This is a genomic window from Hungatella hathewayi WAL-18680, assembly GCF_000235505.1.
Classification (GTDB): Bacteria; Bacillota; Clostridia; order Lachnospirales; family Lachnospiraceae; genus Hungatella_A; species Hungatella_A hathewayi_A.
The window spans coordinates 2,934,855-2,982,013 of record NZ_JH379027.1; the positions used below are offsets into that span (position 1 = coordinate 2,934,855).

Annotated in this window: 51 protein-coding genes; 1 reads left to right on the forward strand and 50 read right to left on the reverse strand. The window is 52.1% G+C overall.

Annotated elements, in window-relative coordinates:
• Positions 1-7: 7 nt before the first annotated feature.
• The 17 genes from HMPREF9473_RS13145 to HMPREF9473_RS13230 form a co-directional block, all read right to left on the reverse strand.
• The gene (locus HMPREF9473_RS13145; RefSeq protein ID WP_006780615.1) at positions 8-1,048 is read right to left on the reverse strand and encodes a MalY/PatB family protein; all 1,041 of its coding nucleotides are present in this window, start codon (positions 1,046-1,048) and stop codon (positions 8-10) included.
• Between the two features lie 68 nt (positions 1,049-1,116).
• Positions 1,117-2,307 carry a hypothetical protein gene (locus HMPREF9473_RS13150; protein WP_006780616.1) on the reverse strand — a complete coding sequence of 397 codons (1,191 nt, stop codon included), beginning with the start codon at positions 2,305-2,307 and terminating at the stop codon, positions 1,117-1,119.
• Positions 2,308-2,320: 13 nt separating this feature from the next.
• On the reverse strand, positions 2,321-3,517 hold the full coding sequence (locus tag HMPREF9473_RS13155; protein ID WP_006780617.1) for a M20 metallopeptidase family protein: 1,197 nt from the start codon (positions 3,515-3,517) through the stop codon (positions 2,321-2,323).
• A 230-nt stretch (positions 3,518-3,747) separates the two neighbouring features.
• A complete protein-coding gene (locus tag HMPREF9473_RS26235; protein ID WP_006780618.1) occupies positions 3,748-4,221 on the reverse strand; it encodes a MarR family winged helix-turn-helix transcriptional regulator in 474 nt (157 codons plus the stop codon).
• Between the two features lie 17 nt (positions 4,222-4,238).
• Positions 4,239-5,051 (reverse strand): lysozyme inhibitor LprI family protein, encoded by an 813-nt coding sequence (locus HMPREF9473_RS26240; protein WP_006780619.1) that lies wholly within the window; start codon positions 5,049-5,051, stop codon positions 4,239-4,241.
• A 119-nt stretch (positions 5,052-5,170) separates the two neighbouring features.
• Positions 5,171-5,656 carry a ribonuclease HI gene (gene rnhA, locus HMPREF9473_RS13175; RefSeq protein ID WP_006780620.1) on the reverse strand — a complete coding sequence of 162 codons (486 nt, stop codon included), beginning with the start codon at positions 5,654-5,656 and terminating at the stop codon, positions 5,171-5,173.
• A 13-nt stretch (positions 5,657-5,669) separates the two neighbouring features.
• Positions 5,670-7,271: an MBL fold metallo-hydrolase RNA specificity domain-containing protein gene (locus HMPREF9473_RS13180; protein ID WP_006780621.1), complete on the reverse strand. Its 1,602-nt coding sequence runs from the start codon at positions 7,269-7,271 to the stop codon at positions 5,670-5,672.
• Between the two features lie 77 nt (positions 7,272-7,348).
• Positions 7,349-8,824, reverse strand: coding sequence for a stage IV sporulation protein A (gene spoIVA, locus HMPREF9473_RS13185; RefSeq protein ID WP_006780622.1), 1,476 nt, complete (start codon positions 8,822-8,824; stop codon positions 7,349-7,351).
• A gap of 68 nt (positions 8,825-8,892) precedes the next feature.
• Positions 8,893-9,603 (reverse strand): ABC transporter ATP-binding protein, encoded by a 711-nt coding sequence (locus HMPREF9473_RS13190; protein WP_006780623.1) that lies wholly within the window; start codon positions 9,601-9,603, stop codon positions 8,893-8,895.
• 19 nt (positions 9,604-9,622) lie between these two features.
• Positions 9,623-10,381 carry an ABC transporter ATP-binding protein gene (locus tag HMPREF9473_RS13195; protein WP_006780624.1) on the reverse strand — a complete coding sequence of 253 codons (759 nt, stop codon included), beginning with the start codon at positions 10,379-10,381 and terminating at the stop codon, positions 9,623-9,625.
• 2 nt (positions 10,382-10,383) lie between these two features.
• Positions 10,384-11,460, reverse strand: coding sequence for a branched-chain amino acid ABC transporter permease (locus tag HMPREF9473_RS13200; RefSeq protein ID WP_006780625.1), 1,077 nt, complete (start codon positions 11,458-11,460; stop codon positions 10,384-10,386).
• A gap of 9 nt (positions 11,461-11,469) precedes the next feature.
• Positions 11,470-12,351 (reverse strand): branched-chain amino acid ABC transporter permease, encoded by an 882-nt coding sequence (locus tag HMPREF9473_RS13205; RefSeq protein ID WP_006780626.1) that lies wholly within the window; start codon positions 12,349-12,351, stop codon positions 11,470-11,472.
• 161 nt (positions 12,352-12,512) lie between these two features.
• The gene (locus tag HMPREF9473_RS13210) at positions 12,513-13,742 is read right to left on the reverse strand and encodes an ABC transporter substrate-binding protein (protein ID WP_034859294.1); all 1,230 of its coding nucleotides are present in this window, start codon (positions 13,740-13,742) and stop codon (positions 12,513-12,515) included.
• 224 nt (positions 13,743-13,966) lie between these two features.
• Positions 13,967-14,974 carry an NAD(P)H-dependent glycerol-3-phosphate dehydrogenase gene (locus HMPREF9473_RS13215; RefSeq protein ID WP_006780628.1) on the reverse strand — a complete coding sequence of 336 codons (1,008 nt, stop codon included), beginning with the start codon at positions 14,972-14,974 and terminating at the stop codon, positions 13,967-13,969.
• Positions 14,975-15,034: 60 nt separating this feature from the next.
• A complete protein-coding gene (gene plsY / locus HMPREF9473_RS13220; RefSeq protein ID WP_006780629.1) occupies positions 15,035-15,667 on the reverse strand; it encodes a glycerol-3-phosphate 1-O-acyltransferase PlsY in 633 nt (210 codons plus the stop codon).
• A gap of 3 nt (positions 15,668-15,670) precedes the next feature.
• Positions 15,671-16,999 carry a ribosome biogenesis GTPase Der gene (gene der, locus HMPREF9473_RS13225; protein WP_006780630.1) on the reverse strand — a complete coding sequence of 443 codons (1,329 nt, stop codon included), beginning with the start codon at positions 16,997-16,999 and terminating at the stop codon, positions 15,671-15,673.
• Positions 17,000-17,061: 62 nt separating this feature from the next.
• Positions 17,062-18,426: a DUF512 domain-containing protein gene (locus HMPREF9473_RS13230; RefSeq protein WP_006780631.1), complete on the reverse strand. Its 1,365-nt coding sequence runs from the start codon at positions 18,424-18,426 to the stop codon at positions 17,062-17,064.
• A gap of 240 nt (positions 18,427-18,666) precedes the next feature.
• Between HMPREF9473_RS13230 and HMPREF9473_RS13235 the strand changes: the two genes are divergently transcribed.
• On the forward strand, positions 18,667-19,875 hold the full coding sequence (locus HMPREF9473_RS13235) for a ribose-phosphate pyrophosphokinase (protein ID WP_006780632.1): 1,209 nt from the start codon (positions 18,667-18,669) through the stop codon (positions 19,873-19,875).
• Between the two features lie 82 nt (positions 19,876-19,957).
• On the opposite strand, the gene HMPREF9473_RS13240 is transcribed toward HMPREF9473_RS13235, so the two are convergent.
• The 33 genes from HMPREF9473_RS13240 to lepB form a co-directional block, all read right to left on the reverse strand.
• A complete protein-coding gene (locus HMPREF9473_RS13240) occupies positions 19,958-20,815 on the reverse strand; it encodes a hypothetical protein (protein WP_006780633.1) in 858 nt (285 codons plus the stop codon).
• Between the two features lie 21 nt (positions 20,816-20,836).
• Positions 20,837-21,595 (reverse strand): hypothetical protein, encoded by a 759-nt coding sequence (locus HMPREF9473_RS13245; protein WP_006780634.1) that lies wholly within the window; start codon positions 21,593-21,595, stop codon positions 20,837-20,839.
• Positions 21,592-21,828 carry a hypothetical protein gene (locus HMPREF9473_RS13250; protein ID WP_006780635.1) on the reverse strand — a complete coding sequence of 79 codons (237 nt, stop codon included), beginning with the start codon at positions 21,826-21,828 and terminating at the stop codon, positions 21,592-21,594. Before HMPREF9473_RS13250 ends, HMPREF9473_RS13245 begins: the two co-directional genes overlap by 4 nt.
• Positions 21,829-21,846: 18 nt before the next feature.
• Positions 21,847-22,545: a hypothetical protein gene (locus tag HMPREF9473_RS26245; RefSeq protein ID WP_006780636.1), complete on the reverse strand. Its 699-nt coding sequence runs from the start codon at positions 22,543-22,545 to the stop codon at positions 21,847-21,849.
• A gap of 30 nt (positions 22,546-22,575) precedes the next feature.
• Positions 22,576-23,349, reverse strand: coding sequence for an SIMPL domain-containing protein (locus tag HMPREF9473_RS13260; RefSeq protein ID WP_006780637.1), 774 nt, complete (start codon positions 23,347-23,349; stop codon positions 22,576-22,578).
• A 142-nt stretch (positions 23,350-23,491) separates the two neighbouring features.
• Positions 23,492-24,007, reverse strand: a complete 516-nt coding sequence (locus HMPREF9473_RS13265; protein ID WP_006780638.1) for a hypothetical protein — start codon at positions 24,005-24,007, stop codon at positions 23,492-23,494.
• On the reverse strand, positions 24,001-24,573 hold the full coding sequence (locus tag HMPREF9473_RS13270; RefSeq protein WP_006780639.1) for a GNAT family N-acetyltransferase: 573 nt from the start codon (positions 24,571-24,573) through the stop codon (positions 24,001-24,003). The genes HMPREF9473_RS13265 and HMPREF9473_RS13270 overlap by 7 nt, the downstream gene beginning before the upstream one ends.
• Before the next feature lie 35 nt (positions 24,574-24,608).
• Complete coding sequence (locus tag HMPREF9473_RS13275; protein WP_006780640.1) at positions 24,609-24,857, reverse strand: hypothetical protein; 249 nt, start codon at positions 24,855-24,857, stop codon at positions 24,609-24,611.
• Positions 24,858-24,864: 7 nt separating this feature from the next.
• Positions 24,865-25,596, reverse strand: a complete 732-nt coding sequence (locus tag HMPREF9473_RS13280) for an XAC2610-related protein (RefSeq protein WP_148552377.1) — start codon at positions 25,594-25,596, stop codon at positions 24,865-24,867.
• A 31-nt stretch (positions 25,597-25,627) separates the two neighbouring features.
• On the reverse strand, positions 25,628-26,290 hold the full coding sequence (locus HMPREF9473_RS13285) for a GNAT family N-acetyltransferase (protein WP_006780642.1): 663 nt from the start codon (positions 26,288-26,290) through the stop codon (positions 25,628-25,630).
• Positions 26,291-26,330: 40 nt separating this feature from the next.
• The gene (locus tag HMPREF9473_RS26250) at positions 26,331-27,164 is read right to left on the reverse strand and encodes a MerR family transcriptional regulator (protein ID WP_006780643.1); all 834 of its coding nucleotides are present in this window, start codon (positions 27,162-27,164) and stop codon (positions 26,331-26,333) included.
• 148 nt (positions 27,165-27,312) lie between these two features.
• The gene (locus HMPREF9473_RS13295; protein WP_157140218.1) at positions 27,313-28,065 is read right to left on the reverse strand and encodes an alpha/beta hydrolase family protein; all 753 of its coding nucleotides are present in this window, start codon (positions 28,063-28,065) and stop codon (positions 27,313-27,315) included.
• A 94-nt stretch (positions 28,066-28,159) separates the two neighbouring features.
• The gene (locus HMPREF9473_RS13300; protein WP_006780645.1) at positions 28,160-29,137 is read right to left on the reverse strand and encodes a sugar-binding transcriptional regulator; all 978 of its coding nucleotides are present in this window, start codon (positions 29,135-29,137) and stop codon (positions 28,160-28,162) included.
• Positions 29,138-29,265: 128 nt separating this feature from the next.
• A complete protein-coding gene (locus HMPREF9473_RS13305; protein ID WP_006780646.1) occupies positions 29,266-30,729 on the reverse strand; it encodes a glycerate kinase type-2 family protein in 1,464 nt (487 codons plus the stop codon).
• On the reverse strand, positions 30,710-32,017 hold the full coding sequence (locus tag HMPREF9473_RS13310; RefSeq protein WP_006780647.1) for a lactate racemase domain-containing protein: 1,308 nt from the start codon (positions 32,015-32,017) through the stop codon (positions 30,710-30,712). Before HMPREF9473_RS13310 ends, HMPREF9473_RS13305 begins: the two co-directional genes overlap by 20 nt.
• 4 nt (positions 32,018-32,021) lie before the next feature.
• Positions 32,022-32,732 (reverse strand): ABC transporter ATP-binding protein, encoded by a 711-nt coding sequence (locus tag HMPREF9473_RS13315; RefSeq protein ID WP_006780648.1) that lies wholly within the window; start codon positions 32,730-32,732, stop codon positions 32,022-32,024.
• Positions 32,733-32,746: 14 nt separating this feature from the next.
• Complete coding sequence (locus tag HMPREF9473_RS13320; protein ID WP_006780649.1) at positions 32,747-33,523, reverse strand: ABC transporter ATP-binding protein; 777 nt, start codon at positions 33,521-33,523, stop codon at positions 32,747-32,749.
• A 19-nt stretch (positions 33,524-33,542) separates the two neighbouring features.
• The gene (locus HMPREF9473_RS13325; RefSeq protein WP_006780650.1) at positions 33,543-34,490 is read right to left on the reverse strand and encodes a branched-chain amino acid ABC transporter permease; all 948 of its coding nucleotides are present in this window, start codon (positions 34,488-34,490) and stop codon (positions 33,543-33,545) included.
• Positions 34,491-34,505: 15 nt separating this feature from the next.
• On the reverse strand, positions 34,506-35,363 hold the full coding sequence (locus HMPREF9473_RS13330) for a branched-chain amino acid ABC transporter permease (RefSeq protein WP_347508942.1): 858 nt from the start codon (positions 35,361-35,363) through the stop codon (positions 34,506-34,508).
• A 109-nt stretch (positions 35,364-35,472) separates the two neighbouring features.
• A complete protein-coding gene (locus HMPREF9473_RS13335; protein WP_006780652.1) occupies positions 35,473-36,708 on the reverse strand; it encodes an ABC transporter substrate-binding protein in 1,236 nt (411 codons plus the stop codon).
• A 128-nt stretch (positions 36,709-36,836) separates the two neighbouring features.
• Positions 36,837-38,132, reverse strand: a complete 1,296-nt coding sequence (locus HMPREF9473_RS13340; protein WP_006780653.1) for an enolase C-terminal domain-like protein — start codon at positions 38,130-38,132, stop codon at positions 36,837-36,839.
• Positions 38,133-38,426: 294 nt separating this feature from the next.
• Entirely contained in the window at positions 38,427-38,753 is a 327-nt protein-coding gene (locus HMPREF9473_RS13345; RefSeq protein ID WP_006780654.1) for a hypothetical protein, read from the reverse strand.
• Between the two features lie 30 nt (positions 38,754-38,783).
• Positions 38,784-39,848 carry a Fic family protein gene (locus HMPREF9473_RS13350; RefSeq protein WP_006780655.1) on the reverse strand — a complete coding sequence of 355 codons (1,065 nt, stop codon included), beginning with the start codon at positions 39,846-39,848 and terminating at the stop codon, positions 38,784-38,786.
• 16 nt (positions 39,849-39,864) lie between these two features.
• Positions 39,865-40,554, reverse strand: a complete 690-nt coding sequence (locus tag HMPREF9473_RS13355) for an aspartate/glutamate racemase family protein (protein WP_006780656.1) — start codon at positions 40,552-40,554, stop codon at positions 39,865-39,867.
• A 25-nt stretch (positions 40,555-40,579) separates the two neighbouring features.
• Positions 40,580-40,765, reverse strand: a complete 186-nt coding sequence (locus HMPREF9473_RS13360) for a DUF6440 family protein (protein ID WP_006780657.1) — start codon at positions 40,763-40,765, stop codon at positions 40,580-40,582.
• 42 nt (positions 40,766-40,807) lie between these two features.
• On the reverse strand, positions 40,808-41,074 hold the full coding sequence (locus HMPREF9473_RS13365; RefSeq protein ID WP_006780658.1) for a DUF3781 domain-containing protein: 267 nt from the start codon (positions 41,072-41,074) through the stop codon (positions 40,808-40,810).
• A 44-nt stretch (positions 41,075-41,118) separates the two neighbouring features.
• Entirely contained in the window at positions 41,119-42,519 is a 1,401-nt protein-coding gene (locus HMPREF9473_RS13370; RefSeq protein ID WP_006780659.1) for a glycosyltransferase, read from the reverse strand.
• 69 nt (positions 42,520-42,588) lie between these two features.
• Positions 42,589-42,912 carry a PH domain-containing protein gene (locus HMPREF9473_RS13375; RefSeq protein ID WP_006780660.1) on the reverse strand — a complete coding sequence of 108 codons (324 nt, stop codon included), beginning with the start codon at positions 42,910-42,912 and terminating at the stop codon, positions 42,589-42,591.
• A 78-nt stretch (positions 42,913-42,990) separates the two neighbouring features.
• Positions 42,991-43,977, reverse strand: a complete 987-nt coding sequence (locus tag HMPREF9473_RS13380) for a diaminopimelate dehydrogenase (protein ID WP_006780661.1) — start codon at positions 43,975-43,977, stop codon at positions 42,991-42,993.
• Between the two features lie 103 nt (positions 43,978-44,080).
• Positions 44,081-44,962, reverse strand: a complete 882-nt coding sequence (locus HMPREF9473_RS13385; RefSeq protein ID WP_034859303.1) for an MBL fold metallo-hydrolase — start codon at positions 44,960-44,962, stop codon at positions 44,081-44,083.
• Positions 44,963-44,994: 32 nt separating this feature from the next.
• Entirely contained in the window at positions 44,995-45,879 is an 885-nt protein-coding gene (locus tag HMPREF9473_RS13390; RefSeq protein ID WP_006780663.1) for a PHP domain-containing protein, read from the reverse strand.
• Positions 45,880-45,911: 32 nt separating this feature from the next.
• The gene (locus tag HMPREF9473_RS13395; RefSeq protein WP_006780664.1) at positions 45,912-46,649 is read right to left on the reverse strand and encodes a GNAT family N-acetyltransferase; all 738 of its coding nucleotides are present in this window, start codon (positions 46,647-46,649) and stop codon (positions 45,912-45,914) included.
• Between the two features lie 38 nt (positions 46,650-46,687).
• A partial coding sequence (gene lepB, locus HMPREF9473_RS13400) for a signal peptidase I (RefSeq protein ID WP_006780665.1) occupies positions 46,688-47,159 on the reverse strand: 472 nt, incomplete at its 5' end.

A 47,159-nucleotide genomic window follows, 5' to 3' on the forward strand; every position in this document is an offset into this window, starting at 1 on the left:
ATGCGCCTTAAAAGCTCCTCCTCCGGCAATCCAAGCCCTTACAATCCAGCCAGCACAGGAAGGTTCCCTCCGGTTCTTCCATCTCAATCTCCGGCAGATGCTCCTTTACAAAAGAAGAGACAAAGGCGATGTTTCCTTTCAGATAGGCCAGTTCTTCCCTAAGCCACGGCTCACTGGCCGGGGAGTAGGCCGCCATAACGCCCTCCAGGCCGAAGGTATTACGAATATCCAGGGACATAGCCAGCTGCATCTCGTCAAACCGGTGTTTCAGCCCCTCATCCGCAATCACCGCGATGCTGCACTTCAGGCCGGGGATGTTGAAGGTCTTGCTGGGCGCCGTCAGGTGAATCACGTGAGCCCCATAGTCTCCGCTTAAGGACAGCAGCGGATAATGGGTGTGTCCCTCGTAAACGATGTCGGAATGTATCTCATCGGATATGAGAAGCACCTCATTTCGAATGCAGATATCCGCCAGACGCGTAAGTTCCTCACGGCTCCAGACGCGTCCCACCGGATTGTGGGGACTGCACAGAATCATCATCCGGGTGGATGGCTCCGCCGCCTGCCGCTCCAGCAGTTCAAAATCCATCTCATAGCGTCCATTCACCTTCTTTAACGGATTGTTCACCACATTTCTGCCGGTCCGTCTCACAATATCGGAGAAGGGGTCATACACCGGCGGCTGGATGATCACGCCGTCACCCTCCTTCGAAAAGGCCCGGATAGCGATGTTGATGCCCGCCACCACACTGGGCAGGGCCGTAATCTGCTTTGGTTGAACATCCCACGAGAAACGCTGTTTTTCCCACCAGCACACCGCCTCATAAAATTGTTCCGTCGGTCCACAGTAACCGAAGATCTCCTGCTCCGTTCTCGCTCTCACCGCCTCCAGAATATGGGGGGCGCAGGCGAAATCCGTGTCCGCTATCCACATGGGAATAAAATCCTCCGCCACGGTGGCCGAAAGTCTGGCCTCCAGCAGCGCTTTGTTCCATTTTAAATCGCAGTTATGTTTCCTGTCTATCTCCCTGTCAAACTCATACTGCATGTTACATCATCTCCTTATTTCCTATTTTCTGCCACATATTTCTCCGTCACCTATCTGCCACAGCATATCTACGCCGCCAAAAACGGCACCAGCACGGAGGCAATCACGGCCGATACCATGGACACCGCCACGATACTGCCGATAATCATCTTGGGCATCAGAATGCCATCCAGATAATCACTCTCCCCCTGGTTCTCCGCCAGAGAGGCAATCACCTCGTTGGTGATAACAAAGTTATACGGGAATCCCAGGAAGCAGTTCAGACCGATTGCCACGGAAAGTTCTATCGGATACCCAAATTTTTTCCCAAGCGGAATGGAAAACAGTGCAATTCCAGCCGTGGCAAACAACAGGAATGCCGCCACCGGGAGAATCAGGGAAAACACCTGCTGTGGGGAGGCATCCGCAAAGTATCTCATAAAGGACGCCGTCAGACAGAGCATCAGAATGCCGAAGGAATTGGCCTTCTTAAGCGGGTCCTTCTCCAAAATGCCGAAATGAGCGGCCAGCACACCTACCACAATCATGGTCAGCGACACATTCAGTCCGGTAATAGACTCCAAAAGCACCGCTACAATCGCCAGAATAGCAAGCTTGGCCAGGTAGTAGGACGGAACCTTATATTTCTCCGGAACCATATCATTGAGGGTTCTTCTGCTCTTCTTCGCCTTCTCCGGCTTCTGCTCCTCCTTTGTCTCCTGAAGCAGCGCCGCCCCGCTCCGGTAGCCGGTTAACAGCTTCCTGCCCGCCCGGCGCAGCATATAACTGGTCAGCGGAAAGCCTACAAATCCCTGCATGATGTAAATGATGGAGGACAGCATCGCCAGCTCCGTCAGTCCCTGGGCCGCCGCCGCGTCCGACATGATGATCGTGGCAATCCCTCCGCCGGTCAGCGGTGGAATGGCAACCAGAGCCGTGTTGACATCAAAGAACAGTGCCCCAGCAATCCCCGCAAATACAATCACGCCCGCTACGGAAAGCAGCGTGATAATCACGGCCCGCCATTCCTTTTTCAGTTCATGTAAGCTGAACATGGCTCCTACCTGCAGCAGAATCACCGACATGGTAATGGTTCTGACCGACATTACCATGGAGATATTCAGAATATCCTTCGGAAATATGGTCCAGTAACCGGTCAGGAAACAGATTGCGACAATCAACAGTGATGGAATCCTGCCTTTTGATTTCTTCGAGACCGCTTCCCCAAGCGCCATAACTACCATAACAACTGCAAATGCAGTATAAAAATTCCAAGTCATATGTACTTCCCCCTTATCGTTCTTCCAATGTATCAACCGCGTACTTGACAGCCGCCCCACAGCCGCGTATCAGCACTCCTTCATCCAAATCAAACTCCTTCGTGTGATGTCCGGCCCCGTATCCATGCTCCTCGTCCCGAATACCCAGAAATGCCAGCACTCCCGGATATTTCGCCAGATAGACCCCCATGGATTCCGTGGCAAACCACGGCTCGCAGTCCGCCAGGACTTCTTCCCCAAACAGCTCCCGGATGCCGGACGCTGCCCGCTCACTGCACGATACATCGTTTATCACGGAGCAGTCCGCCTGGAGAATCCGCTCAAACTCCACGGTACACCTGTGGGCTTCCGCCACCAGCATGCAGACGCGTTTGACCGATTCAAATGCCTTCTTTCCCTCCTCCACATCAAAGTAGCGCATGGTGCCGGAAAAGGTTCCCTCGTCCGCAATCACATTTCCCTTCTCCCCGCATTTCATGGCCCCAATTCCGAGAGTAACCGTCTTGGCAGGATTGATTTCCCCGGTCCAGATACTGTTTAAATTCACCAGAATCTGGGCCATGCACATCAGCGGATTCACCGTCAAATCCGGTCTGGAGGCGTGGCCGCCCTTTCCCTTCACCCGGATTGTGAAGGATGTCAGCGCCGCCATCCGCTCCCCGGGCTGTACACACAGCCGCCCGTTTTCCAGCCCGGCATACACATGGGTGGCATAGCAGGTGTCCACCGGATACCGTTTTAACGCCTCCATCATCTGGTCCACGCCCCGGCCGGTCTCCTCCGCCTGTTCAAACACCACAAGAACCGTTCCGTGAAGCTGGCTCTTTAACCGGTTCAGCACCAGCATCGCCCCCAGCATCATCGCCATATGGGCATCGTGGCCGCAGGCATGGGACACCCCGTCATTCCCGGATACCGAAACTTTCTCACCCGACAGATTCTCCCGGCTCTCCTTCACCGGCAGCGCATCCATATCCGCCCGCAGGACCACGGTTTTCCCCTCAAAACCGCCCTCAATCCTGGCGATGATGCCATAATCCCCCACCATCTCCCAGGAAAGTCCCTGGGCTTTGACAACCTCCAGGATTTTTGCGCTGGTCTCCTTCTCAATCCCGCTGAGCTCCGGATGTTCATGAAACCACCGCCGGTATGCCCGCATCTGGGGTTCCACCTCATGAAGCAGAGCTGTCAGCTGTTCCCGTTCCATCATCGTTCTCCCTCTCCTTCCCTTTCCGATTTTACTTTAGATACTAAAATATATAACAAATAATTTAGCATCTAAAGTATTGGATATTCAAAAAGCCCATTGTGGGCGCTCTGAACATCAAATTTATTTTAGTTGCTAAAGTAATTATAGAACGATAAAGTCAAGCCGTCAATGCTTCTGTTTATTTTCCCTGATATGCCTAAATTCCCAACCTTTATTTTGTGCATATTGCACTATTCCTTTTCATCGGCAGCCATTTGATAAAACCGGTTAATATTGTCCAGGAACCTGTCACAGACTTTCAGTTCCTCCTCCGTAAACTCCGCCATGAACTCCTCAAACCGCTCATAGGCATCCCTGTCCTTTTCCCGGTGAAACGCCAGCGCTTTTTGGGCCTTCTCCGTCATCACACAGGTGATATGCCTGGAATCGGAGGCATCCTTCTTCCGGATGATATACCCCTTCTTCTCCAGTCTTGAAGCTATCTGGGATGCGGCCCCGCCTGTCACTTCCAGCTTCTCCGCAATCTGTCCCATGTCCAGTTCTCCGCCTCCCAGCACATCGATGAAATGGGCTTCTCTCATATAGAGAAGTTCCTCCGTGCCGTAAGTCCGGGGCGTGCTCTGATATTTATAAACCGTACCTGATATCCTGGTCACCTTTCTGATTAATTTTACCAGATACTGATAACGCTCGTTTTTCCGCATCACTCTTATTTCTTCCTCTACTCCGCCACCTGCTCATACATGTCGGCCAGCGCATAGGCCCGCTGTCTTGTGGACTCTGCCAGGGAGGCTGTGTACTCCAATCCCTCCAGGGTTCCGCCAGCCGAGTTCTTGGCGGCTTCCACCGCTTTGGCGTCTCTCTCCTTCATCCACTCCCGCTCCGCGCTCACCAGTTCCTTGGTCTGCTCCTCGTCGAGGTAATTCAGAAGGTCATTGTAAATGTTGTTCAGTTCACTGTCCCACAGCTTTAACTCGTTCTCCGCCGCCGTCTTCATGGAATAAGTGGTGGCCTCCGTCTCGGAGCTTCTGATCTTCTGGATCTGAAGGTCCAGCTCATCCAGTCTGGCCCGGTAGCTGGCTTTGCCGTTGTCTCCTTCCATCAGGGTGGCAGATTTTCTCGTGGGCGGCGCACCGGGTCCCGTCTGCTCCGACTCGATGAACGTGACGGCCGCGGTTGTCTCAAGAGGCGATAACACCTCCGACATCGTCTCCTCCACCTGGCTGTTCGTCGTCTCAGCTGCAGCTATTTCCGCCATTGGCACTCCATCGGAAGCGCGGGCTTCGGACGTCCCGCTTCCGGAAGTCTGGGCCTGTACGGCATTGGCGCTGTCCGCCTTCGTCTCCGCTTCCCCGGTATCCCCGCCTCCCGCCGCCTCAAACTGCGCTCCGGCGGTCGTCTCTGCCATGGCCATCTCCCGTGGGGCCCTGGCAGTGGCAGACTTTTTATTCAATATGAAACTGTTACATGTGGTGACCAATACCCCGACGGCTATGATTCCCAGCATGACAAACCAGATTCTTCTATGCTTCATACGGCTGTTCCTCTCCAAAATCAACAGATATGTTTTGCTGAATTCAGCGTATCACAAACCGGAGGGAAATGGAATAGTCATCCTGAATTAGTAATATATTGTAAGATTTAATTAAAAATTTATAACCCCTCTGTCACACCCTCATCCACCAGCAGGTTGTCCCCGTCGGCGGCGCTGGTGGCCAGCTTGTCGCAGCGCTCGTTTAGCGGATGGCCGGCATGTCCCTTCACCCAGCAGAATTTCACCCGGTGGGGATTCTTGGCCCTCAAAAGCCGCTCCCACAAATCGATATTCTTCACCGGACCGGTCTTTCTCTTCCAGTTGTTCTCCACCCACTTGTCAATCCAGCCCTGGTTGAAGGCGTCGGTGAGATACTTGGAATCCGAGTACAGTTCCACCTCGCAGGGGCGATTTAACGCCTCAAGTCCTGCAATGGCCGCCATCAGCTCCATCCGGTTGTTGGTGGTCCGCACATATCCCGCCGACAGTTCCTTCTCGTGCAGCGTTCCGGTGCTGTCCGTAAACTGGAGCACAGCTCCATATCCTCCGGGGCCGTCCGGATTTCCCCTGGCCGCCCCGTCTGTAAATAACATCACTTTTCCCATAGTTCGTGACTCCTTATCTGTCCCATTTATCGCATAGTGCATGAATCTGGTCCGCGAATTTGGCCAAATCCTTGTTGGCTCCGCCTTCGTTCCGGAGAATCACCTGGCGCAGGCGCTCACCGGCCGCCACCAGACGTGCAAAGACGCCGCTGGCCTTCCTGGTGCTCTCCGTCTCCTTCACAATCGGCACGCCCTCGGTTCTGGTTACCCAGGCACCGGCCGCCAAATCATAGACCGAGCCGGAAAATGGCGCCGCCGCGTTAAGCCCCAGCTCTCTTTGCAGCTGCTCCACAAAGATATCGCAGACCGCATCGTCGCCGTGTACCGCAAACACCATCTGCGGCTTCTCCTCGTAGGCCCGGATCCACTCCAAAAGCCCCGTCCGGTCCGCATGGCCGCTGAGTCCCTCAATAGTCTCAATATGCGCCTCCACGTCGATGGACTCGCCAAAGAGGTTCACCGCCCTGGCCCCCTCCTGGAGGGTTCTTCCCAGCGTCCCCACCGCCTGATAGCCGGCAAAGACCACCGAGCACTCCGGCCGCCACAGATTGTGTTTCAGATGATGGCGGATACGCCCCGCATCACACATTCCCGCCGCGGAAATGATGACCTTGGCCCCGGAATCAAAGTTGATAGCCTTGGACTCCTCGCTGCTCACCGACAGCTTCAGCCCTGGGAAGGAAATGGGGTTAATCCCCTGCTCCACCAGTGCCCTGGTCTCGTCGTCATAGCAGCGCAGCAGATTCTCCGTAAACACATGGGTGGCCTCCACCGCCAGCGGACTGTCCACGTAGACCTCAAAATTATCGCGGCCCTTCACCATACCGTCGTGCTTGATTTTCCGGATAAAATATAACAGCTCCTGGGTTCTGCCCACCGCAAAGGCGGGAATCACCACATTGCCGCCCCGGTCCAGGGTCTCCTGGATAATGCGGGCCAAATCCGCCACATGATTCTTGGATTTAGCGTGTTCCCTGTCGCCGTAGGTACACTCCATTACCACATAATCTGCTTTTTTAATATAGTGCGGGTCCCGGATTAAGGGCTTGTTCTTGTTGCCGATATCGCCGGAGAAGACGATTTTCTTCTCCACGCCCTCCTCCCGGCACCAGACCTCGATGGAGGCGGAGCCGAGAAGATGGCCGGCGTCTACAAAACAGATGGTCACGGAATCGCTCAGCTTCACCGTCTCATTGTACTCATGAACCTCGATGTGCTCCAGCAGTCCCGCCGCGTCATTCAGCGTATATAACGGCGGCTCCTCCGGCCGCCCGGCTCTTCTGGCCTTCCGGTTCTTCCACTCCGCCTCCATCTCCTGGATGTGGGCGCTGTCCTTCAGCATAATGTTGCAAAGTCCTCCGGTAGCCACGGTGGTAATCACCTTTCCCCGAAACCCTCTGGCGTAGATAAAAGGCAGATACCCCGCATGGTCAATGTGGGCATGAGTCAGCAGAACGTACTCTATCTCGGCGTAGCTGACGGGAAGGTCCGCATTTTCATAGGTGTTGCCGCCCTGCTCCATCCCGCAGTCCACCAGAAGTTTCGTCTCCCCCACTTCCAGATAATGGCAGCTTCCCGTCACCTCATGGTCCGCCCCGATAAATGTCAATCTCATTTATACATTACCTCCTGTATCTTTCTCTCCAGTACAAGCAGCAACTGGTGTCATAATATGTACAGTATAACATTGAACTATATAATAATGCAAATCATACCACCGTTACTGTCGTTAATAATTTTCTGTAACGTATCCTGGAGCTTCATCTGACAGTCCTCCGTCATCTGGGAAACCTTAGCCTGGATGCCGTCCTCCACAATCTGTTCGATGGACTTGCCGAAAATGTTGGTGTTCCAGATGCCGTCCTCGCTCTCCCTGGCATTCTGCTTGATGTAGGCAATCAAATCCTCCGCCTGCTGTTCGCTGCCCACAATCGGCGCAATCTCCGTCTCGATATGGGCCTTAATCATGTTGATGGACGGCGCCTCCGCCTTCATTTTCACCCCATATTTGTTGCCGTGCTTAATCACCTGCGGCTCATCCAGCATAATCTCCGAGCGCTCCGGCGTCACCACCCCGTAGCCCCGCAGCCGCACCTGGCTCATGGCATTCTGAACCTTCTCGTACTCCTTCTGCATCTGGGCCAGACTGCTGAGCGTCTGCATCAGCTGGTACTCGCCCTCAATGGGAATTCCCACATAGTCGCTCAAGATCTGGTAGTAATAGCTGTCATCCACATTCACATCCACGGACACGCTGCCGTCCGCCATCTCCATCCGGGCCACCTTCATGCCTTTGATGTAGTCGGCCGCCACGTCAAGAAGCTGCCCCGTGATGTCCTTCATGTGGGACACCTGGCCCATCACATCCTTCACCGCCTGAATCACCGAAGCCTTCAGCCAGTGGGTGGACGGCAGGATTTCCAGCCATTTCGGGATATAGAAGTCCATCTGGGTCACCGGAAACTCCTTCAGAACCCGCTCCAGAATATGGAAAATGTCTTCTTTTTTCAATTGCTCGCAGTTCACCGGCATGACGGTCACGCCGTACTTCCCGCTCATCTCCTCCGCCAGGGCCACCGTCTCATCGGAGTAGGGCTTCGCCGAGTTTAACAGGACGATAAACGGTTTTCCCAGGTTTTTCAGTTCCTGGACCGTCCGCTCCTCCGCCGGCAGATAGTTTGGCCGCTTCAACTCCCCGATGGAGCCGTCCGTGGTCACCACGATACCGATGGTGGAGTGGTCGTTAATCACCTTCCTGGTACCAATCTCCGCCGCCTTGGTAAAGGGAATCTCATAGTCATACCAGGGTGTCTTCACCAGACGCTCGCTCTCGTTTTCAATGTGTCCGGACGCTCCGTCCACCATGAATCCCACGCAGTCAATCAGCCGGACCTTGGCGGAAATGCCGTCGTCCAAATCAATCTGGGCCGCCTCCTTCGGGATAAACTTGGGCTCCGTCGTCATAATCATCTTGCCCGCCGCGCTCTGCGGCAGTTCATCTCTCGTCTGGTTCCTGCCATGCTCGTCTTCCATCTTCGGAAGCACCATCAGCTCCATAAACCGTTTGATAAATGTGGACTTGCCCGTTCTCACCGGCCCTACCACGCCTATATAGATTTCACCACCGGTTCTGGCTTTAATATCTTTGTATACAGAATATTGTTCCATAAAGATACCCCCTTGCTATGCTGATACAATATATGCAGGGGGGTGTCTAAATTATTCAATCTATTTGATTACTCGCTCAAATAAGCCTTCTTTACGGAATCATTGTTCATCAAATCTTTAGCGTCACCGCTAAGGGCAATCTGGCCGGTCTCCAGCACATAGGCCTTGTCGGCGATGGACAGCGCCTTCTTTGCGTTCTGCTCCACTAAAAGAACCGTGGTTCCTGTCTTATTGATCTCCTGGACGATGTCGAAGATTTCATTCACATAGATCGGAGAAAGTCCCATGGACGGCTCATCCATCACGATAAGCTTCGGGTGGGACATCAGGGCCCGGCCCATGGCAAGCATCTGCTGCTCGCCGCCGCTGAGCGTGCCGGCCAGCTGGTTTCTTCGCTCCTCCAGCCTCGGGAACCGCCCGTATATCATCTTCAGGGTCTCCTCAAACTCATTCTTGTCTTTTCTCGTGTAGGCACCCAGTTTCAGGTTCTCATACACGGACAGCTGGGAAAATACCCGCCGTCCCTCCGGTACATGGGCCATCCCCATGGACACAATCTTGTATCCCGGTGTCCTGGTAATGTCCTTCCCCTCAAAGTGGATTTTACCCGCGCTGGAGGGAATCAGTCCCGTAATCGTGTGAAGAATCGTGGTTTTCCCGGCGCCGTTGGCTCCGATTAAGGCCACAATCTCTCCCTCATTTACCTCAAAGGAAATACCCTTGATGGCCTGAATCACGCCATAGTATACTTCCAGATTGCTGATTTCAAGCATTGCCATGTCTGTCTACCTCCCCTTCCTATTCGCCCAGATATGCCTTGATCACTTCCGGGTTGTTCAGCACGTCACTGGTGGCTCCCTGAGCCAGCACCTGGCCGAAGTTCAGCACCGTCAGCTTCTCACAGATACCGGATACCAGCTTCATATCGTGCTCAATCAGAAGGATAGTCATCTTGAACTCGTCCCTCACAAAACGGATGGTGTCCATCAGCTCTTTGGTCTCGTTGGGGTTCATGCCCGCCGCCGGCTCATCCAATAACAGCAGCTTGGGTCCGGTGGCCAAAGCTCTGGCTATCTCCAGCTTTCTCTGCTTGCCGTAGGGCAGATTGGAGGCCAGATACTGGCTTTCCTTATCCAAATCAAACACCTTTAACAGCTCCATGGCCTTTTCATCCATCTCTTTTTCCACCTTGAAATACCGGGGCAGTCTCAAGATGCCCTCCACCGTGGAATAGGTATGGCTGTTGTGCAGTCCCGCCTTGACATTGTCAAGCACGGTCAAATCTTTAAACAGGCGGATATTCTGGAAGGTTCTCGCAATTCCCGCCTTGTTGATGTCAATGGTCTTGTGCCCGGTAATCACATCCCCGTCCAGAACAATACTGCCCAGATTCGGTTTGTATACACCGGTCAGCAGGTTGAAAATCGTGGTTTTGCCGGCGCCGTTGGGGCCGATTAAACCGTATAATTCTCCCTGTTCGATGGAAATATTAAAACCATCCACCGCCTTTAATCCACCGAATGAGATACCCAGGTTCGTCACTTCCAATAATGCCATGATTACTGTACCTCCTTCGCCGTTTTCTTTTTGCCGAACATCTGTCTGAAGGAATGACGTTTCCGGAAGTCAATAATTGCCGGACTCCAGTTGAAAATCATCATTGCAATCAGCACGATAGCATAAATCAGCATACGGTAATTGTTCAGTCCGCGCAGCAGCTCCGGAAGCAGGGTCAGAATCACCGCCGCAATCACGGAACCACGGATATTGCCGATACCGCCCAGCACCACGAACACCAGAATCATGATGGACTGGTTATACCCAAAATTCTTCTGGGTCGCCGTCAAGGTCGACAGGTTGTGGGAATACAACACACCCGCTACGCCGGCCAGGGACGCGGAGATGGTAAATGCCATCAATTTATATTTGGTAATGTTGATACCGATGGATTCCGCCGCAATCCGGTTGTCACGGATGGCCATAATTGCCCGGCCGCTTCTGGAATGAATCAGGTTCAGCACAATAAACAGGGTAATCAATATTAACACAAAGCCGATGACAAAGGTGGAGTTGTTGGGGGTGCCCGTGATACCCTGGGCGCCGTTGATAATCACCTTGCCATCCTCCAGCATATTTAATTCCATGGAATTCTTCATGGACACATGGAATCCTGCGGAGTCTCTGCCAAGATAAATCACATTGACCACGTTCTTGATAATCTCGCCGAAGGCCAGCGTCACAATCGCCAGATAGTCGCCCCGAAGCCGGAGCACCGGGATACCGACGATGATGCCCGCCACTGCCGCCGCTGCCGCGCCGATTAACAGGGCCAGGAAAAACCGAAGCCCCGCATTTGTCATGGTGTCCTTCATACACACGGAAAAGAAGGAGCTGGCAAAGGCGCCAACACACATAAATCCGGCGTGGCCAAGACTCAGTTCTCCAAGAATACCAACCGTCAGGTTCAAGGATACCGCCATGATGATATAGATGCAAAGCGGCACTAAAAGCCCCTTCATCAGGCTGGACACGTGGCCGGTCGCCAGGAGAATCTGTACGATGATAAATGCCACAATCACCATTCCATATGTAATTGCATTATTTTTAGCCGTCTTACTAATCGTCATTTTCTTCATATCGTCCACCTAAACTTTCTCATTCATCTTCTTGCCCAGAATGCCGGTCGGTTTCACCAGCAGCACGAGAATCAGCACGCCGAACACGATGGCGTCCGACAGCTGGGAAGAGATATAGGCTTTACTCAGGTTCTCGATAACTCCCAGTAACAGTCCGCCGATAAATGCCCCCGGAATGGAGCCGATACCGCCAAACACGGCCGCCACAAATGCCTTGATACCGGGCATGGCGCCGGTGTACGGGGAAAGAGTCGGGTAGGCGGAACAAAGCAGCACTCCTGCAATGGCCGCCAGGGCGGAACCGATGGCAAAGGTGAGCGCAATGGTTCCATTGACGTTGATGCCCATCAGCTGGGCAGCGCCTTTATCTTCAGAGACAGCCAGCATGGCCTGCCCCGCTTTCGTCTTTTTAATAAACAGTGACAATCCAATCATAATCACCACACAGGTGATAACCGTCACAATCGTCTCCCCGGAGATAGTCAGCTGGCCGTCCGCCAGCTTGATAGCCGGAACGGTGACAACGGATGGGAAAGATTTTGGGTTGGCTCCAAATATCAAAAGAGCCAGGTTCTGAAGCAGATAGCTGACACCGATTGCGGTAATCAGAACGGCCAGAGGCGACGCCATACGAAGCGGCTTGTATGCCACCCGCTCAATGGTCACGCCCAGCACGGTACAGATCACCACAGCCAGAAGGATGCCGACGACAGGAGGCAGTCCCATGCCGTTCACCGCCGTGAACACCACGAATCCCCCAATCATGATAACGTCTCCATGAGCAAAATTCAGCATCTTGGCAATGCCGTATACCATGGTATACCCAAGAGCAATCAACGCATACACGCTGCCCAGGCTGATACCATTTATAAAATACGATACAAAACTCATATAAGCACCCCTTTTGTCGTTTTTTGACTAAAAATAGTCATATGTCAAAAATTATATCATAGGAAAGCAGTCAATACAATCATTTTTATTCTTGCGTAAGTCATATGCGAAAGGAGGACTGTCCTTGGGACAGCCCTCCTTTTGGGCATATAGGAAACTCATTACATAGCTGTGTAAGTACCGTCTACAATCTTAACTGCCTTAGGAGCTTTGGAAGGCTCGCCATCAGCGGTCCAGGTCATTCCCTCGCCGGTAAGACCATCCAGAGTAATCTGTGTCATACCGGTCTTCATGGCCTCACACTTGTCAGATACACTCATATCTGCTGTCACGCCAGATTTCTCAGCTGCTGCCTTGATGGCATAGATAGCATCATAAGCATCTGCCGCGAACTGGATTGGTGTGTCGGTGTAAGCAGCCTTAAAGGAAGTTACAAAGTTCTTAGTCAAATCATCCTGAGCGTCAGCTGCGAATGGTGTCAACAGCATTACGTTCTCAGCAAGTGAAGTGTCAAAGCCTTCCACTGTGAGGATACCATCCAGACCATCACATCCAAAGAACATTGGTGCGTAACCCATGGTGTTGGCCTGGGTCAGAATCTGGGAAGCCTGTGTATAGTAGATTGGAAGGAATACCAGCTCTGCGCCGGCCTCTTTCGCTTTCTGTAACTGCACGGTAAAGTCCGTGTTGTTGTCAGCGGTAAATGCCTCTGCGGAGACAACTTCGATCCCCTGGTTCTTTGCCTCAGCAGCAAATTTCTCATAGATACCGGAAGAATATACATCGGAGCTGTCGTAGATAACGGCAACCTTGGATGCCAGCTTGTTCTCGCCTATGTACTGTGCGGAAGCCGCGCCCTGGTTCGGGTCAGAGAAACATACACGGAATGCATTGTCATACTGTACACACTCAACTGCAGAACCTGATGGTGTCAGCATGAACATATTGTCTTCTTTTGCCTTCTCGGCAACTGCGATACATGGGTTGGAAGTAACGGTACCCATTAACATCTCCATGCCCCAGTCTTTTAATGTATTGTAGGCATTGACAGATTTCTCAGCGTCATGCTCATCGTCCTCAAATTTGAATTCTACCTGCATCCCGTTGATGCCGCCTGCCGCGTTAATCTCATCCACTGCCAGCTGTGCACCGTTCTGAACCGCGATGCCGTATACTGCCGCGCCACCGGTTACAGGGCCGATACCGCCGATTTTTAATACTCCGCCGGTTGATGCCGCCGGTGTCTCTCCTGCTGCTGTCGTTGTGTCACCAGCCGCCGCTGCTGCTGTGGTCTCTGCTGCCGCTGTGGTCTCTTTCGCTCCATCGCCGCATGCGGTTAAGGATGCTGCCATACAGGCTGCCATGGCGATTGCCAATACTCTCTTTTTCATAATAATCTCCTCCTTCATGATAATATCACTCTGCATTTCTCCCTCTATCGATTTCCTCCCTCAGGGAAATGCATATGATAAGTGGCCTCTAGTTTCACGTAGAAGCCACTGCTTGTTAAGCTTTTTTCATTATATATTCAATAAAAACGATTGTCAACCAATTTTCTCAGATATCTGTTTATTTCTTTAAAACTTTACCATTAAGAAGTGATGCAGTGGCTTTTTCACTCCCACATCATGGTGGAAGCCTCAATCGTCTTGTCCCGCATCATCAAATCCTTCACCGCATCCGCCGCCGGTTTCCCGTCGAAGAGGACCTGGTTGACCTGCTCGATAATCGGCATGGATATCTCATACTTTCTGGAAAGGGCCAGCGCCGCTTTGGCGGAATAGACGCCCTCCACCACCATTTTTACCTCCGCCATGGCTTCCTCCATGGTTCTGCCCTGGCCAATCAGGATACCGGCACGGCGGTTGCGGCTGTGCATACTGGCACAGGTGACAATCAAATCGCCGATTCCGGACAGACCGCAGAAGGTCTCAAACTTTCCGCCCATGGCGGTGCCTAACTTGGCTATCTCCGTGATGCCTCTGGTGATTAAAGCCGCCTTGGTGTTGTCCCCATAGCCCAGACCGTCGGCAATACCGGCCGCCAGGGCAATGACGTTCTTTAAGGAGCCGCCCAGCTCAATTCCCAGGATATCCGGGCTGGTATAGACACGGAAAACCGGGCTCATGAAGAGATTCTGGATAAACTCCGCCGTCTCCCTGTCCCTTGCCCCGGTGACACAGGTAGTAGGCAGACCACGGCTCACCTCCTCCGCATGGCTTGGTCCTGATAGAACCGCCACGTTGGCCATGGGAAGTTCCTCCTCAATCTGCTCTGACAGCGTCATCAGAGTGGACTCCTCGATGCCTTTGGCTACATTGACCAGAATCTGCCCATCCCGGCAGAACGGCTTCATGGATGCGGCCGTTGTCCTGGTGTAGATGGACGGGACCGCCAGCACCAGCAGGTCCTTGTCCGCCATGGCCTCCTCCAGGTTGTCCGTAAATATCATGGTCTCCGGCAGATGGACCCCTGGCAGTGTTCTGTGCTCATGGGTCTCTTTTAATTCTACAATCTCGTCCTTCAGTGCGGACCAAACCGTCACCTCATGACCATTGTTGTGAAGCAGAAGGGACAATGCGATTCCCCAGCTTCCTGCGCCAATCACTCCTGTTTTTGCCATACCTGCACCTCACATATTCTCAATCTTCCCGCACGGCGTCTCTTCCTACATAACCTGCGGTCACTTCTTACTTCCAATCTTATTCTCATTTCCATGGACCAGTCTGACGATATTGGCCCGGTGTCTCCAGTACGCGAGTCCCGTGACACAGGCCGACACTATGTAGAACTCGGTCAGATACTGGCTGGCGATACCGTAATCCCCTCTCCCGCCAAAGAATATCATCCCGGCCAGGAAGACGGTCACCACCACCAGAGAGCCCAGGGACACATAGCGGGTCACCGCCACAATGAGGATAAACAGAATCAGGCACACCGCCGTCACCCGCAAATCCATCGCCACCAGAAGCCCGGCGGTGGCTGCAATCCCCTTGCCGCCCTTAAATCCCATATAGAAGGGGTAATTATGCCCCAGAATTACTCCCAGCGCCGTGTAAAGCACCAGCAGGTTTCTCACATCCGGCTGTCCGCGGAACAGATAGCGGACAACCAGACATGGAATCAGCGTTTTCAAAAAGTCTCCAAAGAATACGGTGGCGCCGGCCTTCACTCCCATGACACGCAGCACGTTGGTACTGCCGGAGTTGCCGCTCCCCTCTTTCCGGATGTCCACATGGTGCATCCGGCTGTAAATATATCCGGTCTGTAACAGCCCGCAGGCGTACCCGGCTATCAGACAGATTATCCTCTCCATAAACTATGATTCCTTTCCGGAGCGCTCCCGGATGATAAACTTCAGGGAGGTTCCCCTGAACCCGAACGCTTCTCTGATTCTGTTTTCCAGATATCTGGTGTAGGAAAAATGCATCAGTTCTTTGTCGTTGACAAAAATCACAAAGGTAGGCGGCTTCACCGCTACCTGGGTAATATAGTAGAGACGGAGGCGTTTTCCCTTGTCAGACGGCGGCTGCTGAAGGGCAACGGCCTCTGTCATAATCTCATTGAGCACGCCGGTCTGAACACGGAGCGTCTGATTCTCACGCACCATGTCGATAGTCTCAAACAGCTTGTTTAATCTCTGTCCCGTCAGAGCGGAGATGAAAATGATTTCCGCATACTGCATAAATGACAGGGTATCACGCACTTTTCTGGTAAACTCATAGATGGTCTTGTCGTTCTTCTCGATGGCGTCCCATTTGTTCACGGCTATGATAACGCCCTTGCCGCGCTCGTGGGCAATCCCGGCGATTTTGGCATCCTGCTCGGTGACACCCTCGGAGGCGTCAATGACCACAACCACCACGTCGGCCCGCTCCACCGCCGTCACGGTGCGGATGATACTGTACCGCTCCAGCTCCTCTTTGATCTTATTCTTCCGGCGAAGACCGGCCGTGTCGATGAAGACATACTCGGTTCCGTTGTGCACCACCTCCGTGTCCACCGCGTCCCTGGTAGTGCCTGCGATGTTGGAGACAATCACCCGGTTCTCCCCGATAAGCTTATTGATAATGGAAGACTTGCCTACATTTGGCTTGCCCACCACGGCGATTCTCGGACGCTCGTCCTCCTCGTCCTCCACCTGCTCCATATCAAAATGTTTGGCCACCTCATCCAGCAAATCGCCGATGCCAAGTCTGGACGCCGCCGACACCGCGATGGGGTCGCCCAGTCCCAGATTGTAGAATTCATAGATGTCATTGCCAAACTTCTGGAAGCTGTCCACTTTGTTGACCGCCAGAACCATCGGCTTCTTGGACTTTCTCAGCATGTCCGCCACACGGAAATCCGCATCCACCAGCCCCTGTCTCACGTCCACAATGAAGATAATGACGTCGGCCGTGGCGATGGCGATCTCCGCCTGCTCCCGCATTTGGGACAGGATGATATCGTTGGTGTCCGGCTCGATACCGCCGGTGTCAATCAGTGTAAAATTCATATCCAGCCAGGTACAGTCGGCATAGATACGGTCCCTGGTCACACCTGGGGTGTCCTTGACGATGGAGATCGTGTCTCCTGCTATTACATTAAACAATGTGGACTTTCCCACATTGGGACGTCCGACAATTGCTACGATTGGTTTGCTCATGTTTGTTCTCCTTTATCTTCCCCTTACCGTTTCCGCCTCCGGGGATGTGGATTGCCCTGGGCTTACGCCTTGGGAATCTGTTTTGGCTCATATCCTTCGTAAATAAGACTGGTGTCTTCTTCCGGACTCAGCACAGCAGTCACGAAATCCTGACCGCTTGATTTTACAATATTCACCGGTACTTGTAAAGCTGTTTTTACCTCGTCCAATGTCACATCGTCCAGAAATACTTCCTCCCCGCTGCGGAACATGCAGATAGGCAGTAACAGCCGGCTTCCCAGGTTTTTCCCCTTCAACTGGCTGATTAAATCCTGTCCCGTGATCAGCCCGGCCACGGTGATGTTGGTTCCGAAAAACTCGTTGATGATTTTGTAGAGATGGATGGTCCTGTTGGGAAATTTCTCCCGGATGGACGATAAATGCTGCTCGATAAATGCATAGGCCAGGGCTCCGGTGGCCATGGAGATTTCCTCCTCGGAGTCATCGCCCTCCAGCTGCGCAAGCGCCTCCGTCACCTCCGTCTCCAAAAGACGCAGCATCCCGACGCCATTTTCCAGCTGGATGTAACCGTCATACCGCTCTTCCTCCGGAAGGGGGCGGCCGGCCAAAATATAGAACTCATCGCTGGCATGGATGAAATGGATGCCATGCTCCTCATAAATCTTCTTCTGCCACTTCTCTATGATATCGATGGTCCGCCCGGCGTCCTCCGCCGTGATGGGCTCCAGGGGATATAAGCCGTCCCGGAATTTGGACAGTCCCACCGGCACCACCGACACACTCTCCATACAGGGAATATAGTTGGACAAATCCCGGATACTGCGCTCCAGCTCGTCCCCGTCATTTACCCCTTTGCACAGCACAATCTGGCCATTCATCGGTGTTCCCGCTTCATATAGGGTGTCAATCTTTTTCAGCGCTTCCCCGGCAAACCGGTTATGAAGCATCTCGCACCGGAGCTTAGGATTGGTGGTCTGGACGGAAATGTTGATGGGCGCCAGCTTGAACCGGATAATCCGCTCGATATCCTTGTCGCTCATGTTGGTCAGTGTCACATAATTTCCCTGGAGGAATGACAGTCTGGAATCGTCATCCTTGAAATACAGGGTCTCCCGCATGCCCTCTGGCATCTGGTCGATAAAGCAGAAAATACATTTGTTGCGGCAGGAGCGGTACTCGCTCATCAAGCCATTTTCAAAGGTGATGCCCAAATCCTCGTAGTCATTTTCTATCTCCAGCTCCCACTCTTCGCCGTTGGCCTTCATGACCACCATCAGAATGGCCTCGCTGTTGATATAATATTGATAGTCGAAAATGTCTTCCAGTTCCTGGCCGTCGATGGTCATCACCCGGTCGCCCGGCTCCAGGCCCAGTTCTTCGGCGATGGAACCGGCATCTATGGACTTTATCAAATGTCCTTTTTTCATATCCGTATACCTTTCTATTTTTGTCTCCGGCGTGTGTCCGGAGGTTTATTTCGCATAATTCTACTGTTCTATGATAACAATATTACTAAATTTTGTAAAGGAATCCCGTCTTTTGTTTTTTTTCCCGAAATTGAGTAATGGGTATTGACGCTATTTGTCGAAGAATGGTATATATAGTATGGATAGATTTGGTTCGGTGCCTGGAAGCCCGGGCTCTTTGAATATGGAGGATTTTTCATCATGGCTAACAATTATGTTTTTAATGACTCTCTTCCGGTGGCTCCGTTAAAACTGGCTGCTCTGGAAAGCTGCAGGGAACTGGCAACACAGGTCAACGACTACATTGTGGAATTCCGCAGAAACGACATCGAGGAGCTGCTTCGCCGCAAAGCGGATTTGAACTACCGCGGCTACGATGTGGATTCCTACCTGTTAAAACTGGCCTGCCCCCGTTTTGGTACCGGCGAAGCCAAGGGACACATCATGGAATCAGTCCGCGGCGCGGATGTATTTGCCATGGTGGATGTGACTAATTACAGTATTCCTTATACGGTCAGCGGATATACCAACCACATGTCTCCTGACGATCATTTTCAGGATTTAAAGAGAATCATCGGGGCCAGCGTGGCAACGGCCCATCGGGTGAACGTGATTATGCCATTCTTATATGAAGGAAGACAGCATAAGAGAAGCAAGCGGGAATCTCTGGACTGCGCGATGGCGTTGGAGGAACTGACGAGGATGGGTGTCAGCAACATTATCACCTTTGATGCCCATGACCCGCGGGTGCAGAATGCGATTCCGCTGAACGGATTTGACAACTTTATGCCTACCTATCAGTTTGTGAAGACCCTGTTTCGGCATGACACGACGCTTCAGATTGACAAGGACCATCTGATGGTCATCAGTCCGGATGAGGGGGCCATGGACCGGGCGGTTTATCTGGCCAACAACCTGAGTGTGGATATGGGCATGTTCTACAAGCGCAGGGATTACTCACGGGTGATTGATGGGCGCAACCCCATTGTGGCTCATGAGTTCCTGGGGTCTTCGGTGGAAGGAAAGACGGTACTGATTATTGACGATATGATTTCTTCCGGGGAGAGTATGCTGGATACGGCCAAGGAGTTGAAGGAGCGCAAGGCCAGCAAGGTGATTATCTGCTGTACCTTTGGACTGTTTACCAACGGGCTGGCGAAGTTTGATGAGTTTTATGAGAAGGGGTATATTGACTATGTCATTACTACCAACTTGAATTACCGGCCGAAGGAGCTGCTGACCAGGGAATGGTATCTGGAGGCTGATATGAGTAAGTATCTGGCGGCGATTATCAATTCCTTTAACCATGATACCTCTATTGGGGCGGCGTTGTCTCCGACGATTAAGATTCAGAAACTGGTTCAGAAGTATCATGCGGATGGGTATGAGTATTTTGATATGATTCACTAGATTTGAATGATTTATAAAATCCCTTATGGCGCTGTGGTCATAAGGGATTTTTTTCTTTGTCTGTGTTTGTCTGTGTTACTCTTTATTCTGTGAGAATGGTGTAGGACGCGGTTCCGGAAAAGCTCCGGGTTTCCAGCTGGTCTCTGCTCCATTCGGCTGTCAGTTCGTAGACTTTTCCCGGCTGTAACTCTATGAGGGTTTTGTTTTCATAAACGGTTACGGACTCCTCTTTGCTCTCCGTGTCTCCAAGGTTGGAGATATCCCAGGCTGTCACGGTGATTTTGTCCGGCGGGATGATGCAGGAAACGCTGAATGGGATGGCATCCAGTCTGTTGTAGCTGGGGACTTTCAGGCGCTTCGTTTTTTCCATCGCCTGGTCCAGAGGATGGGCGCCGCAGGCAACTACCTCCTGGACTTCTTTGTTCTCCATGACGCTCCAGCTATAATTGCCGGACTGCAGGCGGAATTCGTTGAGGGCGGAGGACAACGGGTCTGTCAGGACGATTTCCGGCGCTGAGGTCAGAAGAATGTCCGGGACTGCCAGGGGCTCGCCGGTTCCTTGAGATTCGGCTGTTTTCGTTTCGCCTGCTTTGGTATCATTGATATCCCTGGTTTCATTGGTTTCCATGGCAGCGATATCCGTTCCTTTAGGGACAAATTCCGGCGGGACCATGTTTATCTTTAAGCGCTCCTCCTCCGGCATCTGGTGATACCGCTCCAGCCATTTTAAAGTGTCCTCGGAAAGTTCCGATATCGGATAGTATTCTCCCTCGTATTCTACGGCCTCCTCTTCCTGGGAGGATGACTCCGTGGAGTCGATAGAGGTGGAAGCTGTGGGCTGTGATGGGGGCTGGGTTTGAGTCTGGGTTTTCCCACAGGCCGTTATCAACAGACTGAGACCGGCCATCAGGACAAGGGCTGTTCTATCTTGTTTTCGCATAGGCGATTCTCCTTCCTTTTCTTATCCGGCTGTTGGGTTACAGAATGCGATGGCTCGGATGATACCGGTCTCATCTGCCATCAGGCCGGCGTAGAGGGGCATTTCCTCCCCGTTGTCAACCTGGGCTATCAGAATGGTCGGAAACTGCTCGCTCCACCCTTCCGGATAGGTTATGTTGTTCCATCGGTACAATGTGTTCTCCTCCTCCGGCCACTGAAAGTGATAGAGGCCAGGGAGGATGGTTTCCGCTTCCTCGATGCTCATTCCGGTGTGAATGCCACAGGACAACTCAATCTCCTGGCCGACTATCACGTAGTCGGAAAGCTCCTGAACGTCGCTCTCCGCTTCTCCAGTGAATCGATAGAAGAAATAGACGAACTTTTCATCACTGATGGTACTCCAGATGACCGGGCTGGCCGCGAAGGAGCCTTCCTCCTCCGTCACTTTTCCGACCGCTCTGGAGATGACGTCCTCGTAGCTTCTCTTCTCCGGAGGGGCTTCGTAAGCGAATTCATCCGCCTTGATAAGGGGCGGCTTTGCGACAGCCGCGCGGGGTTCCTCCAGATTCAGCGGCTGGATGGTGGTCTCCGGCTCCGCTGTTGTTTCTGTCTGTTCTGATGTGTGGTTCTCCGACACGTTTTCCACCGCCATGGTCTCTGTCTCCCCGGCAGTTTGTTTCCTGCCCCCACAGCCGTACAGTAGAATGGTCATGCATGCCAGCAAAAAGAGCACAGCCACCTGCCGGAGAATTTCTTCCAGTTTGCGTTTTCTTTGTCTCATGAATTCTCCTTTTCTGTTAAGACCTGACTGTCTGCACTTTCTTTCATTTCCAAGGAATGAATCCTTTTTTCCAACTCTTCTATTTTTTCTCCCTGACGGATATAAGAACTGATAATGCCGGACAGTATGAGTGCGATAATCACCAGTGCCAGATAAGGAAATATGGCAAAACTGAAGATACACAGATAACATCCAATCAGGCAGATGACAAATATTCCCAGATAGTTTTTCATATCATTTTACCCCCAGTTCTATTCCGCTGTTTTCCTGCCCCAGTACAGTTTCTCGCCGCTGAAATCCATCACAAGGTACTGCTTCTCTTCCACTGTCTCTAAGTGGAAGGTGCGGATTTCTTCTTCGTCGCTGTGGGGCTCGTATGGGGTGATGAGGACGCTGATTTCGTCACCTAAGATCTCCCCCTGGCCGGTTCCGCCGTTGCCGATACCGATATAGTAGGTGATGGCTCCGTCCGGCTGGATGGTCACCTCACCGCCATAGCCTGAACCGGTTCCGAACATTTCCTGAAGGGAGTGGTATTCCTTACCGGATTCCTCCAGATGGGCGTTTGTCACCTGCCCGTCTAACGTCCAGGTTCCGGCCGCCTGGGCAAAGAGTCCGTCTGTGGCCGTAGTGACGGCTGCGGGGATACTTTCATTGGACAACTGGGTTGTGTCCAACGCCTCCTGAGTGTCTGTCCCCACTGACTCAGACTGGGTATTATTTGATGAAGGCTGACTGTTTTCTGTGGATTCCGAACTGCTGTCATCCATGGGCTGGGACAACTCTGTCCCTGCTATGGAAGCCGGATTATCGTTCCGGCCGGAACCGGTCATCCAGCGCAATCCCACAACTACCACTGCCAGGATTGCAAACACAATGAATATCAGCAGCATCGTATGAAATATCCTGGAGTCTCTTTTCCGTTTCTGTCTCTCTCTGTTTGTCGTCATGTTAGAATCTCCTTACTGATAGGCATCCGTTTACTGAATCTGATAATCCACGGTGACTCTCGCCTCTATGGTGACCTCGCCCGGCATCACTGCCATATCTACGGCGGCTGCCTCTGTCTTGGCGGCGCCCGGTGCGCTGTATGTGGAATTCCGCACGGATGGATTGTATCCGCTCTCTTCCACGTTAAGAACCCCAATCAGGCTCTGTCCACTGGCCTCCGCCAGCGCTTCTGCCTTGGCCTTGGCGACCTCCATGGCTCCTTTTAATGCTTCCTGATACTTCTCATCATAACTGCTGGAGAAGTAATCCACCGAATCAATCCCGTTGACACCGGCGGCTACCGACTCGGAGATGATTCTACCGGCGTCGTCTAGCGGAATGTCCGATACGGTCAGTCTGGTGGTCATCTCGTAACCGGTGATCTCCTGTTGGGAGGAATTCCAGTTATAGATGGGATTCATTCCGTAGGAGGAGGTCTGAATAGATTTTTCCTCCACGCCGAGAGATTTCAGTTTCTCGATGGTATTAGATAAATCGGTGGAATTCTGTGTCTGGCACCCCTCCGCCGTATCTTTTCGTGTGGTGATGGCATAAGTAATCTTAGCCATATCCGGCACCACCTTCACTTCCTCCTGCCCGGTAACCGTCACTTTATTGACAGCGCTCTCCACATTCTGCACCGTCATCATGTTTGGAAATACCACGTTCGCCTCCCTGCCAGCACACCCGGTCAGACTGACGGCGACAGCCATCACAGTTATGACTCCCGCCGTATAAAAACTCTGTTTTGTTCCTTTTTTCATAATGATTCTCCTCTCCCTGATGCAATAAAAATATTCTTTGGTATCCTTATCTTACCAGAAAGAGCTTTATTTGGTATTTCTTTTTTCTTAAGTATCGATGCAATTTTTTTAATAATTTACTACAATTTTTGTTCGTATTATTTTATCGCAATTCTATGTTTACCTGATATTCCTCATCGATCAGCAGATACTCGTAGCCATACTGTCTGCACATGGCCAGATTTTTTGTATTATCTAAAATCAAGTTCTCACGAGTCAGCCAGGTATCATCTAATCGTTTTTCAACCGTATTGGCGTACTTTTGAATATCGGTGAAATGTCTGTTGATATAGTGCTCCGTCATGATCAGGCAGTAGTATCGGATATGCTCCAGGTAATTTTTGTCGAAATCCTGTTTCCAGTCAAAGGGGATATAGCAGCCTTCTATCACCAGGTTTTGTTGATTCTCAATCGCTGTCTTGGCCATCTCGCGAATGATTGGCCAGAGATAGGCGGTCAGCATATCGTCATCTTCCGGGGTCAGGTTTGTATGGCCGCTGCGAATCAAGCCCATCTTCAGATGGTCGATGGAGAGATAGGGATAATGGTATGTCTCCAGCAGTCTTTGCGCCAGCGCTGTCTTTCCTGTGTGGGAACTTCCCGCGATGAAGATTACCATACTGTCTCCTTCTTTTGGGGGAGGTAATATACCATCTGGATTTCATCCCGGTAGGTGCCATCCTTTAGTTTATAGGCTCTGGGGCGGATTCCTGTTTCCTGGAAACCCATTTTTTCATACAGATGTCTGGCTCTGGGATTGTCGGAGAAGACTTCCAGTTCCAACTGCTCGAAACCGGTATTCTGGGCCTGGGCTATGGTTTCCTGTAATATGATAGTGCCAAGACCCAGGCTGCAGACTTCCTCTCGGATGGAAATGCCGAAACCGGCGCGATGGCGGAATTTTATCAGATTCTGAATTTTCTGAACGCCGGCATTGGCTACCAGTCTGTTGTCGATGAAGGCGGAAATCATGAAGTCATCTTTGTCCTCAGCCAGCTTCTTTAAAAATGCCTGCTCCTCCTCCACTGTCATGGTAAACTCTTCCGGGTAGCGGGCCATGAAGTGGGTCTCCCCGGATGTTATCTGGATATGGCGGATGACAGCTTCCGCGTCTTCGGCGCCGGGACTTCTGAGAATTACGTTCTGGCCGTTTTTCAGGGTGATTTCTTTCTCTTGGATAATCATTTCAGGGGTCCTCCTTTTGATTACGTTTTGTATGTTTAATCAGCATAAATGCTGTAATCTGACATTTTACCGCCATTAAACAGGGTATTCCATTTATCCTGGTCAAGGCCCCAGTAGGAGTCGGGGCCATAGTGTTTTTGATAGAGGGTCTCAGAATCGTAGTCATGCTCCGTGTACTCTTCCCGAACCTGCCATCTGCCGTCCTTCCATATCTCATCCCGCCAGGTCCAGACTTCGTCGTCATTTTCATCCTGCTCCAGGGACTCGGTCAGAAATTCTGCCATGGTAAATTCATTGTCCTGGAAAGTAAAAATCCCCCCAGCTGTGGGACGCCGCCCAGTTTCTCCACTGGCTCCGCACAACCTTGGCCTCGTTGTCGATGGCTGGATTGGCAATGCCTGCAAAACTTGGGCAGTGGGTGAAGGTGGTGCCATCGCCAGCCGCAAGGAAGCATTTATAGGAAATAAATCCCTGATTGCCGAAATGCCCCAGGCACAGCAATATGTCATTAATACCATCAAAATTCACATCGTGCTCTAGGACTATCTCTGATGGGGGTGGGAAGGCACTCCCATACTCCTCATTTTCAATCTGCAGCACGGTAAGGACGTCCTCTCCATCCATTACAAGAATTTCCCAGTACATTTCCATGTCGTAATCCGATTTGCCTTCCTGGCATAGACGGAATACGGCATAGGAGTAATCGGTTCCCACTGACTCTCCGTAGTCAGCGATGGTGAAACCGTCTTTTATGGTAATGTAGGGGAGTAAGTCCTGACGGTAATGAGTGTCTTTTGCAGCATTCGTCTCCGTACCGTCATCTTCTTTGGCGTCTGTGGTGGAATATGGAGCAGATTCTACTCCCGGCTCTGCAGTCGAATCTGTGGTTGATTCTATGGTTGTTTCCGCAGTAGTTTCTATGTATGCAGGTACCTGGTCCGCCACTCCGTTTTTCTTCCCGCAGCCGGCAAGCAGAATGCAAAAACCAAGTACCGCTATTATCTCTCGTTTTCTATTGTTCACGTTATTTCCTCTAATTCCTGGTCTGCCAGGGTCATTGTGTTTTGAAATCATCTGCGCTTCTCTGCATTTCGATGACTTCCAGAAAACGTTTCTGTCCTGGGGTTCCAGTAAGGGTTTCTTTCTTTGGGAACTGGCGGTCGAATTCCATGGCGGCGGCTTCGTCAATAGCATAGACATCCGCCTCATAATAGCGGCCTTTGGCCTCTGCCAGTGCATGTTCGGACAGCTCACAGACCTGGAGGAATGCGGCGTACATGTTCTCGGCAGTTCGGATACCGAAGGTTTCTGCGGGCACAAAACCCTTTCCGGAGTAATAGTCAGGGTCGCCGCAGAGAACGATGGCCCGAAAGCCCATATCGCGGGCCAGATTCCGGGTGTATTCCATCAACTGGCTTCCAATCCCCATCTGCTGGTATTCCGGCAGGACCGCCAGCGGGCCCAGGGTCAGCACTTCGTATTCTGTTCCGTTATCCCCTTTGATAACGCCCCTTGCATAAGCCACGTTTCCGACAATCCTGCCGCCACACTCCGCAACCACGTCCAACTCCGGCACAAACGCCGGATTCTCCCTCATGACATGAAGCAGATAATGCTCACAGCACCCAGGTGCAAACTGATTCCAAAATGCCTCCCGGGTGACGAATTCCGTTTCCTGATAATCGGTGGGTTTCTCCTGCCTAAGTTTCAATTCCATATTATACACTCCTTTTCCACGATATAGAAATATCCGTGGTTCAACTATTACGATTTCGTTTGATTAATAACAATAGGGTTGAGATGGCAATCGTCAGGATCCATATCACGGTAAGCCAGTCCGGCCATTGGATATGGAAGATACGATTCAGTGGGATGACGGCCAGGGAAACGATGCATAACTGATGGAAACTCTCCAGCTTATCCCAGGATTTTGGGTCCGGCATTGATGTCAGAATACTCTTCTTTTTGGGGAGATAGAGGTCGGAATCATCCCCAATATTTTTCTTTGCCATCATACTGATAAGATAGTATGGCAGTGGCGACAGCATAACCACCAGTATATAGGTATTCTGCACAGTGGCCGGCACCTCTATCCTGAAAATAGCATGAATCGGTATCACCACCATGGAGACAATGCAGAGCATACACCATGTCATGGCCGCCCGCCGCAGTGTTCCCCAATTGTCTTTTTTATCCTGATTTGTCATTTGTCGTTCCCGCACTTTCAGAAGTTCCATTTTCACATCCAACGTGGATGGTTCCAGATTCTCGTATGCCGTATGCTGTTCCTTCAGTTCCCGGCAGACGGTCTGCACCGTCAAAAGTTCTTCTTTCTCTGTCTCAATTTCCTGTATTCTCTTATCCAGCAGCATTTCCATGGAGACCTCTCCATGAATCACCATGCGGATATCGGAGACAGAGATTCCGAGGGTTCTCAAACATTTAATTTTCTTCAATAATTCTATATCGTCCGCCGTATATTCCCGGTAATTGTTCGCCTTTCTGCCGGGTGTCAAAAGCCCTTCCGATTCGTAAAAGCGAATATTCGCCCTGGGGATTCCTACCTGCTGTTCTATCTCTTTAATCGTCATGGTTACCCCTCCTTTCTGCCCTGATTATAAAGGTTCAAGAAAGTTGAATGTCAAGCGGTATTTCAATATTTCTGAATACAAAAGCCAGGCCGCAGGGAAATGCTCCCGTTTCAGCCTGGTTGTCTGTTCAAATGGAATGTTGCCTTTCTCATCCAGCCCCAGTGATAAAATCCACATAGGCCCGATATACCCCATAATCGGTAATCTGCCAGTGGGCCATGTCGGGGAGTTCGTGGTAGGTGACCTGGCGGTTTAGGCGGCGCAGGCGGTCTGCCAGTTTGTCGCTGTGGAGGTGTTTGTGGACCTCGGTGTCCTTGGCGCCGGCGATGATCAGGTAGGGGATGTCGGGGAGATTGGCGGCGGTTTGGAGGGGGGAATGGGCGCGGATTTCCTCTTCGATGCCCAGAGGAGTGTCGATGAAGGCGCTTACGAGAGTCCTTGGGACATCCATCCGCTCCTGCCAGTGGGCGGCCAAATCGCAGACCGGGCTGTTGGCGTAACAGGCGGTGATTTTGCGGGTGCTAAACTGAGTGTACATGAGGGCGGCCTGTCCGCCCATGCTGTAACCGGTGGAGATGACCGGGGTATCTTCCGGCAGCTGGAAGCGCTGGAAAATGCTGTCCAGCAGCAGATTCGTGTAGGCAGCCGCCGCATGGTTCATCCAGGACCAGGGCGCTGTGTAGGGGATCACATACAGGATGTGTTTGTCTGTCAGTTCCAGCTCCAGTGGAGTTGGCTGGTCCAGCATCTGATACCGGTTTAAGCCCTGAAATTCCAGGACGATTCGCCGGATGTCTCCCTGAATCCGGCTGGCATTGTTGTGGCAGTAGCAGTCCAGATGCTCCTCAAAACGATACCTTTGCTCCATTCCATGTTCCAACATAGCACTATGTTCTGACACTCTCCCCACTCCTTTCTCCATCCTGTTCTCCGGTACACTTCCTCACTCTATGTTCCGTCACGTTCCCTATTCCATCTCAAATGTACTCTTTTTCTTACTCTTTCCACCTCATGGTGCTGTCCTCTTTATATATCTTCTCCTGGGTGGCCTTGGCGATGTCCTCGTCAATGACCAGAACATTGACCACGCCCCCTTTCAGCGCGGAGTACACCGCGTCAATCTTCTCTCTTCCCGCCGCGATTCCAATGCGGTACTCCTTTTGTTTCAGCGTCTTAAACGGCATGGCTATGGTTTCCTCGTCCAGCGCCTCATCGCAAATCTCGCCCTCGGTATTCAAAATATGCAAAAATGCATCCCCAGTAGCTCCCTTCTCGAACAGCTCCTGCATCCGTTCCTCCGACATGACGCCGCGGCTGGTCCAGAAGGAGGAGCGGCTCATATCGCCCAGGGTAAACACGGCGATGTTGGCCTCGGCGGCGTAATCCATCACCTCTTCAATGCATTTTTCCTTCAAAAACTGGGTTCTCAGCGTTTTTTCCTGTATCATAATCGGCGCCGGCAGAAAATAGGGGATACCCCCCAGCTTCTCCGCCATGTCCACGGCGCTGACGATACAGTAGGTGTTCTGATTGAAATTGGTGGGCATACCGGCGGCGGCAATCACCCGCATTCCCTCCAAATCCGTCCGGGGCAGAATCCTCTGTGACAGCACATACATGGTTCTGCCCCATCCGGTCACGATGGAATCTCCGCTCTTCAAAATGCTGTCCAGATATTTTGCCGCCGCGTCGCAGAGGGAGTTCAACGAGTTCTCCCCCACCTTGCTGGGGGTGACAATCACCCGGCGAAGCTGAAAATAGCTGCGGATAGTCTGTTCCAGACGGCTCTCCACCTGCAATGGGTCCTTGATTTTGACAGTCACGATATTCTCCTCTTTTGCCATCGTGAGCAGTTTTGAGACATAGGACCTGGACACATGTAACTGCTCCGCAATCTCCACCTGGCTGAACCCATTTTCATAATACAAGCGTGCCGCATTGACCACCAGTTGCACTTTGTTATAAGGAATCAAATTGTTACCTCCCGGTTTCCATATCTGTTTTTAATCATTTATCTATGGTCTTCCATAATTTTTCCATTCATTTTATTGTAATATAGAACGTGTTGCAAATCAACTCCAATCAACGGAAATACCCGCTATTATCCAGTTATCAACAGGACTGTGAGGTCATTTAGGCTGATATTCTGCCCCATATGGATACCAGAATTTAGTCTCCACAGAGGCTCGGATGTCCCGTGGTCCGCCAGCGCCTGATAGATATCGATTCCCATCTCCTTCGCCTGTCCCGCCGTAAATCCGTCCACCAGACCTCCGCCAAGACAGTCCGGAGCCGACGGAATATCCAGCCCTCCAGGGCCGTCCGTCCCGTCAGAATCCACGGAACCGATGACAATTCTTTCATTTCCTGCTATCTGCAGTGCGCAGGCCAGCGCAAACTCCTGGTTGCGGCCCCCGACTCCGTCCGCCTTGTCCACGGTCACCAGCATTTCCCCGGAGGAAAACAGCGCCAGGGGCGGCGCAAATGGCTCCCCGAACTCCGCCGCGTTGATGGCGATGGCAGACAACACTTTGGCGCACTGGCTGGCTTCCGCCTGCAAAAGCTGGGTCAGGACGGCTGTCCGGTATCCCAGTTTCTCCGCCTCCCTCCTGGCCGCCGGCAGGAAATGTTCCCCGTCCGGCATGATTCCAAACACCCGGAATCTGGTGTTTTGGAACTGCTCATATTTGATGGTCTCTTTCTCCGGGTCCGCCCGTCTGATAAACGCCCCGATGCTGGCCGGGCAGTCCTCCCACCCGTTGTATTTATCCATAATCCGGGCCGCGTCGGCAAAGGTGGAGCCCTCCGGCAGATTGTGCAGCCACACATTTCCCTTCAGCAGTCCCTCGTAATCATGGCGGGGTTCCTGGATGACATGGTGGTTGGCGTCCGTCATCACCAGATGAATCTGCCGGGCTTTCTGAAAGAGCATGGAAATCTTGCCGCCCTTCAGCTTGTCGATGTGGTTGCGGATGGCGTTCAACTCGATGGTGGTGACGCCTTTTTCTATCTGCATGATCCTGGTCAGCTGTTTGACGTCCTCCAGGGTTATCCCGTCCTCCGGAAGGGTCAGAAGGGAGCTGCCGCCGTTTCCAATGACGGTGAATACCACGTCCTTTTCCGTGACTTTGCCTGCCAGCTCCACTATCCGCTCACAGCCTCTGACGCAGCCCTCATCCGGCACCGGATGGGCGCCGTAGGTGACGTGGACCCGGTTCAGTATCAGCTCGTCACCGTGCTTTGCGATGACCTCGCCGCCGCTCAATCGGTCGCCGATGATTTCTTCCAGGGCTTTGACCACCCGCTGGACGCCTTTGCCGGCTCCCACCACATAGATGTGCTCCACCTGGTTTAAGTCAAAAATCTCCTCCCCGGCATCCGGGTCATGCTCCGCCTCAAACAGAGGATTCCCCACGTGGAGAAACTGCCCCTCCCGGCGAAGGAGGCGGCAGGTGTTCTGATAGGGGTCCGCCGCCTGTAAACCAGCTTCCATGATGGCCAGGACATCCCGGCGTCCCTTCTGATTGCCGGTGGACACCAGCTGGTCAGCATTTACGATTCTCATCTTTGACCTCCCTCCAAATCAGGTTCCCGTCCTCCTCCGTCAGCGGTCTGGCATCCCCCAGAATACGCAGCTGCCCGTTTTGCTCCGCTTCTTCCTTCAGCGCCTCCGAGACATACATGGTATGTAAATCCGCCGTGTTCTTGATCCACACAATCCTGGCATCAGGAAGCGCGTCCCGGCGGATGCAGGTGTACATGCAGAACTTCAGCGCCAGCATATCCGTCTCCATCACGGCCGGAAGCCGGATGCCCTCCGTGTCACGGCAGGTCACGCCGTTGATATAGATGGGGGTGAAATCAATTTTTTCGTACATCCGTCTGGTGATGGCGTCCGCATTGCCCATGCCGGCGGCATTTCCATCGGATTTATCGGTCAAGTCCAGGACGGCGATCTTCTCGGCGTTTGGCCAGAAACGTCCCAGAACGCAGGAGCGCCCCGTGATGTTGGGGTCCATGCCCGCCCCGCTGATCTCCTTTCCCATCTGGCTGATGAGCAGCACATCCAGGTTGTCAAAGGGAATCCTTGGCATCAGAGATTTGGACAGTTCCAAAAGCTCCGGCTCTCTTTTTAGAATCTGGCCGGCCGGTACCGCTTCCACATGGGCCAGTCTGTGTTCCGCATTTTCAATGACTCCGATTCCCAGGAGGATGGGGGCTTTGTCCAGTATCACAGCGCCAAATTCCAGAAGGTTCTTCCCCATATTGGGAAATCCCAGCTTGTGGCAGATGGATGCGCCGTGCTGTTTTCCCAGGCCGATGACAATCATTTTCATGATACCGCTCTCCACCGGGCCTCTGAAATCGGTGTGGGCCTTGATGCGTCCGATGGGGATAATGTGGTCGGCCTCGAAGGCCAGTTTGTCAATGCACACGTCAAAGCCATTCTCCGTCTCGCCTATCTTCACCGTATCCATGCAGGAGCGGATGGGGGCGCCTGTGCTCTCTTCGGTCACGCCAAAATGGCGCAGCACCTCCTCCTGCCCCTCCGCCGTCGCGCCTCCGTGGCTGCCCATGGCCGGAATGATGAACGGCAGGCCGCCCCGCTCCTTCACCATCGCTGCCACCGTCCGGAGTATCGTCACCATGTCGGTGATCTCCCGGCTTCCGGCGGTAATCGCCACCGTGTCGCCCGGATGTATCTCCTCCATGGAGCCACAGCCGGCCAGCTGTTCTCTCACCGCCTGTTCCGTGTCCGCTATCCGCGGCTGTTCCAGCCGGTACTCCACCGGGATAAAACGCGGCGGCTCCACCTCCCGGAGCAGTTCCTCAAATCGTTCTCTTACCTCCATCGTATCACCCTCCCAAATATGCCTTCTTCACCTCCGGGCTGGCCATCAGTTCCTCGCTCCGCCCTGACGTCTTGATCACACCGTTTTCCATCACGTAACAGCGGTGGGAAATGCTCAAGGCCGCAAACGCGTTCTGCTCCACCAGAATCACCGGCAGTTTCTTCTCCTTGTTGATTCGCACGATGACGTCAAACATTTCCTCCACAATCACCGGCGCCAGTCCCAGGGACGGCTCGTCAAACATAATCAGCTTCGGCTCGCTCATCAGTCCTCTGGCGATGGCCAGCATCTGCTGCTCGCCGCCGCTTAGGGAGCCGGCCAGCTGTTTTCTCCGGTCCTTCAGCCTGGGATAAATGTCATACATTTCCTCCAGAAGAGACTGGTATTTGGCCTGGCTGTACCGCTTGGAGAACGCCCCCATTTCCAGATTGTCCTCCACGGAAAGCTCTGGGAAGACTTCCCGTCCCTCCGGCACATAGACAATGCCCTTTTTTACCACCTGGTCCGTCTTTAGGTGGTTGAGGGACTCTCCATTAAACAGGATGTCCCCTGATTTGGGGTGGATGATTCCCATGACACTCCGCATCAGTGTCGATTTTCCCGCTCCGTTGGCACCGATAATCGAAACAATCTCCTGCTCTCCCACCTCGATGCTGACCTGGTGCAGGACATGTACCTTCCCATAGTGGGAATTTATCTCTTTGATCTGTAACATACGCGCCTCCATTCTCAAGCCTTCTGCTGATATCTGTCTCCCAGATACGCCCGGATTACTTCCGGATTGTTCTGGATATCCACCGGTTTCCCCTCGGCAATCTTGGAGCCAAAATTGATGACCGTAATTTTGTGGCTGATATTCATGACCACGTCCATGTTGTGCTCAATCAAAAATAAATCAATGCCGTTGTCAAATATGTGCATCAGAATCTCGATCAAATCGCGGCGCTCCGACGGGTTCAAGCCGGCCGCCGGTTCATCTAACAGAATCAGTTTCGGCCTGGTCATCATGGTGCGGGCCAGCTCCACCATCTTCAACATGCCGTAGGGAAGTCCCCCTACCTGTCGTTTGGCGATGTCCTTAAGTTTCATGGATTCCAGTATCTCCTCCGCCGCCTCCTTGAGCGCCTTCTCCTCCCGGTTGGCCCTTCCGATATCGAAGAAGAAGCTGGCGATGCCCGCTTTGGCGTAGGCCATGTGGCCTCCCACCATAAGGTTTTCCTCCACCGTCAGGGCGTTGAACAGCTTGATATTCTGGAAGGTGCGCCCCAGCCCTAATCTTGAGATTTCGTGGGTTGATTTGCCGGTTATCTCCGTTCCCTGAAAGAGAATCTGCCCCTCCGTGGGTGGAAATACTCCGTCAATCATGTTGATGGTTGTGGTTTTTCCGGAGCCGTTAGGCCCGATGAGGGCGTGGATGGAGCGTTCCGGCATCTCGAAACTCAAATCATTGACCGCAACCAGACCTGCGAACCGTTTCGTCAGGTTTTTTATCTCTAATATATTCATATTGTCACCCCGCCTGCATTTATTTTCGCTTCTTGTTGATGGTGTTGATGATTCCGCCGGGCATGAAGATGGCGCACAGCAGAATAATCGTGGAATAGGTTATCTGGTAATACTCTCCGAAGAAACGCAGGAATTCCGGCAGCATGGATACGATGACCGCTCCCAGGATGCATCCCCACATGTTTCCCATGCCTCCCACCATGATCATGACCACGAAGGATACCGACAGATTCAGGGTGAAGGTGGAGGCATTGATGTAGGTGGAGTAATGGGCGTACAATCCGCCCGCCACACAGCCAAACACCGACGCCAGGGTAAATGCCACGATTTTAATCTTGGCGGTGTTGATGCCGCAGGTTTCCACCGCGTCGATATTGTCCTTGATGGCGATAAACGCCCTCCCCCATTTGGAATGCATAATCCGGTAGGTAATGATGGCGAACAGTATCACAAATGCCAGGATAAAGTAGTAGTTCTGCACCTTGCTGGTGATGGCGTAGCCGAAAATGGTGTAGGGCGGAATATTTCTGACGCCCTGGGCGCCGCCGGTAAAATTGGTCATATTGTTGGCCAGCTGCCGCACCACCTCACCGAAGGCGATGGTCGTCAGGGACAGGTAAACGCCCTCCAGACGGAAACTGGGGTAACCCAGGCCGATGCCGATTAAAAATCCCATGGCGATGACCGCTATCATGGCGAGCCACGGAGAGATGCCCGTCTTGGTAGTCAAAAGGGCCGAGGTGTAAGCTCCCAGGCAGTAGATGCCGGCCGTCCCCAGGTTCATCTGGCCGGTCATGCCGGTGATGAAGTTTAACCCAAAGGCGATGATGATATAGATAAGCGCCAGGCAGAACATGGTCACATAGTAGGTGTTGGTGACAATCTGCGGAAGCAGCAGCGCCCCTATGACAGCCAGGACAAACCTGTATTTCTTTATTTTGTTTAATGTAATCTTGACTTGATTCACTCCATGTCCTCCTTCCTACCGTTTCTTTCCCAGAAGCCCGGACGGCTTGACCAGAAGAACGATAATCAGCACCACAAATGCCACCACGTCCTTAAAGGTGGACGGGAATACCATGCCGGCGATATTTTCCGCGATCCCAAGGGCCAGGCCGCCTACGATTGCTCCCGGCAGAGAGCCAAACCCTCCCACCACGCCGGCCGCGAAGCCTTTTAAGGAAATCATGGTGGCCATGGAGGAGTTGACGCTGAATACGGGGATGACCGACATGCCAAGGGCGCCGCAAATGGCGAAGCTGATGGCAACGGTGATAGCCATATTCTGCTGGACATTGATGCCCATCAGGGCGGCCGCCGTTTTGTTGGAGGCGACGCAGCGCATGGCTTTTCCTGTTTTTGTCTTTCTCATGAACAGCTCCAGGGCCGCCACGATCACGACGGATATCAGGATGATATAGAGATAGGCTTTTGCCACCACCAGACCGCCCAGACGGAAGGTGCCGGACATGAATCCCTTGACGGTCATGGCCTCCGGCCCGTAATACAGTCTGACAGCCTCGTTGATGATATTTCCCATCATAACGGTGGCCATAATCGCGCAGAGGCGGCTCATGTGGCGCAGCGGAATGAAGATGGTGAAGGCAATCACCACGCCAAAGAGCGCCATGAGAATCAGGGTTGCCACCACGCCGGGAACCATTCCCGTCCCCAGATTCAGCATCATGGTTCCCGCAAAGATATAGGCGCCCAGCATGATGACCTTCTCATGTCCAAAGTTTAAAAGCCCGGAGGAGTTCCAAATCAGGGTATACTCCACGGCCGTCAGCGCATACACAAATCCCATGGCGATGCCGCTGACCAGTAACTGTAATGCCATTGTCAACACGTAAATCCCTCCTGTCTCAATTTTATTTCCAGGTTTTATGTAAGGAAGGGCCGGCACAATTGAAACACCTCCTTGCACCGGCCCCTCCTATCGATACCGCCTATCGAATGACGTCGATATACTCAATCTTCAAATCTCTGCACTGTGCCAGAATAATCTCGGATATCATCTCACCGTCCTCGTTGGAGGTCAGATTTCCCACGATTCCTTCCACATCTTTTGTCCCCAGGAGCGCCTTGCTGAGCGCTTCCCCGTCGGTTGTGCCGGCCCGCTCGATAGCGTCCGCCAATGCGTAGGTGGCGCTGTAATAGGCCGCGCAGTGAAGGTCCACGCTCTCATCCGTTCCGTATACCGCGGTGTATCTCTTGATAAAATCCTGTACCTTATCCGTAGGATTGTTGGTCAGGAAATCGGTGACACAGTACCAGCCTTCCACCCACTCCGGGTCCAGCTGGGCCAGACAGGAATCCACGGCCAGGGACGGGTTGGTGATGGTTGGAACGGTCAGCCCCAGCTCAAACATCTGTCTTGCCACGATGGGGTATGCAGCTTCCGTGGCCCAGATTAAGGCCGCGTCACAGCCCTCGTTGATGCATTTCAAGATCTGGGAGGTCACGTCGGTGTCCTCGTTGTTGAAGGACTGGACACAGTAGGAAACGCCTACGGAATCAAAATATCCGGATGCCACCTGCATACCGCCGGTGCCGAAATCATCGCTGCCGTAGAGAATGGCTACCTTGGTCGCCTTCAGGCCGTCCACCAGGTAAGCCGCCGCTGCCGCCGCCTGAAGGGTGTCGGAAGCACGGATTCTAAAGAGGTAGTCGTTGTCAACATCACTGACAAACTTCGGGCTTGTTCCGCCCACCAGCATGGGAACTTTGGCGTCCTTGATAATGGATTCGACGGCCAGTCCCAGGGAGCTGTAATGGGGACCGATGATGCCGGCCACGTGGTTGCTGACCAGTTTGTTGGTAGCGTTGATGGCGATGTCCGTGGTGTTGCTGCAGTCCTGCACATCAGCCTCCAGCTGACGGCCAAGAACGCCGCCATTGGCGTTAATCTCGTCGATGGCGAGAAGGATGCCGTTTCTCATGTGCTCGCCGTTTAAGGGATAGCCGGTCAGGGTAGCCAGCACGCCGATTTTGATGGTGTCGCCGGACGCGGCGGGCTGTGGGACGGCTGTTGTGGATTCTGTGTTCTCTGTTCCGGATGCGGCTTCCGCTTTTGTATCAGGCGGCGCCGTCTCGCTGGATTTGGGCTGGCTCTGGCAGGCGGTGAGCGTGAAGGCCATCGTCATTGCCAACAACATGGATGCTGCTCGTCTTACTTTTTTCATAGATAAATCCTCCTTTTTATGATTTCCCCATCGTGTTTCTGATTCCCTTTTATACTGCTGTTTTTTACATAACTGTTTTTATACTGCGATTCTTACGCCTCTATGTATACAGTATTTTTTGCGCTTTCTTAACGCTTTCTGTATGGCGCGAATCGTCTGCCCTGAAGGCCGGCGGTGCCGGAGAAACGGGCTTTGCTTCCCAGTTCCTTCTCAATCTCCAGGAAGCGGTTGGCTACCAGACCGACGGCCATCTCTCTCACGGCGCAGGCGTTGATTCCCACGCAGTAATCCGCGATGGCGGCTCCTTCGCCCCGGCTCTCACATGGCATGACGCCGTAGCCGTTGCGGTAGGCCAGCTGTACCATCTCCAGGGTTTCGCTGATGGTGCCTACCTGGTTGACTTTCAGAAGCACGGTGTTGGCGGCTCCGATGGAGGCTCCGTAGGCAACGCGGGACGGGGTTGTGGTAAATAAATCGTCCCCAACAATCTGGATATCCACGCGTTTTACCAGCTCGGCATGGCTCTCGTAGTCATCCTCGAAGAACGGGTCCTCAATGATGACAAAGGGATAGTTGGCTACGGCATGCTCATACAGTTTTAACATGTCTTCTTTTGTCTTTGGCTCGGCGGAGAAGAGGCCGAAATATTTTTCCTGTTTCCTGTCGTAGTAGCAGTCGGACGCCACATCGACCTGGATGCCGATCCGGCCTTCGTATCCGGCTTCCTGGATGGTCTTTGTCATCAGGGCCCACAGTTCCTCATCGCTCTTAAAATGTCCCTCCGGGATGATGTATAAGTCGTAGTAGTTAGGTGGGTAAATCCCCATCTTCTTCATAGTGGTGCGCCACCGCTCCTGAACCTCCCAGCCGGCGTAGGACGCCTCCGAGAAGGAGTCAAATCCGTGGCACATGAAAGAGTAGGTTGGTTTCGGGTCCGGTGTTGTCACACCGCCGCCGTACCGCTCGTGGCCTGCCGCCGCCGGAACTCCGGGTACCGGAAGATAGATGGCGTTGGCGCCGCCGATATGGCGGTATAGCGGGATTCCCAGGCTTTCCGCTCCTGCTTTTAAGGCGGCTGCGGACACTGCGGCGATGGCGTTGCCGCCGATATTCTCTTTCGCCTCCGGACAGATGCCCAGCATGGCCTGGTCGATGGCGTACTGGTCGGAGGCGTCCATGCCGATGAGCACGGGAGCGATCTTCTCCTCGATGGCTCTCACCGCATTTTCCACTCCAAGTCCACCCCAGCGCTCGCCGCCGTCGTAGCAGAATTTCACCTCATGGGAACCGATGGAGATACCCGCCGTGCAGACCGCACGGCCAACCGCACCTCCCTTCGTCTTCACAACCGCTTCAATGCCCGGATGAAACCTCCAGGTGAATACCTGCATGGCTGTTACTGAGACAATTTCGTGTTTTGACATAGTTGAACCTCCTCCTTTTTGTGGTGATTGTGTTGTGGATTAATTCTTGAATGTTTAAGCATTTATGTTTGTTTGTCATATTTGTTATTATTAAAATGGCAAATGTGACTATCGATGAATAAAAAAGGACATCACAAATGTCTTACCATTCATGTGTCCAATCTCATCGTCTCCAAAACACAATTTATTATTCACTTTGTATATGTTTGATAATAACATATGTGATTTGTTTTGTCAACTATGTTAATATATTTTGTTTCGTTATTCTTTTTTTGTGCATTGTAACATATGTTCCTACTTTTTTCGGTACTTCTTTTCTATGACTGTCACATAGATAACCATGGCCGCTATGGCCTCCGCCATCATTCCCACGACCGACAGAAGAATCAGGGCGGAATTCTGTCCGCCCAGCAGCGGAGTCCCCAACAGAACGAAGACCACGCCGTACACACACCACAGCTTGCCGACGGCCCGGTTGTATCCCTTCACATCCTCCACCGGAAACACATCGGTGTTGGCCCAGAAGCCGAAGGGCGCTTCCTTCTTCGAAAGAAACGCAGAAATCCCCAGCCCAACAAACAACAATCCCATAACCGCCCAAATGATGAATCCCAGAAGCATGTGATTCTCCTTTCCGTATGAATGTTCACGCTATAAAACCTTCCAGCTTCCATTTTTGCTGGAACCGACTCTTTCCAGCCTGCCCTCTTTTTTCAAATTCGAAAGAATTCTTTCCACCTGGCGCTTCGAAATTCCCAGTGTTTCGGCCAGATTTTGTGAAGTCAGTCTTGAATCACTGCGCAAAAGGGCGAGCAATTTTTCTTCCGGTTTCATGCCGATTGACTTTGTAACAGCATTTACACCGACATTTGTACCGACATTTACACCGACATTTACACCGACATTTGTACCGACATTTTCATTTTGGAAATTCAACTGCTCCCGTTGCTGCTGTTCTACAATTTCTGTCAAAGTTTCTTTTATCATATTCAGCATATATTCAACAAACACGGTTGAGCTGCCATCGGCATTTGCTTGATTAATAGCTGCGTAATACTCACTCTGATTTTTATAAATCATGGTCTCCACCGGCATCCAGGCAAAGAATTTTCTCCAGTTTCTCAGTATCAAAGAATGCCACAAACGGCCGGTACGGCCATTTCCATCTTGAAACGGATGGATAAATTCAAACTCATAATGAAAAATGCAGCCTTTTATAAGTGGATGTAGTTTCGATACCTTCAACCACTCAAACAACTCCTGAATCAGACCTGGCACATATCCGGCCGGCGTTCCGGCGTGAATCAACACATCTCCGGCATAGACTCCCGCATTACCGCTTCGAAAACGTCCTGCTTCTTCAACCAGCCCCTCCATCATATATTTGTGTACCTTTAATAAATCCTTCACCGAGCAGGGATTCATATGCATCATTTGTTCATAAGCTTCGTATGCATTTTTCACTTCACGAATATCCTGCTGTGGCGCCAGGACTCTCTTTCCCTCAATGACACCTGTCACCTGCTCCAGGGTCAGGGTGTTCTGCTCAATCGCCAGAGAAGAATGAATGGTTTTTATTCTGTTTTCTCTGCGGAGTTTTGGATTTTTCGATAATTCGCCGTAAGCGGTAATCTGTCCTGTTAAATCTCCTATTTCAATAACCAGATTGGTAATCTCTTCTGTCATTGTAAATGGTGGATTGTACCCATTTTCCATATTAATCTCTCCAAAATCAGCCAATGGCCTCCATCGCCGCCATTTTCGCATGTATCTGTGTCGTGTCGAACACCGGCAGGGAGGTGTCCTTTTGTTGAATCAAAAGACCAATCTCCGTACAGCCGAGGATAACGCCCTGCGCCCCCTTGGCGGCCAGCTGGTCTATGATTGAGAGATATTTCTCCCGGGAAATATCCGATATGGTCCCGAGACACAGTTCCTGGTAAATGATGTCGTTGACGGTTTCAATGCCCTGAGCGTCCGGTATCAGGACCTCTATGCCGGCAGCTGTCAGTTTTTCTTTATAAAACTCCTGAGTCATGGTGTATTTCGTGCCGAGGAGGGCTACCTTCCGGATATTGTGATGGAGCAGCTCCGCGGCTGTCGCCTCGGCGATGTGGAGGATGGGAATCTGAATCTGCCGCTGCATCTGTGGAACAACTTTGTGCATGGTGTTGGTGCAGATGATGATAAAATCTGCGCCGGCTTTTTCCAGGCTTCGGGCCGCCTCCGCAAGTATTTCTCCACTTCTCTCCCAGTCGCCGTCCGCCTGGCACTGCTCAATCTCAGCGAAATCTACACTGTATAACAGTATCCTGGCGGAATGCAAGCCGCCAAGTTCTTTCTTTACCACTTCGTTGATTATCTGATAATAGGTAACCGTACTCTCCCAGCTCATGCCGCCAATCATTCCTATGGTCTTCAATATCTGCTCCTCCTATTTTGTAATATTAGCTGTTAACCACCGGTGAAACCACTGGTTTTCCTTCTCTGTCAAGAAGGGGTGTCAGGCCTCCTGCGTAGCCACTCACATGAAATAGATAATTGACTCCAGTCGTTTTATCAACCCATATCTCCGTTACATTCATAGTTCCCTGGGAATATGTTTTTTCAAATCTGTCGCTTGCTTTTGCCATTTTTTAATTTCCTCCTATTTGTCTATTGGATGATTTGACTGCTCAATCAGCCTGTGGTTTCTTTTTGTGGGCGGTGATGATGGTATAGCTGTAAGCATTTACGGTAATGATGCTGGTTCCGATCTCCACGTACCAGTTTTTGCCCTTACGATAGATCAATGCGTCCGGGCTCTCTATCTGCTGGCGGCACCAGGCGACCACATCCCTGCATTCCAGTGATAAGTTTCTCTTTATCCGCCCGACTCCCATCTCCGTTGTGTGCAGGTTTGCCAGATTATCCAGCAGCTCCTTCGGCTGATTCTCACTCATAACTGCTCCTCCCGTCTGACGCCGGCCGGAACCGGCGTTTCTTTCTACTGTAAAATCTTCTGAATATTTTCCTTCATCCGCTCGGACATCCGGGTGTACTGTTCCAGTTCTTCCTCGCCAAAGCCGGCAAATCTCGCCTGGTGGTAATCCTGCTCCACCACCGCCAAATCTTCCAGCAGGGAATCGGCCGCCGGAAGGATGAGAACCCGGATCTGACGCTCCATCCCCTTTTTGGCCCGGATATCTTCCACCTTGATCAATCCTCTTGCCACCAGCTTCTGGATGGAAGCAGACAGCATGGGCCGCGGCATCCCCATGATATCGGCCAGTTTCCTGCGGTTAAACAGGTATCCTGGCTGATTCTGCATGCCCGCTTTGCTCAATCCGCTGTCCGCAGCCAATGCCACCCGCCCGGCCTCTCGCGACTTCCCAAATTGATAAAAATATAACAATAAACTAATCTCCGTCAACGACAAATCATGCTTCAATGCCGCCGGTTCCAGATACCGCTCCAGCAGCTTCCTCGAACGGTAGGCTTCCGTAATAATTCCGTCCTCCAGCACCGCCTCCACGCAGACGCCGCTGCGCTCCGTCCCCAGCTTTTTACTGCCGGGCAGCAGCGCCGGGAGCACGATTCCGTCCGCGGCGGAATCCACAAGGAACTTATAAACCTGAAGCCGGTTCTTCTCGTAGTCCTCCTCGTCCAAAACATGCTTATAAAAATTATTATAATACTCAAACACCATCAACTTCATCTTGACCGTCTTGGAAATATTCATCCCCTGGGTCACTAAAGACCCCTTCCGCTTCAGATAATAGTAAACCGGTGTCCGCAGCGCGTAAAAGCTCTTTGCATGGCGGATATATTCCAGGTTAAACATGAAATCCTCACACCAGCTGATTTCCTCATCCATCCGCAGATGATACCGCTCCACAATCTCCCGCCGGTACAGCTTATTCCAGAGAACGCCGTAGTAGAAATCGGAAGGATTTTCCATCATGCAGGCCGCAAATGTTTCCTGGTCCATGACGCCGTCCTCCTCGATATCCCCCTTGTGGGACACCCGCTCTCCCGCCACCCGGTAAAAGTCCGTGATAACCATATCGCAGTGGTTCTCCTCGGCGGAACGCACCATCAGCTTCGTGGCGTCCGGCGTGAGCCAGTCGTCGCTGTCCACAAACTGGAGATATTTCCCCTTGGCATGGCTGATGGCCATATTTCTGGTATCGGACACTCCCGTGTTGTTCTTGTGAATGACATAGACCCGCTTATCCTTCGCCGCATAGTCATCACAGATTTTCCCGGACGAATCCGTGCTCCCATCATTTACCAGAAGCAGTTCAAAATCCTGAAATTCCTGCCCCAAAATGCTGTCCACACAGCGCCCCAAATAATCCTCCGCATTATAAACCGGTACAATAATGCTGACTGCTGGAATCCTCATCTCTTCTCCTTATTTTAAAAAACAGAGTCCCGCTTCTTTTGCAAGGCTCTGTATAATGGAATCACTTTGTTACAATTTTGATTTGATAAAATTCAGAAGCTCTTTTCGCTTCAAAACGGAAAGCTTATAGGATTTCCCGTCTTTCATCTTCACCTTGATGCCTGTCGGAAGGAACTGGACAAACGGACCAACATTGCAAAGGCTCACCGCCTCAATCTCCGAATACGAGACATCCAGCGCCACGGCAAATCCACCGCGGAAGATAATCCTCTCATTGGTAAACCAGTACTTCCCTGTCTTCTGACTGTAAAGCCCCAAATTCTTCTCCCAGTAATCCCCTTTCACTTCTTTTTCAACTGCTTCTCCATCATGTAATTCAAATAAATCCGCCATGATATTTTCCCCTTAGTATGTAGTTGATAGAAACGAATTTATTATACTACAAATAATCTGAAAAGAAAAGGGTGAACATTACAGAAGACGCTTTCTCAATTCTTCCCCAGACTCTGCGCTCAGATAGGCCGGAGCGATGTCAAATACCGTTTTGCAGCCCGTCTGTCCCTCCTGGTTCAGGCGATATGCCGCCCTGGCGTACGCCACAATCACGGAAGCGGTAAATTCCGGGTTGGAATCCAGCTTTAAGCTGTACTCAATCACATGGCTGTTCTCGTCCTCCCAGCCTGTTTTTCCCGAACGGATGACAACTCCACCGTGAGGAATCCCGGCGTGATCCCGCATTAACTCTTCCTCGCTGATGAAATGCACTGTGGTGTCATAGTCCGCAAAATAGTTGGGCATCGTCACGATTTCCTTCTCAATCCGCTCTAAATCCGCGCCTTCTTCCGCTACCACAAAGCACTCTCTCGTGTGCTTCTCCCTGGCTGTCAGTTCCGGATTCTTCCCTGCCCGGACCGCTTCCAGAGCGGATTCCACAGGGATGGTATACTGTCTCGCGTCCTTCACCCCGTCAATTCTTCGGATGGCGTCGGAATGTCCCTGGCTCACGCCTTTTCCCCAGAAGGTGGCATCATGGCCGCCCGGCAGAATTGCGCCTGCATACAGCCGGTTTAAGGAAAACATTCCCGGGTCCCAGCCAACGGAGATAATTCCCACATGACCGTTCTCCTTCGCAGCCCCGTCCACCGCGTCAAAATGCTCCGGGATTCTGGCATGGGTATCAAAACTGTCCACCACATTAAAATACTTGGCAAGCTCCGGTGTCTGCACCGGCAAGTCCGTAGAACTTCCTCCACAGAGAATCAGCACGTCAATCTCATCCTTCATGGAAACCGCTTCGTCCGCATGGTACACCTTCACTCCTGGTGTTAAAATTTTCACATTCTCCGGCGCGCGCCTTGTAAACACGGCCTTCAATTCCATATCCGGGTTATGTTTGACAGCGCACTCCACGCCTCTGCCCAGATTTCCATATCCCATAATTCCAATTCGTATCCTCATATCCAATCCTTCCCTTTCTCAATCAACTGCACAACAGGATATCAGAGATAGTATAAAGCAATATCTGGAAAATTGTCAACGAAAATCCTACCTACATGCCTGCTCAATGCACTGTCCTCCACAACAGCTGGCCGTCTTCAAACAGCGCCTCCAGCTCTCCTTTATCTTTCAGCCACGCAAGATAAGAGCGGACTGTGCTTCCCACAAGGACATACTGCTCGAAATTCATGTTCAATCCGTAATCAAGAAACAATCTCCTTAAAATCTGCTCAAAGCACAGCGGCTCCCTGCAGATATCCGTAATCTTTTCCGCGATTTCGTGGACCTTGTCGATATTTATCTGGGCCAGCGGTGCGATATGGTCCGTGGCCGGCGCGTGGGCTGGCACAAACATGGCGGCGCTCATCGTCTTTACCCGCTCCAGCGTCTCAAGATATGCCCCGACATCATAGATAAAACCAATCTGATATTTCTCCAGCGTCTCCCCGCTGGACAGACAGTCCGCCAGATACACCACATCATCCGCCGTCCGAAATCCCACCATATCAAAGAAATGCCCCGGCAACGGTATCATTTCCATCCCCGCCGGAAGCGTCTCCTTCGTCAGATGCTCCGCCCGGCTCTCCTGGGCCATCAGAAACTTATGTCTCAAATCCTTCGGCGGAAACCCGCCATACAGAAATGCAGGCTCCAGCACCGGCGAGTTGGTAAAATCACACTCTATCCCCGGCGCATATATCCGACACCCCGTCTGCTCCTGAAGATACCGGTTCCCGCCGATATGGTCCGCATTGGAGTGGGTATTGTAAATCGCCGTCAACTGCCAGTCATTCTTCTCAAGCATCTGCCGCACCTTCCGCCCCGCATCCTTGTCACTTCCGCTGTCAATCAGACAAACTTCTCTATCCCCCACCCTGACAAGCCCAATCTTCGCCGGACTCTGGATATAATAACTGTTCTCACCAACCTGATTTAATTCATACATGGCTCCGCGCTCCTTTTCCACCCGCATAATCTCTATCCTCTGAAATTGTCCAGATATTCCCAAATTTCCGCTTCATCAACTTTTGTCATCCCGTTGGTATCTCCCAGCCGGACCGCCGGCTTATTCCTACCGTGGAAATCACTTCCGGCGGTTTTTAAAACTCCATACCGGTCCGCCAATTCCCGGTAATAACGGATATCCTCATCCCTGTGATAACTGCTGAACACCTCTATCCCGCTGGCTCCCAGCTCCAGTATGGAGGAAATCATCTGCTCCCGTCTCCCTACCGTCACCGCCGGATGGGCAATGACGGAAAAACCTCCGGTATCCCGGATAAGGGTAACCGCCTCCTTCACCTCCATATAGCGGACTGGCAGAAAAGCAGGTTTTCCCTGAGAACAGAAATCCCAGAAAAAATTGACATTTGGGTTATCTCCCCGCGCTCCGCCCTTTCGATATGGCTCTAATATAGGATTCCCCATATTTCTCTCATCCGCCAGCGCCGCTTCCGCAATCATCTCCCCCACTACAATTCCATCATGGGCCAGAGCCAGCACCTTTTCCTCATCAAAACAGATTCCCAGTCCACTCAGAATGTTCATCCGCTCTCTGGACGACGCCCGCTTCTGCTCCAGAATCTCTTCTTCCACTTCCAAATACCGTTTATCCGTGACATCAATGCCGTATCCCAATAAATGCAAATCCAGTCCGTCGCAGGTGCAGTCCAGCTCCACCCCCGGAAGCACGGTTATCCCACACTCCCTGGCCTTCTCCATAAACGGCAAAATCCCCCGCACGGAATTGTGGTCTGTTAAGGAAACCAGTTTCATGCCATGTTCCCTGCAAAGCTCTGCCAGCCTTTCCGGAGAAAATTCGCCGTCCAGACTGATATTGGAATGCATATGCAAATCTAACATGTCTATCCCTCCCATGTTCTAACGGTTCTCTGTCATCTATCCTCTGCCGCCTGGTCTCCAAACAGCCACCACGTCTTCTCAGAAGAACATACCATCCCCAGCCGCTCCTGAAGTCTGGCGGAGGTCTCGTTGCCTTCGAACACTTGGCAGAAGGGGCGCCGGCCCTGGGAGAGCGTCCGGCGGATGAGGAAGGCTTCCAGGATTTTTCCGCAGCCCTTGTTCCGGTACTGTGGAAGGACCTCCAGAAGGCCCATACTGCCTTCCAGATGCTGTCCGATAAATCCGGCCAGCTCTCCCTGCTCGAAGATGCCCCAGAGCTGCTTTCTCTCTATCAATTCGCCGATATACTCCGGATCGTCCATAGCATCGTAATTTCGGTCCACGATATCCCGGTATTTGGCTCCCAGCAGCTGGACCTGCTCCAGCCGGCGGCTGTCAATCCCGGTATGTTTCATCTCCGCCTCCCCGAAGGTATCGGCGGGATACACATACTGGTGACAGGGATGATATTCTGGGAAATGATGACGCTGCTGCAGCATCTTCGCCGTCCGCTCCTGGTGCACTGCAAACGCCGTCGCCTGATACTTCCCAAGGATGGCCAGACATTTCTCCACATCCTCCATAGACGCAAAATAAATTCCGCTGAGCGTCTCCCGAAAAATGACGCCGTCCTCCCCCTCATAAATCACCTCTCCCGTTCCTCTGGAAAGCGGGTCCAGCATATCCGCATGGGAGACAGCATCCCTTTTTAAATACTCAAACACCGCCATGCCCTCTCTTTCTATCCTGTCATTTATCCTCAAAACATTTACCGAATCTTCTTAATCCCCGGGAAATACTTAATCAGAACCTTAGCCAGTATCTCCTCTTTCGGCACATATGGGTCGCTCCATCGTCTGGCATCCGCGGAGTGGTTCCGGTTGTCGCCCAGCATCAGATAGCAGCCCTCCGGTATCTCAAAGTGGTAATCATCCGACTCCATAGGCTCCGGAAGATACGGCTCCTCAAGCGGCGTCTCCGACCCGTTGATATAAACGTGATTGTCCCGGATATCCACCGTCTCCCCCGGCAGGCCGATGATTCTCTTGACCAGTCTGGTCTTGTCCTTCCCCGGCTCCGACTTGTGCTTGAAAATGACAATGTCCCCCCGCTCCGGCTCACTGCCAAAACGGTATGCCAGCCTGGACCCCACAATGCGGTCTCCGGTCATAATCGTCTGCTCCATGGAGCCGCTTGGCACCTCGCTGTTGGCTATAATACAGGAATTCAGGAAAAATGCA

What these genes read in the sequence shown, in the direction of transcription:
- HMPREF9473_RS13145 (WP_006780615.1), bottom strand. Translation starts at nt 1,048, where the DNA reads ATGCAGTATGAGTTTGACAGGGAGATAGACAGGAAACATAACTGCGAT.
- HMPREF9473_RS13150 (WP_006780616.1), bottom strand. Translation starts at nt 2,307, where the DNA reads ATGACTTGGAATTTTTATACTGCATTTGCAGTTGTTATGGTAGTTATG.
- HMPREF9473_RS13155 (WP_006780617.1), bottom strand. Translation starts at nt 3,517, where the DNA reads ATGATGGAACGGGAACAGCTGACAGCTCTGCTTCATGAGGTGGAACCC.
- HMPREF9473_RS26235 (WP_006780618.1), bottom strand. Translation starts at nt 4,221, where the DNA reads ATGCGGAAAAACGAGCGTTATCAGTATCTGGTAAAATTAATCAGAAAG.
- HMPREF9473_RS26240 (WP_006780619.1), bottom strand. Translation starts at nt 5,051, where the DNA reads ATGAAGCATAGAAGAATCTGGTTTGTCATGCTGGGAATCATAGCCGTC.
- rnhA (WP_006780620.1), bottom strand. Translation starts at nt 5,656, where the DNA reads ATGGGAAAAGTGATGTTATTTACAGACGGGGCGGCCAGGGGAAATCCG.
- HMPREF9473_RS13180 (WP_006780621.1), bottom strand. Translation starts at nt 7,271, where the DNA reads ATGAGATTGACATTTATCGGGGCGGACCATGAGGTGACGGGAAGCTGC.
- spoIVA (WP_006780622.1), bottom strand. Translation starts at nt 8,824, where the DNA reads ATGGAACAATATTCTGTATACAAAGATATTAAAGCCAGAACCGGTGGT.
- HMPREF9473_RS13190 (WP_006780623.1), bottom strand. Translation starts at nt 9,603, where the DNA reads ATGGCAATGCTTGAAATCAGCAATCTGGAAGTATACTATGGCGTGATT.
- HMPREF9473_RS13195 (WP_006780624.1), bottom strand. Translation starts at nt 10,381, where the DNA reads ATGGCATTATTGGAAGTGACGAACCTGGGTATCTCATTCGGTGGATTA.
- HMPREF9473_RS13200 (WP_006780625.1), bottom strand. Translation starts at nt 11,460, where the DNA reads ATGAAGAAAATGACGATTAGTAAGACGGCTAAAAATAATGCAATTACA.
- HMPREF9473_RS13205 (WP_006780626.1), bottom strand. Translation starts at nt 12,351, where the DNA reads ATGAGTTTTGTATCGTATTTTATAAATGGTATCAGCCTGGGCAGCGTG.
- HMPREF9473_RS13210 (WP_034859294.1), bottom strand. Translation starts at nt 13,742, where the DNA reads ATGAAAAAGAGAGTATTGGCAATCGCCATGGCAGCCTGTATGGCAGCA.
- HMPREF9473_RS13215 (WP_006780628.1), bottom strand. Translation starts at nt 14,974, where the DNA reads ATGGCAAAAACAGGAGTGATTGGCGCAGGAAGCTGGGGAATCGCATTG.
- plsY (WP_006780629.1), bottom strand. Translation starts at nt 15,667, where the DNA reads ATGGAGAGGATAATCTGTCTGATAGCCGGGTACGCCTGCGGGCTGTTA.
- der (WP_006780630.1), bottom strand. Translation starts at nt 16,999, where the DNA reads ATGAGCAAACCAATCGTAGCAATTGTCGGACGTCCCAATGTGGGAAAG.
- HMPREF9473_RS13230 (WP_006780631.1), bottom strand. Translation starts at nt 18,426, where the DNA reads ATGAAAAAAGGACATTTGATAAAGTCCATAGATGCCGGTTCCATCGCC.
- HMPREF9473_RS13235 (WP_006780632.1), top strand. Translation starts at nt 18,667, where the DNA reads ATGGCTAACAATTATGTTTTTAATGACTCTCTTCCGGTGGCTCCGTTA.
- HMPREF9473_RS13240 (WP_006780633.1), bottom strand. Translation starts at nt 20,815, where the DNA reads ATGCGAAAACAAGATAGAACAGCCCTTGTCCTGATGGCCGGTCTCAGT.
- HMPREF9473_RS13245 (WP_006780634.1), bottom strand. Translation starts at nt 21,595, where the DNA reads ATGAGACAAAGAAAACGCAAACTGGAAGAAATTCTCCGGCAGGTGGCT.
- HMPREF9473_RS13250 (WP_006780635.1), bottom strand. Translation starts at nt 21,828, where the DNA reads ATGAAAAACTATCTGGGAATATTTGTCATCTGCCTGATTGGATGTTAT.
- HMPREF9473_RS26245 (WP_006780636.1), bottom strand. Translation starts at nt 22,545, where the DNA reads ATGACGACAAACAGAGAGAGACAGAAACGGAAAAGAGACTCCAGGATA.
- HMPREF9473_RS13260 (WP_006780637.1), bottom strand. Translation starts at nt 23,349, where the DNA reads ATGAAAAAAGGAACAAAACAGAGTTTTTATACGGCGGGAGTCATAACT.
- HMPREF9473_RS13265 (WP_006780638.1), bottom strand. Translation starts at nt 24,007, where the DNA reads ATGGTAATCTTCATCGCGGGAAGTTCCCACACAGGAAAGACAGCGCTG.
- HMPREF9473_RS13270 (WP_006780639.1), bottom strand. Translation starts at nt 24,573, where the DNA reads ATGATTATCCAAGAGAAAGAAATCACCCTGAAAAACGGCCAGAACGTA.
- HMPREF9473_RS13275 (WP_006780640.1), bottom strand. Translation starts at nt 24,857, where the DNA reads ATGGCAGAATTTCTGACCGAGTCCCTGGAGCAGGATGAAAATGACGAC.
- HMPREF9473_RS13285 (WP_006780642.1), bottom strand. Translation starts at nt 26,290, where the DNA reads ATGGAATTGAAACTTAGGCAGGAGAAACCCACCGATTATCAGGAAACG.
- HMPREF9473_RS26250 (WP_006780643.1), bottom strand. Translation starts at nt 27,164, where the DNA reads ATGACGATTAAAGAGATAGAACAGCAGGTAGGAATCCCCAGGGCGAAT.
- HMPREF9473_RS13305 (WP_006780646.1), bottom strand. Translation starts at nt 30,729, where the DNA reads ATGAGAATCGTAAATGCTGACCAGCTGGTGTCCACCGGCAATCAGAAG.
- HMPREF9473_RS13310 (WP_006780647.1), bottom strand. Translation starts at nt 32,017, where the DNA reads ATGGAGGTAAGAGAACGATTTGAGGAACTGCTCCGGGAGGTGGAGCCG.
- HMPREF9473_RS13315 (WP_006780648.1), bottom strand. Translation starts at nt 32,732, where the DNA reads ATGTTACAGATCAAAGAGATAAATTCCCACTATGGGAAGGTACATGTC.
- HMPREF9473_RS13320 (WP_006780649.1), bottom strand. Translation starts at nt 33,523, where the DNA reads ATGAATATATTAGAGATAAAAAACCTGACGAAACGGTTCGCAGGTCTG.
- HMPREF9473_RS13330 (WP_347508942.1), bottom strand. Translation starts at nt 35,363, where the DNA reads ATGGCATTACAGTTACTGGTCAGCGGCATCGCCATGGGATTTGTGTAT.
- HMPREF9473_RS13335 (WP_006780652.1), bottom strand. Translation starts at nt 36,708, where the DNA reads ATGAAAAAAGTAAGACGAGCAGCATCCATGTTGTTGGCAATGACGATG.
- HMPREF9473_RS13340 (WP_006780653.1), bottom strand. Translation starts at nt 38,132, where the DNA reads ATGTCAAAACACGAAATTGTCTCAGTAACAGCCATGCAGGTATTCACC.
- HMPREF9473_RS13345 (WP_006780654.1), bottom strand. Translation starts at nt 38,753, where the DNA reads ATGCTTCTGGGATTCATCATTTGGGCGGTTATGGGATTGTTGTTTGTT.
- HMPREF9473_RS13350 (WP_006780655.1), bottom strand. Translation starts at nt 39,848, where the DNA reads ATGGAAAATGGGTACAATCCACCATTTACAATGACAGAAGAGATTACC.
- HMPREF9473_RS13360 (WP_006780657.1), bottom strand. Translation starts at nt 40,765, where the DNA reads ATGGCAAAAGCAAGCGACAGATTTGAAAAAACATATTCCCAGGGAACT.
- HMPREF9473_RS13365 (WP_006780658.1), bottom strand. Translation starts at nt 41,074, where the DNA reads ATGAGTGAGAATCAGCCGAAGGAGCTGCTGGATAATCTGGCAAACCTG.
- HMPREF9473_RS13370 (WP_006780659.1), bottom strand. Translation starts at nt 42,519, where the DNA reads ATGAGGATTCCAGCAGTCAGCATTATTGTACCGGTTTATAATGCGGAG.
- HMPREF9473_RS13375 (WP_006780660.1), bottom strand. Translation starts at nt 42,912, where the DNA reads ATGGCGGATTTATTTGAATTACATGATGGAGAAGCAGTTGAAAAAGAA.
- HMPREF9473_RS13380 (WP_006780661.1), bottom strand. Translation starts at nt 43,977, where the DNA reads ATGAGGATACGAATTGGAATTATGGGATATGGAAATCTGGGCAGAGGC.
- HMPREF9473_RS13385 (WP_034859303.1), bottom strand. Translation starts at nt 44,962, where the DNA reads ATGTATGAATTAAATCAGGTTGGTGAGAACAGTTATTATATCCAGAGT.
- HMPREF9473_RS13390 (WP_006780663.1), bottom strand. Translation starts at nt 45,879, where the DNA reads ATGTTAGATTTGCATATGCATTCCAATATCAGTCTGGACGGCGAATTT.
- HMPREF9473_RS13395 (WP_006780664.1), bottom strand. Translation starts at nt 46,649, where the DNA reads ATGGCGGTGTTTGAGTATTTAAAAAGGGATGCTGTCTCCCATGCGGAT.